The organism is Aequorivita sp. CIP111184 (assembly GCF_900489465.1).
Taxonomy (GTDB): domain Bacteria; phylum Bacteroidota; class Bacteroidia; order Flavobacteriales; family Flavobacteriaceae; genus Aequorivita.
In genome coordinates, this window is record NZ_UEFQ01000016.1 from 173,015 (window position 1) to 230,685 (window position 57,671).

53 protein-coding genes, 1 tRNA gene and 1 pseudogene (1 of these 55 cut by a window edge) are annotated in these 57,671 nt (G+C 36.6%); 17 read left to right on the forward strand and 38 right to left on the reverse strand.

Annotation, left to right across the window (positions count from 1 at the left end):
• Positions 1 to 14: 14 nt before the first annotated feature.
• From AEQU1_RS06655 to AEQU1_RS06665, 3 genes are all read right to left on the reverse strand, one after another.
• The gene (locus AEQU1_RS06655) at positions 15 to 773 is read right to left on the reverse strand and encodes a YHYH protein (protein WP_111879797.1); all 759 of its coding nucleotides are present in this window, start codon (positions 771 to 773) and stop codon (positions 15 to 17) included.
• 143 nt (positions 774 to 916) lie between these two features.
• Entirely contained in the window at positions 917 to 1,192 is a 276-nt protein-coding gene (locus AEQU1_RS06660; protein WP_111879799.1) for an EF-hand domain-containing protein, read from the reverse strand.
• Positions 1,193 to 1,475: 283 nt separating this feature from the next.
• Positions 1,476 to 3,755, reverse strand: a complete 2,280-nt coding sequence (locus tag AEQU1_RS06665; protein WP_111880024.1) for a CotH kinase family protein — start codon at positions 3,753 to 3,755, stop codon at positions 1,476 to 1,478.
• 209 nt (positions 3,756 to 3,964) lie between these two features.
• Here AEQU1_RS06665 and AEQU1_RS06670 point away from each other — a divergent pair, with 209 nt between their 5' ends.
• The 13 genes and pseudogenes from AEQU1_RS06670 (at position 3,965) to AEQU1_RS06730 (ending at position 17,814) form a co-directional block, all read left to right on the forward strand.
• On the forward strand, positions 3,965 to 4,975 hold the full coding sequence (locus AEQU1_RS06670; RefSeq protein WP_258455180.1) for a sensor histidine kinase: 1,011 nt from the start codon (positions 3,965 to 3,967) through the stop codon (positions 4,973 to 4,975).
• On the forward strand, positions 4,968 to 5,648 hold the full coding sequence (locus AEQU1_RS06675) for a LytTR family DNA-binding domain-containing protein (RefSeq protein WP_111879800.1): 681 nt from the start codon (positions 4,968 to 4,970) through the stop codon (positions 5,646 to 5,648). Before AEQU1_RS06670 ends, AEQU1_RS06675 begins: the two co-directional genes overlap by 8 nt.
• 111 nt (positions 5,649 to 5,759) lie before the next feature.
• Positions 5,760 to 6,302, forward strand: coding sequence for a GNAT family N-acetyltransferase (locus tag AEQU1_RS06680; protein WP_111879802.1), 543 nt, complete (start codon positions 5,760 to 5,762; stop codon positions 6,300 to 6,302).
• A gap of 51 nt (positions 6,303 to 6,353) precedes the next feature.
• Complete coding sequence (locus AEQU1_RS06685) at positions 6,354 to 6,851, forward strand: hypothetical protein (RefSeq protein ID WP_111879803.1); 498 nt, start codon at positions 6,354 to 6,356, stop codon at positions 6,849 to 6,851.
• 4 nt (positions 6,852 to 6,855) lie between these two features.
• Positions 6,856 to 7,170 (forward strand): hypothetical protein, encoded by a 315-nt coding sequence (locus tag AEQU1_RS06690; RefSeq protein WP_111879805.1) that lies wholly within the window; start codon positions 6,856 to 6,858, stop codon positions 7,168 to 7,170.
• A gap of 127 nt (positions 7,171 to 7,297) precedes the next feature.
• A pseudogene (locus tag AEQU1_RS06695) lies at positions 7,298 to 7,870 on the forward strand (adenylate kinase); the annotation flags it as partial.
• A 103-nt stretch (positions 7,871 to 7,973) separates the two neighbouring features.
• A complete protein-coding gene (gene obgE / locus AEQU1_RS06700) occupies positions 7,974 to 8,972 on the forward strand; it encodes a GTPase ObgE (protein WP_111879809.1) in 999 nt (332 codons plus the stop codon).
• A gap of 110 nt (positions 8,973 to 9,082) precedes the next feature.
• Complete coding sequence (locus AEQU1_RS06705) at positions 9,083 to 12,838, forward strand: T9SS type A sorting domain-containing protein (RefSeq protein WP_111879810.1); 3,756 nt, start codon at positions 9,083 to 9,085, stop codon at positions 12,836 to 12,838.
• A gap of 4 nt (positions 12,839 to 12,842) precedes the next feature.
• On the forward strand, positions 12,843 to 13,328 hold the full coding sequence (locus tag AEQU1_RS06710; protein WP_146743725.1) for a DUF4136 domain-containing protein: 486 nt from the start codon (positions 12,843 to 12,845) through the stop codon (positions 13,326 to 13,328).
• A 96-nt stretch (positions 13,329 to 13,424) separates the two neighbouring features.
• Positions 13,425 to 13,946: a DUF4136 domain-containing protein gene (locus tag AEQU1_RS06715; RefSeq protein WP_181566724.1), complete on the forward strand. Its 522-nt coding sequence runs from the start codon at positions 13,425 to 13,427 to the stop codon at positions 13,944 to 13,946.
• Between the two features lie 77 nt (positions 13,947 to 14,023).
• Complete coding sequence (locus tag AEQU1_RS06720) at positions 14,024 to 14,944, forward strand: lipopolysaccharide assembly protein LapB (protein ID WP_111879815.1); 921 nt, start codon at positions 14,024 to 14,026, stop codon at positions 14,942 to 14,944.
• Between the two features lie 121 nt (positions 14,945 to 15,065).
• The gene (gene murC / locus AEQU1_RS06725; RefSeq protein WP_111879817.1) at positions 15,066 to 16,421 is read left to right on the forward strand and encodes a UDP-N-acetylmuramate--L-alanine ligase; all 1,356 of its coding nucleotides are present in this window, start codon (positions 15,066 to 15,068) and stop codon (positions 16,419 to 16,421) included.
• Between the two features lie 523 nt (positions 16,422 to 16,944).
• Positions 16,945 to 17,814, forward strand: a complete 870-nt coding sequence (locus AEQU1_RS06730; protein WP_181566725.1) for a hypothetical protein — start codon at positions 16,945 to 16,947, stop codon at positions 17,812 to 17,814.
• On the opposite strand, the gene AEQU1_RS06735 is transcribed toward AEQU1_RS06730, so the two are convergent.
• The 3 genes from AEQU1_RS06735 to AEQU1_RS06745 all read right to left on the reverse strand — a co-directional run bounded on the left by AEQU1_RS06735 (position 17,796) and on the right by AEQU1_RS06745 (position 20,439).
• Positions 17,796 to 18,401 (reverse strand): FMN-binding negative transcriptional regulator, encoded by a 606-nt coding sequence (locus AEQU1_RS06735; protein ID WP_111879820.1) that lies wholly within the window; start codon positions 18,399 to 18,401, stop codon positions 17,796 to 17,798. The genes AEQU1_RS06730 and AEQU1_RS06735 overlap by 19 nt on opposite strands.
• 60 nt (positions 18,402 to 18,461) lie before the next feature.
• Positions 18,462 to 18,833, reverse strand: a complete 372-nt coding sequence (locus tag AEQU1_RS06740; protein ID WP_111879822.1) for a DUF779 domain-containing protein — start codon at positions 18,831 to 18,833, stop codon at positions 18,462 to 18,464.
• Between the two features lie 82 nt (positions 18,834 to 18,915).
• The gene (locus AEQU1_RS06745; protein WP_111879823.1) at positions 18,916 to 20,439 is read right to left on the reverse strand and encodes an aldehyde dehydrogenase family protein; all 1,524 of its coding nucleotides are present in this window, start codon (positions 20,437 to 20,439) and stop codon (positions 18,916 to 18,918) included.
• A 112-nt stretch (positions 20,440 to 20,551) separates the two neighbouring features.
• Here AEQU1_RS06745 and AEQU1_RS06750 point away from each other — a divergent pair, with 112 nt between their 5' ends.
• On the forward strand, positions 20,552 to 21,508 hold the full coding sequence (locus AEQU1_RS06750) for an AraC family transcriptional regulator (protein ID WP_309300251.1): 957 nt from the start codon (positions 20,552 to 20,554) through the stop codon (positions 21,506 to 21,508).
• A gap of 1 nt (position 21,509) precedes the next feature.
• On the opposite strand, the gene AEQU1_RS06755 is transcribed toward AEQU1_RS06750, so the two are convergent.
• From AEQU1_RS06755 to AEQU1_RS06770, 4 genes are all read right to left on the reverse strand, one after another.
• Positions 21,510 to 23,000: a cellulose synthase family protein gene (locus tag AEQU1_RS06755; RefSeq protein ID WP_111879826.1), complete on the reverse strand. Its 1,491-nt coding sequence runs from the start codon at positions 22,998 to 23,000 to the stop codon at positions 21,510 to 21,512.
• The gene (locus AEQU1_RS06760) at positions 22,990 to 23,691 is read right to left on the reverse strand and encodes a glycosyltransferase family 2 protein (protein WP_111879828.1); all 702 of its coding nucleotides are present in this window, start codon (positions 23,689 to 23,691) and stop codon (positions 22,990 to 22,992) included. Before AEQU1_RS06760 ends, AEQU1_RS06755 begins: the two co-directional genes overlap by 11 nt.
• A 102-nt stretch (positions 23,692 to 23,793) precedes the next feature.
• Positions 23,794 to 25,380: a 4Fe-4S dicluster domain-containing protein gene (locus tag AEQU1_RS06765; protein WP_111879829.1), complete on the reverse strand. Its 1,587-nt coding sequence runs from the start codon at positions 25,378 to 25,380 to the stop codon at positions 23,794 to 23,796.
• Positions 25,381 to 25,383: 3 nt separating this feature from the next.
• Positions 25,384 to 26,685 carry an NAD(P)/FAD-dependent oxidoreductase gene (locus tag AEQU1_RS06770; protein WP_111879831.1) on the reverse strand — a complete coding sequence of 434 codons (1,302 nt, stop codon included), beginning with the start codon at positions 26,683 to 26,685 and terminating at the stop codon, positions 25,384 to 25,386.
• Positions 26,686 to 26,824: 139 nt separating this feature from the next.
• On the opposite strand from AEQU1_RS06770, the gene AEQU1_RS06775 reads away from it, so the two are divergent.
• Positions 26,825 to 27,901, forward strand: coding sequence for a glycoside hydrolase family 113 (locus AEQU1_RS06775; RefSeq protein WP_111879833.1), 1,077 nt, complete (start codon positions 26,825 to 26,827; stop codon positions 27,899 to 27,901).
• A gap of 12 nt (positions 27,902 to 27,913) precedes the next feature.
• Here the strand turns inward: AEQU1_RS06775 and AEQU1_RS06780 are convergent, their stop codons facing one another.
• The 22 genes from AEQU1_RS06780 to AEQU1_RS06885 all read right to left on the reverse strand — a co-directional run bounded on the left by AEQU1_RS06780 (position 27,914) and on the right by AEQU1_RS06885 (position 51,971).
• Positions 27,914 to 28,348: a hemerythrin domain-containing protein gene (locus AEQU1_RS06780; protein WP_111879834.1), complete on the reverse strand. Its 435-nt coding sequence runs from the start codon at positions 28,346 to 28,348 to the stop codon at positions 27,914 to 27,916.
• Between the two features lie 85 nt (positions 28,349 to 28,433).
• Positions 28,434 to 29,192, reverse strand: coding sequence for a TIGR04283 family arsenosugar biosynthesis glycosyltransferase (locus tag AEQU1_RS06785; protein ID WP_111879836.1), 759 nt, complete (start codon positions 29,190 to 29,192; stop codon positions 28,434 to 28,436).
• Positions 29,193 to 29,244: 52 nt separating this feature from the next.
• Positions 29,245 to 30,048: a DUF547 domain-containing protein gene (locus AEQU1_RS06790; RefSeq protein ID WP_111879837.1), complete on the reverse strand. Its 804-nt coding sequence runs from the start codon at positions 30,046 to 30,048 to the stop codon at positions 29,245 to 29,247.
• A gap of 43 nt (positions 30,049 to 30,091) precedes the next feature.
• A complete protein-coding gene (locus AEQU1_RS06795; RefSeq protein ID WP_111879839.1) occupies positions 30,092 to 30,973 on the reverse strand; it encodes a sterol desaturase family protein in 882 nt (293 codons plus the stop codon).
• Between the two features lie 31 nt (positions 30,974 to 31,004).
• Positions 31,005 to 31,823, reverse strand: a complete 819-nt coding sequence (locus AEQU1_RS06800; protein ID WP_111879840.1) for a purine-nucleoside phosphorylase — start codon at positions 31,821 to 31,823, stop codon at positions 31,005 to 31,007.
• A 3-nt stretch (positions 31,824 to 31,826) separates the two neighbouring features.
• Positions 31,827 to 32,519, reverse strand: coding sequence for a TIGR04282 family arsenosugar biosynthesis glycosyltransferase (locus AEQU1_RS06805; RefSeq protein ID WP_111879842.1), 693 nt, complete (start codon positions 32,517 to 32,519; stop codon positions 31,827 to 31,829).
• 20 nt (positions 32,520 to 32,539) lie between these two features.
• Positions 32,540 to 33,040, reverse strand: a complete 501-nt coding sequence (locus AEQU1_RS06810) for a rhodanese-like domain-containing protein (RefSeq protein ID WP_111879844.1) — start codon at positions 33,038 to 33,040, stop codon at positions 32,540 to 32,542.
• A gap of 55 nt (positions 33,041 to 33,095) precedes the next feature.
• Complete coding sequence (locus tag AEQU1_RS06815) at positions 33,096 to 33,923, reverse strand: metallophosphoesterase (protein WP_111880028.1); 828 nt, start codon at positions 33,921 to 33,923, stop codon at positions 33,096 to 33,098.
• On the reverse strand, positions 33,908 to 35,242 hold the full coding sequence (locus AEQU1_RS06820) for a sodium:solute symporter (protein WP_111879845.1): 1,335 nt from the start codon (positions 35,240 to 35,242) through the stop codon (positions 33,908 to 33,910). The genes AEQU1_RS06815 and AEQU1_RS06820 overlap by 16 nt, the downstream gene beginning before the upstream one ends.
• A gap of 33 nt (positions 35,243 to 35,275) precedes the next feature.
• Complete coding sequence (locus AEQU1_RS06825) at positions 35,276 to 36,718, reverse strand: SusD/RagB family nutrient-binding outer membrane lipoprotein (protein WP_111879847.1); 1,443 nt, start codon at positions 36,716 to 36,718, stop codon at positions 35,276 to 35,278.
• A gap of 10 nt (positions 36,719 to 36,728) precedes the next feature.
• On the reverse strand, positions 36,729 to 39,935 hold the full coding sequence (locus AEQU1_RS06830) for a SusC/RagA family TonB-linked outer membrane protein (protein ID WP_111879849.1): 3,207 nt from the start codon (positions 39,933 to 39,935) through the stop codon (positions 36,729 to 36,731).
• A gap of 64 nt (positions 39,936 to 39,999) precedes the next feature.
• On the reverse strand, positions 40,000 to 40,692 hold the full coding sequence (locus tag AEQU1_RS06835) for a DUF2064 domain-containing protein (protein WP_111879850.1): 693 nt from the start codon (positions 40,690 to 40,692) through the stop codon (positions 40,000 to 40,002).
• 59 nt (positions 40,693 to 40,751) lie between these two features.
• Positions 40,752 to 41,828 (reverse strand): arsenosugar biosynthesis radical SAM (seleno)protein ArsS, encoded by a 1,077-nt coding sequence (gene arsS / locus AEQU1_RS06840; RefSeq protein WP_111880030.1) that lies wholly within the window; start codon positions 41,826 to 41,828, stop codon positions 40,752 to 40,754.
• Between the two features lie 244 nt (positions 41,829 to 42,072).
• On the reverse strand, positions 42,073 to 42,411 hold the full coding sequence (locus AEQU1_RS06845; RefSeq protein ID WP_111879852.1) for an arsenosugar biosynthesis-associated peroxidase-like protein: 339 nt from the start codon (positions 42,409 to 42,411) through the stop codon (positions 42,073 to 42,075).
• 111 nt (positions 42,412 to 42,522) lie between these two features.
• A complete protein-coding gene (locus AEQU1_RS06850; protein ID WP_111879853.1) occupies positions 42,523 to 43,275 on the reverse strand; it encodes a DUF481 domain-containing protein in 753 nt (250 codons plus the stop codon).
• 20 nt (positions 43,276 to 43,295) lie between these two features.
• Entirely contained in the window at positions 43,296 to 44,201 is a 906-nt protein-coding gene (locus AEQU1_RS06855; RefSeq protein WP_181566726.1) for a tryptophan 2,3-dioxygenase family protein, read from the reverse strand.
• Positions 44,202 to 44,336: 135 nt separating this feature from the next.
• Positions 44,337 to 46,454, reverse strand: a complete 2,118-nt coding sequence (locus AEQU1_RS06860; protein WP_111879855.1) for a peptidylprolyl isomerase — start codon at positions 46,452 to 46,454, stop codon at positions 44,337 to 44,339.
• A gap of 89 nt (positions 46,455 to 46,543) precedes the next feature.
• A complete protein-coding gene (locus tag AEQU1_RS06865) occupies positions 46,544 to 47,797 on the reverse strand; it encodes a hemolysin family protein (RefSeq protein WP_181566727.1) in 1,254 nt (417 codons plus the stop codon).
• 248 nt (positions 47,798 to 48,045) lie between these two features.
• Entirely contained in the window at positions 48,046 to 48,621 is a 576-nt protein-coding gene (gene lptC, locus AEQU1_RS06870) for an LPS export ABC transporter periplasmic protein LptC (RefSeq protein ID WP_111879860.1), read from the reverse strand.
• A gap of 2 nt (positions 48,622 to 48,623) precedes the next feature.
• Entirely contained in the window at positions 48,624 to 49,988 is a 1,365-nt protein-coding gene (locus AEQU1_RS06875; RefSeq protein WP_111879862.1) for a lipopolysaccharide assembly protein LapB, read from the reverse strand.
• A gap of 19 nt (positions 49,989 to 50,007) precedes the next feature.
• Positions 50,008 to 51,243: a hypothetical protein gene (locus AEQU1_RS06880; RefSeq protein WP_111879863.1), complete on the reverse strand. Its 1,236-nt coding sequence runs from the start codon at positions 51,241 to 51,243 to the stop codon at positions 50,008 to 50,010.
• Entirely contained in the window at positions 51,243 to 51,971 is a 729-nt protein-coding gene (locus AEQU1_RS06885) for a type III pantothenate kinase (RefSeq protein WP_111879865.1), read from the reverse strand. Before AEQU1_RS06885 ends, AEQU1_RS06880 begins: the two co-directional genes overlap by 1 nt.
• A 145-nt stretch (positions 51,972 to 52,116) precedes the next feature.
• Between AEQU1_RS06885 and AEQU1_RS06890 the strand changes: the two genes are divergently transcribed.
• Together AEQU1_RS06890 and AEQU1_RS06895 are read left to right on the forward strand one after the other, a co-directional pair.
• Positions 52,117 to 52,189: transfer RNA gene (locus tag AEQU1_RS06890), tRNA-Phe, on the forward strand.
• Between the two features lie 44 nt (positions 52,190 to 52,233).
• The gene (locus AEQU1_RS06895; protein WP_111879867.1) at positions 52,234 to 52,515 is read left to right on the forward strand and encodes a GIY-YIG nuclease family protein; all 282 of its coding nucleotides are present in this window, start codon (positions 52,234 to 52,236) and stop codon (positions 52,513 to 52,515) included.
• A 100-nt stretch (positions 52,516 to 52,615) separates the two neighbouring features.
• Here AEQU1_RS06895 and AEQU1_RS06900 read toward each other — a convergent pair whose 3' ends face one another.
• The 6 genes from AEQU1_RS06900 to trpC all read right to left on the reverse strand — a co-directional run.
• Positions 52,616 to 53,515, reverse strand: a complete 900-nt coding sequence (locus AEQU1_RS06900) for a GYDIA family GHMP kinase (protein ID WP_111879868.1) — start codon at positions 53,513 to 53,515, stop codon at positions 52,616 to 52,618.
• 2 nt (positions 53,516 to 53,517) lie between these two features.
• A complete protein-coding gene (locus AEQU1_RS06905; RefSeq protein WP_111879870.1) occupies positions 53,518 to 54,831 on the reverse strand; it encodes a hydroxymethylglutaryl-CoA reductase, degradative in 1,314 nt (437 codons plus the stop codon).
• Positions 54,832 to 54,905: 74 nt separating this feature from the next.
• On the reverse strand, positions 54,906 to 55,667 hold the full coding sequence (gene trpA, locus AEQU1_RS06910; RefSeq protein WP_111879872.1) for a tryptophan synthase subunit alpha: 762 nt from the start codon (positions 55,665 to 55,667) through the stop codon (positions 54,906 to 54,908).
• The gene (gene trpB / locus AEQU1_RS06915; RefSeq protein WP_111880033.1) at positions 55,667 to 56,848 is read right to left on the reverse strand and encodes a tryptophan synthase subunit beta; all 1,182 of its coding nucleotides are present in this window, start codon (positions 56,846 to 56,848) and stop codon (positions 55,667 to 55,669) included. Before trpB ends, trpA begins: the two co-directional genes overlap by 1 nt.
• A gap of 89 nt (positions 56,849 to 56,937) precedes the next feature.
• Positions 56,938 to 57,585 carry a phosphoribosylanthranilate isomerase gene (locus AEQU1_RS06920; RefSeq protein WP_258455185.1) on the reverse strand — a complete coding sequence of 216 codons (648 nt, stop codon included), beginning with the start codon at positions 57,583 to 57,585 and terminating at the stop codon, positions 56,938 to 56,940.
• On the reverse strand, positions 57,582 to 57,671 hold the 3' portion of the coding sequence (trpC, locus tag AEQU1_RS06925; protein ID WP_111879873.1) for an indole-3-glycerol phosphate synthase TrpC. The gene runs 693 nt beyond the window's last position; only the last 90 of its 783 coding nucleotides appear in the window; its start codon lies off the right edge, out of view; the stop codon is at positions 57,582 to 57,584. The genes AEQU1_RS06920 and trpC overlap by 4 nt, the downstream gene beginning before the upstream one ends.

Here is a 57,671-nt window from a genome sequence, read left to right on the forward strand (position 1 = left end):
GAAGTACCACTATATTAATACCCTTGATAAGGACCTGCAAAAGCTAAATAAGATCCTGTATTAGAATATAATTCGTTGATAATATGGTAATGGTATTCTGCTTCACCTAAAGTATATTGCGTGGCGGTTGTGTGGCCACCTGAGGCATCTAAGTCTGTTGGATAGGTGCCAGTAGCATTGCACTTTCTTCCGTAGAGAAAAACACCGTCAAGCAAGATTCCAACTAATTTATCATCATCATCTGTAAAAGCTTTTGGCTCTAAGTGATAGTGATATACGCCTGGGCCAATATGCGCTCCCGTCCAATCTAAACTTGCAGCTGCTTGATCTAAAGGTCCGCCACCTTCTTGGTCGTTAAAAATTGTCGAACCACTTACTGCAATACCGACGGTGCCGAGTTGAGTAGACACGGTACTGCCAGTTAAATTTGGAGTAGCATCCACAGTAAGAGTTGATGCATTATTATTACTGGACATAATAGAAGGTGTAACTTGAACCCCAGGCTCTTCTCTGTATAATGGATGACCTTCACCCCAATACACCGTTTCGTGATTGGGCAGGCCTGTAGTTTCTATAACCACCTTCGATCCATCTAAATAAATAGTTACTGCTTCGGTATTAAATGCCGCAAAAGCAGCGTGTAGTTCTGTTACAACTTCTTCTTCTTCTTCTTGTGTACTGGAATCATCACTGCTACATGAAATGTATGAAACAGCTATCAGCGCTATTAAAGAAGGAATTGAATAAAATGGTAATTTTGATTTTCTTTTCATGATTTTTTTTTTGATTAATTACGTTTTTTGTGATCTTCACTTCTATCTTATTTGGGTAGTCATTAAAGAAAGTCCCGCAATCGCTCACGAAACTTTCTCTAAACAAACTGCTAACTAACCAACCAAACAAAATCTTTTATTATTTAATCTCTTTTTCGTTCTTTCCTTTCTGGTTTTGGAGCTTTCTCCAATTCTTCTTTTGAAAGGAATCCGTCTTCATCTGTGTCAATCTTTGTGAAGTCATCTTTTAAGGGGCCTTTCAATTCGGCTTTAGAAAGCTTTCCGTCGTCATTTTTATCTAAATCTTTTAGCAACTCGCTAAATGTTGGTGGCTTTTGGGGTCTTTCACCTTTTTGCTGTGCGTTTGAAAATGTTATTCCGAAGAACATTATTACTGCTGTAAATACTATCTTTTTCATATTATAATTTTTTTAAATTCATACTTATGACCTCAAAGGTCTGCAATAGATTTATATAAAAGTTGGGTTTTCAGCGAACTCGCCTCGCTTTTAAGTGAACGAGTGTTTTTAATCAATATGTAATTTTGAAAGGCTTTTAAAGCGTTAGAGAATTCTTTGAAATGATTCGATGTTTCATCTTAAGACTGAGCCAAAATGTTTTATTGCAAATGAAAAAAGCTTCACGATAATCAGTGAAGCTTTTTACAAAACCGTTTTATTCCTCTTAATTTAACCTCAATACTTAATCTTTAAGAATCTTAATCACGGTATTTTCATTTACGGAAACAAAATAAGTTCCTTTTGCAAAGGCAGAAAAATCTACCTCGACCAATGAGGAGTTATTATAGGCTTGAGAAAACAATATTTGTCCTAATATTGAAATGACCTTTACGGAGGTAATACCGCCGTTGGGATTGGTTATATTCAATACCGATTTTGTTGGATTTGGATAGTAATTCAATGCCGACTCAACATCAAAAGAATCCGTCCCAAGGATTATTTCATTGTTTATTCCGAAAGTGGCTTGTTTAATAATAAAATCGCCAGTTCCGTTTGGTATTCTTGAATAGCTCAAATCTGTTTCCTGTTGGCCAAACTCAATATTTTCAATGATGGTTCCATCTGCATACGAAAGAATGGCGCTTTCACCACCGGCAGAGAATTTAATATCGGCATGCAGTCCATCTTGGTCTAAGTCTTTATCGCACCAAACTATCAAATAACTATCGGGAGCCAAAGTAAGCCCATCAGGGAATGCCCACTGTAATAAATCAGTCGGATCGTCAGAAAGATATAGACCGTCCAGACTTACCGTTGCATTTGAGTTATTGTACAATTCTATCCAGTCATCGTATTCGCCATCTTGGTCTGCAATAACTGTTTCATTATCTGCCATCAATTCGTTTATCACTAAGTCGCCTACGGGCAACGGAATATAATTAGCGTTAAGCGTATAAAATTCATGTTGTGCCCGTGCTGGGGAAAAGGCGCCGATGTTGGTGTTTTCTGCGTACACATAATAGTGTGTATAGTCATTGGTTATCGTTAAATCGATTCCGAAAACATTATCGCCAGCAGCCCCGTCATTATGGGCGCCGTCATCATACATTTGAATTTTTGTGATAGGGGCGTATTGATTTGTTCTATACCCTAAAAAAACGGCATTGGTATTGGTCACGGTAGCAGTAAATGTAACGGCATCCCCAACATCAGGGTCATTATTTGATGGAGCTACGTTTGAAATTGTAGGCTGAGTCACTGTGAAATCTGATAAAGCCGACAAATAACTTCCGCGTGCATTCATTAAATTGGTTAACCCTGAAGCTGTATTCTGTCCAAGATTATAATCTGTATTAATGTTCCCAACAAATTGTGCGTAGGTGTAAAACTTGTTGTTATCGGCTTGTACTGCTGCATCAATAAGGTTTTGGTAATCGTTGGCCAATGTCAAGTAATTTGAATTGGTAATATTTTCCGTTAGAATTGTTTTATAGTGGGCCAAATACATTTTCTTGTAACGCGGAATCGCCAATAATTTTGAAACCAAAGGAAATTGATAATTGTTCAAATGCAACAAATGGCTTACTTGTGCTTTCTGTGTAGTGGAGTTTAATGGTGGTCCTTCGCCTGTCATATTGAAAGTTCCAAAAGACATATTTAAATCCCAAACAACGGAGTTAAATACTCCTGAATCGGTTTTATACAGGTAATAGTTTTGTTTAAACTGCCCTATATAACTATCTAGATTCACCATAACATTATCAAAGGCCAACATCCACAAAGCTCTGTCAACATCAAGAACAGTCTCTATATTTGTAACATCGTTGTTAAGGATGTTCGTTAATTCAATTAAATCGTCCCAATCGCCGGCGCCATCAGATTTAATTTCATAAGCTTCTTCATAGCTGCTGCTATTAGGTCCTAAATATTCTAAACTAGGATACGCATTTGAACCCGGGCCAGCTCCATCTGGAGGGCTACAGCTAAAAAAAGCATTTGTTTTGGAGCCAAACCTGTCATCCACAAATGTTTTGGTAATGGCTTCGGTATTTGTGTACAAACCTATTAATACACCGTTCACATAAATATTTGCATAATTTGCTTTTGGGGCATCCATATATTGTCCGGCGATATTGTACGAAACCGTTTCACGAACAAACGAGGGATCAAAAATAACGTTAGCCAACTTTAAATCTTTATAACCTTGGTAATCCTGGTCTACATAAGTATCCAATTCTATATGAAAAGGGTTCTTAGTATAATTGGGATTATAAGAACTATTCCCCTTATATTTCACACCTACTGTTTCAAAAAGTTCTCCATTAATGGTTACAGATTCGGCTTGTGTATAATTATTATCGCCTGCCATTTCAAGGTCTAAAAGTTCGTCCCAGTTGGATTGTGTAAAAACAATTTCAATAGTCTGTATGGTACTGATGTCATATAAATCCTGGGAAAAGGATTTCTGGCTTGCAAAAATGCTAATAACTACGGTTAGCATAAGTGTTCCTAATTGTTTCATTCTTAGTTTTTTTTGGTTCATATTTCCTGAGTATTAATTGAATTTCAGGAACAAAGATGCTGTAAATGCAAATATTGAATTGGAACATTAAGTGAAACGCCATCGGTTTTAAGCGAATGGGCTTTTTAAACGGTTCAACCATTCAAATTAGCCATTCCAAAACAGGCTAAATTGAAACAGTATGAAAAAAAATGTGTTTTATTTGTGGTATGAAAATTCGATATCACATCCTTGCCCAAATACTTTTATGGGCTGTTGTTTGGCTTATTATGGGCTTAAACCAACAAAATATCACTCGGTTTTTAATGGCAAATTTGAGCGCCTTTGGGTTTCAGGTTTTGTTGATAGTAGCGGCATCCTATTTTATAGCTCCAAAATTGTTGTTTCAGAAGAAATATGCAATTTTCCTAGTGGTTTCATTGGCGGTTGTAGCTTTGAGCGCCTACCTTTCTTCTGAATTAACAATAAATCCACCCCCGCGGCAGGGAGGACTTCTTGGCCCCAATGGACCTCGTCCGCCCTCTGCTTATTTGATACACTTACTACTTATTTCGGTAAGTTATATTTTAAGTGTTTTAGCCGAAACCTTTCTCTTTGCCCAAAAGAAAGAAGAAGCTATTGCCAAACAAACAGCGGCACTTGCGGAAAGCGAACTTAAATTTCTGAAAATGCAGATCAATCCACACTTTCTGTTTAATTCACTAAACAATATTTATGCGCTTTCAATTTCGAATTCAGAAAAAACCCCAGAAAGCATACATTCGCTTTCTGAAATGCTGCGTTATGTAATTTATGATTGCGAAAGACCTAAAGTGCCTATTGAAAAAGAGATACATTATATTGAAAATTTTATTGAATTATTTAAGTTGAGAAGCAGCAAATCCTTCAATATAACCTTCATAAATCAATTGGAAAACACTTCGGTGGAAGTAGCACCTATGCTTTTCATTATCTTTATTGAAAATGCCTTTAAGCACAGCGGAATAGAAAAAGGAGGCGAAGCTTTTGTGGATATTAAACTGCAATCATCAAACAATACAATTACCTTTAGTGTTGAAAACAGTTTACCAACAGTAAAAATAATTAAGGATAAAAGTAGCGGAATCGGGCTGCAAAACGCAAAAAAGCGTTTGGAGATAAGCTATCCAAACCAACATGATTTAAATATTGAAAATGGATCAACTTTTAAAGTTGATTTAAAACTTTACGCAGATGCATAAAATAAAATGTATAGTTGTTGATGATGAGGAATTGGCGAGAAAGTTGATAAAAACCTATATCCAAAAAGTAGATTCCCTTGAATGTGTGGCAACCTTTGAAAACCCACTAGAAGCACTTTCGCTATTGAAATCTTCCAAAATTGACCTGTTGTTTTTGGATATTCAAATGCCAGACATAAAAGGCACCGACTTTGCTGAACTTATAAATACTACCGATACCCGTATTATTTTCACCACCGCCTATTCAGAATATGCGCTGAAAGGATTTGAATTAAATGCACTGGATTATTTGGTGAAACCCATAACTTTCAAACGGTTTTTGAGCGCCGTGGAAAGATTGCCAAAACAAGAAAGTAATGAAGAAAATTACATCATTATAAAATCTGGGTACGACCTTCATAAAGTATTATATCAAGATATTATTTTTATAGAAAGTGATAGTGAATATGTAAACTATCATCTTGAAAACGGAAAAAAAATAATGGCCAACCAATCGTTGGGCAAGTTGGAATCCATATTGCCAAATTTATTTTTGAGAGTCCACAGGTCTTATATTGTGAACAAAGAAAAAGTAACTGGTTTAAAGAATAGAGAATTATTACTTTCCAAGGAAAAAATACCTGTTAGTGATAGTTACTATAACGCTGTTAAAAAAGAGTTATTCAATAATTAAGTATCGGTTTTCTTTTGTTTTCAGTGTCTTACTCTTGATCTGTAATTTGTTATATTAGCTTATGGGTTTATTTTTTAATCTGTAAGTTTTTTCTTTTAAACAAATACTAAAATGAAAATCCACCTAGAAACAGACCGACTCCTTATGCGCGATTTAGTGGACGAAGACGTGCACGGCATGTTTGCGATGGATAGTGATGCTGAGGTGCATAAATTTTTGGGAAACAAACCTATTGCTACTATAGCTGAAGCACAAAAGTATATTGATTCTATAAAACAACAATACATTGAAAAAGGCATAGGCAGATGGGCTGTTGTAGAAAAAGAAACGGGTAGCTTTATGGGTTGGAGTGGGTTTAAGTTTAATACAGATATTCTAAATGGCAGATCAAATTATTATGATCTTGGATACCGATTCATTAAAAAATATTGGGGAAAAGGATATGCTACAGAAACTGCCATAGCTTCTTTGCATCATGGGTTTACAAATCTTGACTATAAGGAAATTGTAGGTATTGCCGAGGAAGCAAATACTGCCTCCAATATTATTTTGACAAACATAGGTTTAATTAAAAGGAACGAATTTTTTCATGAAGGAATCCTTCTTAATTTCTATTCACTCAGCAAAGAGGAATGGAAAAAGTCTGAAAAATAACGCTAATTCCTTATTAATCACTAAATTAGTGCTGTGGTGATAATCAGCATTATGAAACTTATCAAATTACATTTTTCTTTTTTAGTCCTTTTTAGCATTATCCTTTTTACGGGTTGCGAAGCCACATTAGCTCCTGCTTATGATCAGGCTATTGTAAAGAGTGTTACAGAAAACAGCGAGTTGGCAATGCGTTTTTTTGCTGAGCTGGATGGAGGTACAGAGGTTGAAAGTTTTGAACTGCGAGAAGAAACTTATAATGTGCTAATAGGTGCTTTTGAATCGCTTAAACTGCAAGCTAAAGCGCGCCCCGTACCTAAAAACGTGGCTTTGGATAAGATAAACCAACTACTACAAGCTAGAGGTAGTAATGGGATTACCGGTGATTATCCCAGTGCCTTTGCCTTTGAACAGATAGCCAAAACATTTATAAAAATGAAAGTAGTGGATAGCGATAGAGGTTTAAAGCCACTAGCTTTAGAGGCATTTAAAGGGCAAGTTGAAATATTTTTGGACCAGGCTATAACTTATGAAAGTTTCTTAAAACGATAATGATATGAGTGAAAATGTAGCAAATATTATTACAGAGATAAAAGATATTTCTTCAAGCATATTGGAAAAGGATATTTCTGCAGTTCGCGGTTTCAGTGAACGCCAGGTTGAAGCGATCGCCAAACAAACGGCACTGATTCAAAATGGAGTAGAGAATGGTGATATTGACGAAGATCTCCGAGAGTTTTTTCTGGATGGGCTTGAGGCTATGGCGCTCAATTTTGTGAATACCCTAAAAGGTATTTTGGCGGTAACTATTGAAAAACTTTGGAATGCCTTGGTGAACTTTTTATATAAGGCTGTGGGAGTGGCTATCTAAATTAATGAATTAAAACTTCAAGCCAACTATTTCTGAATTGACTAATTAACACATCTCGAATTAACGCATCCCCAATTATAATTTCGTAAATTTGCACCTTCATTTTTTTATTTATTAAATCATAATTATGACTAATATAATATTGTTTGGCCCTCCTGGCGCAGGAAAAGGCACTCAGGCCGCTTTCTTAAAGGATAAATATAATCTGGTGCATATTTCTACAGGAGATGTGTTTCGTTTCAATATAAAAAACAAAACTGAACTCGGCAATTTGGCTAAAAGCTATATGGACCAAGGACAGTTGGTGCCAGATGAAATAACCATTGATATGCTAAGCAACGAATTGGATAACAATCCGGATGTTAACGGTTTTATCTTTGACGGCTTTCCTCGTACTGAAGCGCAGGCAGAAGCATTAGGCCATTTAATGGATGATAAAGACTCTCAAATAGACGCCATGGTCGCTTTGGAAGTTGATGATGAAGTATTGGTGAAACGTTTACTGGAGCGAGGCAAAACAAGCGGTAGGGCAGATGATGCGGATGAAAGCATTATTCGCAACCGCATTAAGGTTTATTACGGTGAAACCGCTATTCTAAAAAACTATTACCAAAAACAGGATAAGTATTTTGGTGTTGATGGGGTAGGAAGTATTGAAGAAATTACCGAGCGTTTGAGCGAAGTGATTGATAAATTGTAAAATTTAAAACCGAAAAATCTAAAACAGCAAAATCTTAAAGTGTAAAAACCGCATAGTCTAAACTTATTACTTTTACATTTATCATTTTACATTTATATTTTATATGACTGAAGGCAATTTTGTAGATTACGTTAAGGTTCATGTTACTTCCGGAAAGGGAGGGCAAGGTAGCAAGCACATGAGGCGGGAAAAGTATATTCCCAAAGGTGGGCCAGACGGTGGTGATGGTGGTCGTGGAGGTCACGTAATCCTTAAAGCCAACAAAAACCTTTGGACGCTCTATCACCTTAAATTTAAAAGACACTTTAAAGCTGAGCACGGCCTTCATGGTAGCAAGCAAACCAGCACTGGCGCCGATGGTGCCGATGTTTACGTTGAAGTACCGCTAGGTACGGTAGTACGCGATAAGGAAACTGAGGAAATACTCTTTGAACTCACCGAAGATGGTGAAGAAAAAATTGTTGCCAAAGGTGGGCGTGGTGGTTTGGGAAATGCACACTTTAAAACAGCCACCAACCAAACTCCTCGCTATTCTCAGCCTGGTGAAGAAGGTGAAGAGATAGATATTATCCTGGAACTAAAAATACTAGCCGATGTAGGTTTAGTAGGTTTTCCAAATGCGGGGAAATCCACTTTACTTTCGGTTATTACCGCAGCAAAGCCGAAGATTGCCAATTATGAATTCACCACGCTAAAACCTAACTTAGGTATAGTGGAATACCGCGATTTCAAAACTTTTGTAGTTGCAGATATTCCCGGAATCATTGAAGGCGCTGCCGAAGGAAAAGGGATTGGCCATCGTTTTCTTCGCCATATTGAACGTAACTCTACACTATTGTTTTTAGTTCCCGCAGATGCCCCAGATATCAAAGAACAATATGAAGTGTTAGTAGACGAATTGCGTCGCTACAATCCACAACTTTTGGACAAAGAACGTTTGGTAGCCATCAGCAAAAGCGATATGCTGGATGACGAGCTTAAAGCCGAAATGAAAAAGATTTTGGATAAGCAGTTTAAGGGGATTCCTTATATGTTTATTTCTTCTGTGGCACAGCAAGGTTTGACAGAGTTGAAAGATAAGCTTTGGAAGATGCTTAATTAGTTGCTGGTTTCTAGTTGTTAGTTGCTGGCGCTACTTTTCTTAAAAATTTCTTAAATAAATTTTCATAGGTCATTTTTTTCTTTTTTCTTACAGCCTTTAAAATAGGTATTATGAAGAAAGGATTACTCTTTGTTTTGTTATTGGTTTCGGTGGTTGGGTTTGGGCAGTGTCCGGTAGGTCCTATAACACTTTCTTCACAAGCAGATGTTGATGCTTTTGCTACAACATATCCTGGATGTACACATCCACAAGGCTTAATAATTAATGGTTCAGATATTGAGGACTTGTCACCTCTTTCAATGATTACTGAAATTGGTGTTGTAAACCAGGGAGGATTTGAGATAATAAACAATCCACTATTAACAGATTTAACTGGCTTGGAAAACCTCACTTCCATTAGCTATGGAAATTTCGTAATTGAAAATAACCCGCAACTTACTAATGTTACAGCGCTTTTGGGTTTGTCGGGAGCAATTGGTTATTCCATAATTGTTAAAGATAATCCAGCGCTTACAAGTTTGATTGGTTTGGATAATATTACTAATCCAGGAGATGATGACTTACATATTGAAAACAACGATTTATTGACAAACTTAAATGGTCTTCAAAATATAACCGGAGCCGATGATATATTAATTATCAATAATGATGGCTTAACAGATTTGGCTGGTTTAAATAGCATTTCAAATACTGGTAGTGTTATAATTAGGGATAATATAAATCTTGAGAATTTCAATGGCTTTCAATCCCTAACAAATATTGTGGGGCTTGAAATTGAGAACAATCCCATTTTAAGTGATATCTCTGCCTTTTCTAATACCGCTCTTTCTGAATATGGAAATTTGTTGATAAGTGGAAATCCAATGCTTTCTGAATGTAGTATTGCCCCCATTTGTTTTATTCTTGCGAATAATCAAGGGGCAATAATTATTGAGAATAATGGATCAGGCTGTAATACCCAAACAGAGGTTGAGGCAAATTGTCCTACTTGCCCTACTGCTGCAATTATTTTAAGTACACAAAGTGATATTGATAATTTTGCCACATCTTATCCTGGTTGCACAAACTTTCTTATAGATATTACCGTGGAAGGAGCAAATATTACAAATCTTCAAGGGTTAAATCAAGTTGAGAGTTGTAGTAGCAATTTCGAAATTAGAAACAATCCACAATTGCAGAGTCTTGAAGGTTTAGAAAATCTTACTTATACGGGACAATTGTTTAAAATTGTCAATAATCCATTGCTTCAAGATTTACAAGGATTGAATTCTTTTACAGGAAGAGGCATTTATTTGTTGGAAAACGATGGACTGTTAAATTTAAATGGGTTGGATTCCTATACAGATGGGCAGACAACATTTGTTGATTTTAATGATTCTTTAATAGATATTTCAGCATTAAATGTAATCTCTAACTTTACTCAATACTCTCAAATCCGGCTTACCAACAATCCAAATTTGACTGCGTGTGCAATTGATGTGGTTTGTACGATAATAAGTGCATCAGGAACGGTATCGATAAATAATAATGGTATTGGTTGTGAGGAATACGGAGATATTTATGCAGCTTGTGTAGGCTGTCCGTATGGTCGATATGTTCTTTCTAGCCAAGCAGATGTGGATGCGTTTGGTGTAAATTTCCCAACTTGTAGGGAAGCAGACTTGTTGATATCAGGATCAGATATTGTAGATCTGACACCACTTCAAAATATTATAAAAACTGATGTTCTTGTGCAACATAATCCGCTATTAACGACCTTAGAAGGATTAAACAATGTTAGCGAGTGCAATGAAATACTAATCCGGAATAATCCGTTGCTTATTGATGTAAGTGCTTTAGCCCATATTAGTTCGGTTTACAGAGTTACTGTGGATGCAAATAATTCATTACAGGAAATTGTGGGTTGGGATGCTTTGACCAACGCCAGTCTTGGTATTGAAATTACACAGAACGATCAGCTTCAATCGCTTGAAGGATTGCAGAATATTGGCAATACAGAAGCTTTAACAATTCGACAAAATGCGAATTTGGAGAATCTTAATGGGCTTCAGGGATTAGCAAGTATCATCAATCTGGACATTGAGGAAAATGCTTCGTTAAGCGATATATCTGCACTTTCCAATTTACAGACTAGTTTAAGCACTTTATCAATAGCACAAAATCAACAATTGAGTAATCTGAACGGTTTGGAAGGAATTCAGAATATCTATGGCTTACTATGGATAAAGAATAATCCTCAATTAGAGAATGTAAATGGATTGTCAAATGTTTCAAACATTGGTCTTGGGAACTTATCCTTGGAATTGCAATTCAATGATTCCTTAAACGATATAAGTGGACTGGAGTTTATTGATCCAGATAGCTTTGACAATGTACTCATCAGTCATAATCCAAGCCTGTCCAGTTGTAGTATATTAAGTTTTTGTTTGCCTTTGCAAGCTGGAAACACTAATTTATTTTTTAATAATAATGCCGTAGGCTGTAACTCAACCGCTGAAGTGCTCGACAATTGCAATACTTCATTAAATACAGTTTTGGGCAAAATAACTTTTGATTTCAATAACAATGGGTGTGATTCAAATGATTATCCTGCCGGAAATTTAATTGTTGTTGCTACTACCCCTTCTAACCAATCTACAAGCACTGGTACCAATAGTGAAGGTGAGTTTGAACTGAAACTTCCCGAGGGAGAATATACTATAGATATATTAGGATCTTCTTTGCCTGACAACTATACTTCCAATCCTCTGAGTGAACAAGTTATTTTTAACGGAACAGGTATTGTGGAAGTTTTGGATTTCTGCCTTACTGCCACTACAGTCTATAATGATCTAAAAATTATGTTATTGCCACTTGGTGCAGCACGTCCTGGCTTTTTATCACATTATCAAATAATATATGAAAATATTGGGACTACTACACTTTCTGGAAATGTTAGACTACAATTTGATGATTTGCGTCAACAATTTATGGAATCTCTTCCTACTGAAGATGATGTTAATGGGAATATTTTAAGTTGGAACTATACTGATCTATTACCTTTTGAATCGCGCATAATATATGTTGATTTTCAAAATTTTCCTCCACCAACAAATAATTCAGGAGATATTTTAACTTTCCAAACCATTATAAATCCTTTAGCTGATGATGCAAATCCCGAAGACAATACTTACAATCTTAAACAGATTGTTGTAAACTCTTACGACCCCAACGATAAACAAGTAAACCAAGGAGAAGAAATCTATGAAAGTGAAGTAACTAATTATCTGGATTATATTGTTCGGTTCCAAAACACGGGAACGGCAGATGCTATTAACGTACGTATTGAGGATTTGTTGAGCGATAAACTGGATTGGAATTCATTTCGTCCATTAACCGCAAGCCACAATTACAGAATAGAAATTCTTGACGGCAACAATGTTTCCTTCATTTTTGACGACATCAACTTGCCGCCAGATGTATCCGACCCCGAAGGCAGCAATGGCTATGTCGCTTTTCAAATTAAACCGATCCCAAATATTGCTTTGGGCGATGTGATTCAAAATACAGCAGATATATATTTCGACTTTAATGCTGCCATCGTGACCAATACCATTTCCACAACAATAGTGGAAAATCTTGATGTTGATGAATTCAGTTTGGATGGAATGATGAAATTATTTCCCAATCCGGTTTCTAAAACACTACAAATAAAAACATCAAATTTAATTGTATTTGAAAAAGCAACCATTTATTCCACATTGGGCAAACAAATTCTTGATACGGCAGAAAAACAAATCAACCTCGAAAACCTTTCTGCAGGTATTTATTTTGTTGAGATTGTTACAGATAAAGGAAGCGTTACAAAAAAAATTATTAAAAAATAGCAAATTGAAAATTTTAGGTGTTTTTCTTCTTTTATTTATAATGGTTTCTTGTGCAACAACCGTAGGTGTTGAATATGATTACGATACCAATTTTTCAAATTATAAAACCTACAGCTATAATCCTGAGATGGATTCACACTTATCCCCATCGGATGATAAATTGATTGAGGGAATTGCAGATAAGTTGCTGCCAACCAAAAATTTTGTAAAAAGTGAAACTCCTCAAGTTTACATTAATTTTTATGTGAATGAAAAAACGGTTTTGTCCAAAAATACTGTGACAGTTGTTTTTGTTCCTATTGGTAAAAAGGTACACAGCCAAGAATTTAATTTTGAAATAATAGACTCATCCAATAATAAAGTGTTGTGGAAGGCAGTTGCAAAAGAAGAGTTGAAACTAAACGCTTCACTTTCCGAAAAAGAAAAATATTATACAGAACTTCTTCAGGAAATTTTAATAAAATATCCTCCTAAAAACAATGCATATTAGATTCAATTTGCGCATCAAATATTAACTGTTAAAGAATAGCAAACCCCAAACTAAAGGCAGTTTTTTTACGTATTTTTAATGAAAAGAGAATACATTATGAAATTTCCCATCCTAATATTGCTTTCCATACTTTTAGCATCTTGTGGAGCCTCTGTAGCTGTAGATTATGACCAGCAAGTGGATTTTTCAAAATACAATAGCTATAATTATTTTCCGAATATAGATTCCGGTCTTAATGCTTTAGATGATAACCGAATTATAAAAATTACAGATAGTCTGCTTCAACAACGCGGTTTTATAAAAAGTGAAACACCGCTCATTTATGTCAACTTTTATGCTCGTGAAAGTATTTCAAATTCCCGAAATACCATCGGTATAGGTATTGGAAGCGGGGGCGGCAATGTGGGTGTGGGTGTTAGTGGTGGTATTCCCATTGGGGGCAATGTGCTAAACCAAAAGTTAACGATGGACTTTATAGATGTTGAAAAAGATGATCTTGTTTGGCAAGCTATAGCCGAGGGCGAAATGAAAGAGCGGGCAACACCGCAGCAGAAGGAAGCCTATTATTTCTCAGTAATTCAGAAAATTCTTTCTAAATATCCACCTAAAACTAAGTAGTCAGTTTTTTTAATCTTTAATTTTCTAATCATATCAATTACTTCAGAAAAATAAATCTTCTTCTTTATATACTTCCTTTGTTTGCAGTTGCCCAAACCAACTATAATCAGGCAGAAGAATATTTTAAACAGGAAAATTTCAGCAAGGCAAAACCTATTTTTGAAAATTACTTGAAGCAACATCCCGGCGATAAAAAAACTCGGGAATATTTGGGAGACATCGCCGCATATGCTAAAAACTGGGACACTGCCATTTCCTACTATGAAGCCTTGGCACAGGATGAAGAAAAAAATGCCAACTATCACTTTAAATATGGAGGTGCAATGGGGCTGAAAGCAATGTCCATTAGTAGAATTCGCGCTGTTACATATATAGGTGACATTAAACACGAATTGGAACAGGCTGCAAAACTCGACCCAAAACACATAGAAGCGCGTTGGGCTTTGGTGGAATTTTACATACAATTGCCCGGTATTTTTGGCGGGAGTGAAAACAATGCAATTGATTATGCCAAGGAACTGGGTAAAATCTCTGAAGTAGATGGGTATCTCGCCCAAGGTTATATCGCCGAATATACAGATAATCCAAAAGATGCAGAGCGTTACTACAAAAAGGCGATAGATGTGGGCGGTTCGCCACATACTTACGAAAAGCTTTCAAATCTTTACGAAAAAAACAATCAACCTAAGGAAGCTATTGTTACTAATTCCGAAGCTTTAAAAAAGCACAAACGCAACCAGCTTAATTATCAAATTGGGAAGATTTCTGCCCAATACAACTTGGAGCCAGAATACGGCATTGATTGCCTAAGTCAGTATTTGGCCAATTATTCAATAAAAGATGGCGTCCCAAAAGACTGGGCGTATTTTCGTTTGGCGCAGATCTATAAAAATCTGGGAAAGAAGAAAATTGCACTCACTTGGATAAACAAAGCGCTAATTGGACGAACAGATTTTAAGGAAGCACAATTGGAAAAATCGCTAATTTTAGCTTTGTAATTCTCAATGTTGAATTCTAAATTCAGAATTAGAAAAAGTATCTTTACAAAACTAAATGTCACCCTGAGCATGCCCGCACTGAGCGCAGTCGAAGTGTCGAAGGGTTAAAATTAAATCACACATGAGAATTCATTTTATAGCAATTGGCGGCAGCGCAATGCACAATCTTGCATTGGCATTAAACGAAAAAGGAGATAACGTAACCGGAAGTGACGACGAGGTTTTTGAACCCTCAAGAACGAGGTTGAAAAACAAAGGATTGCTGCCTGAAGTTGAAGGGTGGTTTCCAGAAAAATTGACTTCTAATATTGATGCAGTCATCTTGGGAATGCATGCAAAAGCAGATAACCCGGAGCTTTTAAAAGCAAAGGATCTCGGTTTAAAAATCTATAGCTATCCTGAATTTCTTTACGAGCAATCCAAAAACAAAACTCGTGTGGTTATTGGAGGCTCACACGGAAAAACCACAATTACATCTATGATACTTCACGTTATGAACTATAACGGGAAAGAAGTAGATTATATGGTGGGAGCACAGTTGGAGGGGTTTGACACCATGGTGAAAATTACCGACTACAATGACTTTATGGTCATTGAAGGGGATGAATACCTTTCCTCGCCAATTGATAGAAGACCAAAATTCCATCTTTACAAGCCGAATATAGCTTTGCTAAGTGGAATAGCGTGGGATCATATAAATGTTTTTCCAACCTATAAAAATTATGTGGAGCAGTTTGAAATATTTCTGAATGAAATTACAAACGGCGGTGCAATTATCTATAATGAAGAAGATGCTGAGGTAAAACGAGTTGTTGGAGCCTCGACAAATCACATAAAAAAATATCCCTACCATACACCCGAATATACTGTGGAAGAAGGAACCACACTTTTGAACACTCCGGAAGGCCCCATGCCTGTTGAAATCTTCGGAAAACACAATTTAAACAATCTAGAAGGCGCACGTTGGATTTGCCAATTGATGGGCGTGGATGCCGACGATTTTTACGAAGCCATTGCCACCTTTAAAGGTGCCAGTAAACGTTTGGAGAAGATAGCTGAAACCAAAACTGCGATAGCATTTAAGGATTACGCACATTCGCCAAGTAAAGTAAAAGCAACTACTGAAGCGGTAAAAGCCCAATATCCAGACAGGAAACTGATTGCTTGTTTGGAACTACATACCTATAGCAGCCTAAGTCCCGAGTTTTTGAAGGAATACAAAGGAACAATGGATGCTGCAGACAGTGCCGTAGTATTCTATTCTCCACATGCGGTGCTTATAAAACAGCTGGAAGAAATAAAAGGGGAACAGATTGACGAAGCCTTTGATCGTGAAGATTTGATGGTTTTTACAAATCCAGCAGACTTTAAAACCTATCTTTTTTCACAGGATTACGACAATACATGTTTGCTTTTAATGAGTAGCGGGAATTATGGCGGTTTGGATTTTGAGGAGGTGAAGGGGTATTTAAAATAGAAAAATGCTCCAAAAAGGATTTTTGCGCAATAGAGCTAAACTAAACATTTCAAAAAAGAGTTTTTTGTTTAGTATTCTATTAGGAATTGGAGCATCTTTTTGCATTTATAGTTTGTTCTGTTTGTTAAGGCTTACATTCAGAAGTATGGAATTCGGGTTCAGTAATGGACCCCTTATTTTGGATGAATCTACTAGATATTGGCAAAATTTCAATATTGCTTTGATATCACTTGTTGTGGGGAATGCTCTTTTCATAGCCACGCTATTTAAAAGGCCATCAAAATCAGTAATGTCTAATTTTAAAAGGCGTGAAATTATCAACGATCAAATATTTTTGCCTTTTAATTTTTTCTACGTTTTTACAAAATTTGTTTTTCTTTTTGGTTTCTTCACCACACTTGTTTTTGATTTAAGCCCATTATTAGACTTTACTTCATTATTTGTAGTCCTATTCATTGTTTTATTTTTTGAAAGTTGGAAAACAATTTTACTGGTTTTTAAGAAAAAGGGTTTATTCATTTTAATGATGAATTTTACAACAATTTTGGTTTTGTCATTTTTGTTTGCGACAACTTCAGTTTTTAACTATAAAAAACACGATGCTATTTTACTTAAAAACAATCCAAAAGTTGAACTTCCAGAAAGTGACTTTAGACCAACAGAAACAGAAGGGGTGTATTCTAATTTTTTAAAAATTGTAAAACGAAACAATAAAATAGTTTACAACTTAAATGGAAGTAATTACACTCTTAAAGAACTTCCAGTAGCAATAAGCGATTTAAGGAGAAATTACTATAGGAGGTATGATGTTATTCCTATTTTGGCTCCTTTTGATTTACCAATTTCAGAAGTGAAAAAAGTAGAGATGCAGTTGTTTGCTATAAATAGTAATAAAATTATATATGTCGCCAAAAAAGAGAATCCTGAGTTTACAAGCCGTGTAGATTTAAATGGGATTGATCGATTTATTTATTTTGATGAAAGTAAAGTTGAAAAGTTCAGCAATTTGTCTGTTGTCCCGCTTCCTAGGCTGCCACCGCCTTTTCCAGAAAAGGAATATTTAAAAAATCAAACTAAAATTGAAGTCAAAATAGGAGACAACTATTTAATAGATGGAAAGCCTATTCAGAAACAAGATTTGCTTCCAACTTTTAAAAGGCTTATTGATAGTATTACATATTTTCATTTTCAATATGCAGATAATGTTACTTATCAAAATTATATTACGGTATTTTCAAAATATAAACAGGCCATTTTTGAGTTGAGAGATAAGGATGCGCTTGTTAAGTATAACGAAAGGTATTCCAACGATGAGAAATATCTTCTCGATCAACAAAGGTTAAAACAGAAATTTCCATCGAAATATATTGAAAATTATGACTTCGACTTATAAATAGAATCAATAAATCCCGAGACATCCTTTCTGGATTTTTTTATTAATTCCTGTTTTGCATTCTCAAAATCCTGCGCATTTTTATCCTGCGAAAGTTTAAACTTTCCTTCCCAATTAGTGATTTCAACCTCAAACGCTTGAATGTAATTAATGAGCCGATCCATTCGTGGATCGTCATTTTTTAAAATAAATTTTTGTGCTTCGTCTTCCAAAAAAGCTGTCATATCAATCATTGTATTCTTAATAGACTCTGGTTTATTTATAAGCTTAATTCTTCCGGTGATGTGAACTATAACATAATTCCAAGTAGGCAATTGTGGCGTATTATAAACACTAGGTGAAATATAGGTATCCGGACCTTTGAAGACAATTGTGACTTCGGCATTCTCAGTTAAGGTTTCCAGCTGCGGATTGTTTCGGTCTATATGTGCAACCAGTTTTTTGGAGGTCTCGTTGTAAATAAAAGGGATGTGGGTGACAAATGGTTTTCCATCTTTTGCCGAAACTAACATTCCCAAAGGGAAGTGTTTGATTACAGCAATCATTTTGCCAATTTCATCTGATTGATGATGTGGGGGTGGGTACATAAATGTATTGTTGAAAACACTAAGATACTAAACTGCGTCCCAAATTTTGAAATGTGTTATTTATTCTTTTGAAGCACTTGCAAAATACTTTTGCTCTTCTTCAGAAAAAAGCCGGGAAAGAATTAAAAAACGAAGTCCCAAAGGTATTTCAAGTGAAAAACTTGCGCCTCTGCCTTTGGTAATATCTACGGTTAAGTGGGTGTGTTTCCAATATTCATATTGGTCTTTGTTCATATAGAAATTAACGCCTTCCACTTCGCCCAAAAGGATATCGCTTTCGTCTAAATACAAATCTCCTTTTTCCAATAGCATAGGGGCAGAGCCATCACAACAACCGCCGCTTTGGTGAAATATAAGTTCTCCGTATTTTTCCTTCAATTCATTTACTACCGCTGCTGCTCTTTCTGTTATTTCCACTTTTTTATTTGACATTTTTTTGAATTTAATGAATTCAATTTAAAAAAAAGGGTGCCTCAACTTATGTTAAAGGCACCCTACTTAATTAAATAAACAATTAAAAGAAGCCTAATTTCTTTTTGTCGTAAGAAATCAACATATTTTTAGTTTGTCTGTAATGGTCGAGCATCATTTTATGGTTTTCACGCCCAATTCCAGATTTTTTATAGCCTCCAAAAGGAGCGTGTGCTGGATATGAATGATAGTTGTTTACCCAAACACGTCCTGCTTTCACTTTTCTGGCAACTTGATAAGCTTGGTGCATATCGCGTGTCCAAACGCCTGCACCAAGACCGTAAAGAGTGTCGTTTGCTATTTCAATAGCTTCTTCCTCATCTTTGAATGTTGTAACACAAACTACGGGTCCAAAAATTTCTTCTTGAAAAACCCTCATTTTGTTATTGCCTTTAAAAATTGTAGGCTGAATATAGAAACCGCCTTCCAAGCCTTCATTGTAGGCTGCTTCTCCACCTGTAAGCACTTCACATCCTTCTTCTTTTCCTATTTTTAGGTAGTTTAGGATTTTCTCATATTGATCATTGGAAGCCTGAGCGCCCATCATAGTCTCTGGATCTAATGGGTTTCCTATTTTTATTGCTTTGGTACGTTCAACAACACGAGCCATAAAATCATCATAAATACTTTCCTCTACCAATATACGCGAGGGGCAGGTACAAACCTCACCTTGGTTGAATGCGAAGAGCACAGCGCCCTCAATGGCTTTGTCGAAGAACTCATCATCTGCATCCATAATGCTTTTAAAGAAAATATTTGGGGATTTTCCGCCAAGCTCCAAGGTCACAGGGATAATGTTTTTTGAAGCATACTGCATAATAAGTTGCCCAGTGGTAGTTTCACCGGTAAAGGCAATCTTATTGATTCTAGAGCTGGAAGCCAAAGGTTTTCCTGCTTCCAAGCCGAATCCATTCACAATATTCAAAACACCTGCGGGAACAATATCCTGTATTAATTCTGCAAGAATCATAATGCTTACGGGAGTTTGCTCAGCTGGCTTTAAAATTACACAGTTTCCGGCAGCGAGGGCTGGGGCGAGCTTCCAAGTGGCCATTAAAATCGGAAAGTTCCAAGGAATTATTTGTCCAACAACTCCCAGAGGTTCCCAAATATTAAGTGACAATGTGTTGCCGTCAAGCTCGCTGGCGCCGCCTTCTTCGGCTCTGATTGCACCTGCAAAATATCTAAAATGGTCTACCGCCAAAGGAAGATCCGCAGCTGTAGTTTCACGAATAGGTTTTCCATTATCCCAAGTCTCGGCTCTTGCAAGCACCTCTATATTTTTTTCTATTACATCAGCAATTTTAAGAAGCATATTACTTCTTTCGGTTGCAGAAGTATTGTTCCAGCTTGGAGCCGCTTCCCATGCAGCATCCAGCGCTAAATCTATATCTTCTTGAGTGGAACGCGCTACTTTTGTAAAAGTTTTGCCATCAACAGGGGAGATGCTTTCAAAATATTCACCTTTTTTAGGTGCCACCCATTTTCCGCCTATAAAATTGTCGTAAGTATCTTTAAACTTTGGCTTTTCAAAAGTCTTTCCGGTATCTGTCTGAATATCGCTCATAATAATAATTTTAGAATGTTAAACTGTGAATTATATAATTTCTTTAAAGATATTTTGATAATATCTCAATCAATTGAACAATTCTATAAAAGAGTAACACATTTCTGTATTTATGTACAGAATAGGTGTTTTTTTCGTAATATTGAGTATGGAGCACTCATTGCGAAAACATAGGGAAAGCCGAAAAATTTATACGTTGGTGGAAAACCGGACGACCTATAATGCGGAGTATGCTGAGCTAAATATTTTTGAAACCCACCGACCCGCTGAAAAAGTCTCCCTTACTTTTGATTTTCCCGTAATTGCCAGTATGCTTACTGGAAAGAAAATCATGCATTTAAAAAACCTGCCCGATTTTGAATTTCTTCCAGGGGAATCGGTAGTAATGCCAGCCAATGAAGAAATGATAATTGATTTCCCGATTGCGCGCAATGACAGTCCCACGCAATGTTTGGCCTTAGGCATTGATCCCGAAAAGATCAGTGAAGTTGCTTCTAAATTCAATCAATTGGTTTCCATTGAAGAAGAAAATAACAATTGGAATTTGGATAAAGGAGCCGCTTCCCATTTGACCAACCAAATAGAAGTAAATTATCTTATTGAGCGGCTGGTGAAAACTTTTACCCATAATTCAACTTCAAAAGATGTTCTGCTGGATCTCATGATTCAGGAGTTGATTGTTCGTTTATTGCAAACAAAAGCAAAGCAAAGTATACTCAATGACACCTTAAATATTTTTAGTGATACGCGTATTGGAACGGTGGTTAAGTATATAAAAGAAAATTTAACGGACCGTAGCATCAGTGTGGATCAGCTGGCAGAAAAAGCTTATATGAGCTCGTCCAGTTTTCACAAAAAGTTTAAAAACACTTTAGGAATTTCGCCAATTGATTTTATGAATTCTGAAAAAATAAAATTCGCCAAGAAATTGATGAAGGAAAACAAAAACATACTTATCTCTGAAATTGCCTTTAAGTCTGGGTTTAACAATGTGAGCTATTTCAACCGCCAGTTTAAAAAGCTGGAACTGATGACTCCCCAACAATTTATTTTTTCAGTAAGAAAATAATTTAATGGGAAGATTTTAAAGAGGAAAAGAACACAAATCCAAAGCCCAAGAAAAGCATCAAATGAAACGGGAATAGTCCAAAATCTCCGCCTTGGTCCCCCACTACAAAAGCACTGTACATTCCAAAAGCAAAATAGAGCATCAGCACGCCTTCAAAAATCACGTTGGGCGAAATGTTTTTGGTGAGGTATTTATTTCCTTTCCAACTTTCTTTTAAGTTGCTAATATTGAATTTTGGAGTTCTAATGAATTCACTTTTCTTTCCAAAATGTCCTTCCAAAACTGCTATAGAATTGTGGAGCGAAAAACCCATCGCCACTGAAAAAAACGTAAAAAACATGGCGGAATATTTTAAAAAATGTTTAAAACCACCGCCATAAATCACTTTGTACGTAAACCAATAACAGATAAAAAAGATAATCGTGCTTGCCACAAAGAAACTCATAACATAGAAATACATTTTTAAATGTTCGTATTCATTTTTAATATAAAGCATTGGGATACTTAGTATAGCAACAATGAAGATATTTAAGAACATGGTACTGTTCAGCAGATGTAGAAAACTATGTATTTTGGTTTTGAAAGGAATGTCGGGACTTTTAAAAACGCGCCAAGCCATTTTCTGAAAGTTTTCTGCACCGCCTTTATTCCAACGAAATTGTTGCGAACGGGCTGCGCTAATTACCACAGGAAGTTCTGCGGGAGTTTCTACTTCTTCTAAAAATTTGAATTTCCAGTTTTTAAGCTGCGCCCGATAGCTGAGGTCCAAATCTTCCGTAAGGGTATCGCCTTCCCAATTGCCTGCATCCAGAATGCACTCTTTACGCCAAACACCTGCCGTTCCATTAAAATTTATAAAATGTCCTTTGCTGTTTCTTCCAACCTGCTCCAAAGTGAAATGTGCATCGAGCGCAAAAGCCTGTACGCGGGTAAGTATAGAATAATCACGGTTTAGGTGACCCCAACGGGTTTGAACTACACCAATTTCAGGATCCTTAAAGTAAGGAATGGTATTTTTTAACCAGTTTTTCTTTGGAAGAAAATCTGCATCGAAAATTGCTATGTATTCGCCTTTGGCGGTTTTCAAACCTTCTTTTAGAGCACCAGCTTTGAATCCTTCACGGTTTTCACGAGTTACGTGTTGAATGTCTAATCCCGTTTTCTGTAGCTCTTGAATGTGTTTTGCAGTTTCTTCAAAAGACTCATCGGTGCTGTCGTCCAGCACTTGTATTTCAAGTTTGTCCTTTGGATAATCAATTTCCGCAATATTATTGAGCAAGCGATCCATTACATACAGTTCATTATAAACCGGCAGTTGAATAGTTACAAAGGGGATTTCTTTTTCTTTTGAAAAATCGAAAGTTGGGGAGTTTTTATGTTTTTTTCGAGCGCTTAAATAATTGAATAACAGGTTCAATTGTGCCAATGCGTACATAAAGATGAGGAGCAACGCAATGGTGTAAATTATAATGATTAGGGATTCAAGAATCATTTTTGAAACTATATTTAAAAATCCAGGTCAAGATTTTTATGCCAGCAAATATAGCACCTTTTACCGTACCTGAAACTTTTGAGACACCTATACGATTTTTGTATTTTACAGGAATTTCAATATAGGTATATTTCTTTTTCAATACTTTCAGTTGCATTTCTACTGTCCATCCGTAGGTTTTGTCTTCCATGTTTAGCGCAATAAGCTTTTCATACTTAATGGCGCGAAAAGGTCCGAGATCGGTAAACGTTGAATTGAAAAAAAGACTCATTAATTTGGTTGCCAGTTCGTTGCCGAAGCGTTGCGGAAAAGTCATAGACCCAGTTTCGCGCAATTCTTTTACTCGGGCACCCACTACAAAATCGATATCGTTCTCGATAATAGGTGCGATAATTTTTGTCAATTCCTCAGGATAATCACTATAATCTCCATCCAGAAAGACCACAATATTTGGTTTTGTGTTTTCTTCTGAAATGTATTCCATTCCTTTTAAACAAGCATTTCCATAGCCAGCATTTGGTTGAAAAAGCACGGTTGCTCCAGCTTTTTTGGCAACTTCTGCAGTGGTATCGGTAGAATTGTTATCTACAACAATTATTTCTGAAACGATACTTGGAATTTCAGCAATCACCTTCCCAATAGAATCTTCTTCGTTAAAAGCGGGAATGATTACTTTAATATTTTTTTGCATTAAAAACTGTTGGTTTTATGGATTGCGAAGTTGATAAAAATTTGTGACAATCCTTTGGACGGAAGTGATGGTAATAGCTAACAGATTTTAAGCGAAAATCCTTTATTTGTTAACATAGCTCATCAAATCCAAATCGTTCCCAAGCAGAATTTCGTTGCTGTCAATTCGTTTTTCAAGGGGTCCATTTTCAAGTTTTAAAACCCCACGAGGGCAAACTGCAGAGCAAATTCCGCAGCCAACGCAACTGGAACGCACAATATTTTCACCTTTTTGAGCATAAGCGCGAACATCGATACCCATTTCGCAATAGGTAGAGCAATTTCCGCAACTAATACATTGTCCACCGTTGGTAGTTATTCTGAAACGCGAAAACAAGCGTTGCTGAAAGCCAAGAATTGCAGCCATTGGGCAACCAAAACGGCACCAAACGCGACTGCCAAAAATAGGATAGAACCCAACACCAATTACTCCGCTAAATACAGCTCCAATCATAAAACCATACGATTGACGCAAAGTTTCAGCTTCAAAAAGAAACAAGGTTTTCCCCGTAGTATAATGTAGCGCAATCAATGCAATTATAATTACGAAATAAGCAATAGAACCAATTCGGGCATCTTTTTGTAATTCTTCTCTTTTAAAAATCCAAACACCTAAAAACACTAGGGTTAAGAGTGCGGCTACACTAATAAGAAAGACATCTTTCGTCAGCCAATATTTTGAACTGTCATCGCCTAAATAAGAGTGAATCACTGCTGTGGTCATTAAAACCACAAAAACCAAAACGCTGTGAATTACCCAACGTTCCACTTTCCAAGCTACCTGCCTTTTATCGCTTAAATGACGAAAAGGATCCCCAGCGGTTTCTGCCAAGCCACCACAACCGCAAACCCATGAGCAGTACCATCGTTTACCGTATTTATAGGTTAATATTGGAGTAATTATAAAGATTGATACAACCCCAAAAATTAGAAGTCCTAAACCAATATCTCCAGCGGAAATAAATTCATCTACTCGATATTGTTCAAAATTATAATAATTGAGTGGCCAAATATTTTTTAGATCGTAATATGGTAATTTAAAACTATCTGAGTTTAAACGGGACATAAGTTCCGGTATTAAAAAAGCAAAACCTAATTGAAAAAACATAACTGAAAACGTCCGAAGTTTTTCGTATTTGTTATGGCGGTATTTTAGAATGAATTTTATTCCAAAAGCCAATATGGCTACTGTGTAAAGGGTGCCATAAACAAACCATTGACTTGCAGGCCCACCGTTCAGCAATTTGCTCAACGGGTCAAAAAGTGCAACAATGCCCTTATTTTCACCATCCTGAACTAAACCTAAATATTGTGGAAACCAATAAAGAACAACATAGAAAAGTGTGACAATTATTCCTAAAATCCAAGCCCAGAATCCACGGGAGGAAAGCGATTTAAAATAAACCCCATCGTTTTTTATTCCTTCGTGTTTATTTAAATACGCTGCAGTGGAAAACCAAATAATTCCAGTACCGATCATAACCAAAGAAAGGGTTAGCCATAAAGGTTTATTAGGAAAATCTAGGTTGAAAAATGCCAAAAAAAGTACCGCTAAGCCAATAAGACCAATGGCTGAAGCAATTTTTTGTTGGGTATTGATGGTTTTTGGCGGCTCGCCCGTAAGGGACATATTTCGTTGAACAGTGCTCATAAATTATACAGTTACAGATTGATTGAAGTATGCTGCCTGAATTTCCTTTTCATAATTTTTGAAAAATTCAGGATCAAAATTGGCTTGTTTTAGGTTTTGGATTACGTAATCCACACTTCTTTTTTCATTAAGCCATCTATCAAAGACCTCGTGTTTCATTCGAATTCCGAAAGTGTTTATACCCAAGAATTCTCCTGATTCTTTTTTATATGAAATGGTTATACACCTAAGATCGCTCTTGCATTTCCAATGAAATTGTGCTTCGTACTCTTTTTTTCTGCTTTCTGAAAAAACCCAGCCGTAGGTTTGGTATTCAATATCAAAAAACTTAGCGCTATTAAACCAGTTTCCAGGATTGTATTCAAATGTTTTATCGCAAATGGTTTGTGCCAAAGCTTCGCCCATCATCCTTCCCGTATACCAAACAGCTTCCACAGGCGGCCGATTCCCGATAGCTTCACGTTGTTGCGCACAGTCGCCAATGGCATATACATTTTTAATATTGGTTTCTAGTAATCGGTTTACCAAAATACCTTTGTCTGTTTCAATTTTTGAATTTTTCAGAAAAGAAATTTGTGGTTTTACACCCGTAGTAATTCCAACTACGCCACATGGAATTTCTTCTCCCGTTTTTGTGACAATTGCACGAACGTGACCTTTTTCGTCGGCTAAAATTTTATCAAGTTCTGAATTATGCCGAAGATCTACACCGTGGGAAATTATGTGGCGCGAAATCATTTCTGCTTCAGGCTTTGGGAGTACTCCAGTCCAAAAAGCATCTTCACGAACCAGCATTGTTACTTCAATATTTCGGGTACGGAGCATTTCGGCCATTTCTACACCAATCAGGCCGCCGCCAATAATTACAGCACGGGGACATTCTTTATTATTTGGGGCGTATTTTTCCAAGTCTTCCAAATCCTGTTTGGAAACCAATCCTTGTACTCCCTTTAAATCTTGGCCTTCCCAATCATAATAACTTGTCACGGAACCTGTGGCTAATATCAATTTGTCGTAAGTTATTGACCCACCTTCTTTAAAGTGAAGCGTTTGATTGTCGGTATCAACTTTTTCAACATACCCTTTTTTAAGCTCCAGTCTATTTTTTCCCCAAAACCAACTTTCGTAGGGTTCAATATCGCGCCATCGCATATGGCCCATATATACATACATTAAAGCAGTGCGGGAGAAAAAATGATCAGTTTCTGCAGAAATTATGGTTATCTTTTTATCGGAAATTTTTCTTATATGCCTTGCTGCTGTTACGCCCGCAATGCCGTTGCCTATAATGACGATGTGCTCCATAATTGAATTAGTATTTGGTTGGTATTTCTTCAGTCGTTTATAAATTTACGGAATTACAGTTGGCGCAGTTTGAAAAGAGATATTAAAGTTTCTATAATTCTAAAATATTATACTAAATTCATCAATAATTTATTTTAAAATGACCAAATCACTTTTCTTGCTAATTTGTGCTTTTCTTTTTTCTATTCTTATGGGATGCGGGCAAAAGCGTGATTCTTCAAAATTGCTAATTACTCAACAAAATGAAGAAGTAATTAAAGAGCCTACTTTTCCAAAAATAAATGGAGTTAGTTTCGTGGCTTCCAAAGATTCTATTTTGGAAGAAAATATAGCGCCCCTCAAAAATATTCATGCAGACTACGCAGCAATTATGCCTTTCGGTTTTATTAAAAGTTTGGAACATCCTGAGATTATTTATAATCAGGAAAGACAATGGTTTGGCGAAAGGCGCGAAGGTGCAAAGCAATACATAGAAATACTCCATAAAAACGAAATTAAAGTTATGATGAAACCACAAATTTGGGTGTGGCGTGGCGAGTTTACAGGGTTGCTGAAAATGGCTTCGGAAGAGGATTGGGTTGAACTTGAAAAATCATACAAAAAATTTATACTGGATTTTGCGAAAGTTGCTGAAGTAGAAAAGGTAGAAATCTTCTGCATAGGTACAGAGTTGGAAAAATTTATTGAACACCGTCCAGAATATTGGCGAAATCTGATTGCTGAAGTAAGAAAAGTTTACAACGGAAAATTAACCTATGCCGCCAATTGGGATGAATACAAAGGCGTACCGTTTTGGAATACTTTGGATTATATTGGTGTAGACGCCTATTTTCCAGTTTCGGAAAGTAAAACCCCAACTATTGAAGAATCACGAAATGGTTGGCAACGTTGGAAAAATGAATTGAAAGTAGTTTCAGAAAGAGAAAATAAAAAAATTCTATTTACCGAATACGGCTACCGAAGCGTCGATTTCGCGGGAAAGGAACCTTGGGAAAGTAACTATAAATTAACTTCCATAAATTTTGAAGCGCAAAATAATACGTTACGAGGTTTATATGAAGAAGTTTGGAATGAACAATGGTTTGCTGGCGGATTTCTTTGGAAATGGTTTATTGCACACGAGAGAGTTGGCGGAGAAACGGACAACCAGTTTACACCACAAAATAAACCTGCAGAAGTTATTGTGGCAAAATTTTATAAAAAGTTCGGAAAATAAAGCAGATTTGAATTATCGGTGCTTTTTCATTTCTTCTAGATAATCCTTGGCAATAGCTGTTTTTTGAGTTTCAGAGAATACCTTTCCAGCAAGTTGAAAAAAAGTGTGTTCTTCATCGTCAAGATGGTGCTCTACTTTTTCACACAACTGTTTTGCATACACCAACCAAGCTGGTGAGTCCATATGGGTATCATCAATTTTCTCCATTAATTCATCCATTTCATGATGTTCGGCTATTCCGTGGCGAGCGTGTTCCTGCATCATGTCGTTATGTATCAACGGAGAATAGAAAGTACGCTCCTCAGCGTCAGCGTGAATTTGTAGTTCGTGTTTCAATTTCTCCCACATTTCCTTTCTACCTTTTGATTCACCCGAAGTAGATGTTACCAGACGGCATAATTCACGTTGTTTGTCGTGGTCTTTTCTAATGGCTTCAAATATATTCATGGCTATACTTTTATATGATTTTAACTACAATATCCTAAAAATTTTCCAAATAGAAAAAGTTGAAAAGAGAAATATGTAAAACTGTTTATTTTTCAACTATTTGCTGGGAAATTTTTTGATCTGAAATTTTTTTAGCGTGCACTTCTTTTATATTTTTCAAATAATAATTGTGCAGTTCCTTCGCGTCTGCTCCCATCCATCGCTTCACATAAATAACCCAAAAATGATACTGTAGGTTCCAAACACCTTTTTGTTTATAAAGACGTGCAGAAGTGGTTAGCAATTGCTGTATAACTACAAATTGCTTCCGTTTGTAAAGTTCATTTATTAAAATATTGTCTTCGTAAATAACATAAGTTTCATTAAAACCACCAATTTCCTCAAAAAGGTGTTTGGTAATAAACTGACTTTGGTCTCCTCCACGGCAAGCTCGCCAACTAAATTTAGTGAACCATCCCGCCATTTGCAACCACCAATGGTTGCTATCAAATTTCATTCGGAAACAGCCAGCTGGATTTCCATTATCAACTTCGGAAATAATATATTTGTCGAAATTTTTTGGCGGAAAAGAATCTGCATGCAGAAAATAAAGAATTCTGCCTGAGGTTACGCTTGCGCCTTTATTCATCTGTTTTGCGCGGCCTTTTTCTGAAGTTGTTAGCTGAACGGAAATTGATTGCGATTCGGAAAATTCCTTAATGATTTTGGGAGTTCCGTCAATGCTTCCCCCATCCACCAAAATAATTTCCAACTCGTTTTCCTCAGAAATGTTTTCCGAAAGATGGGTCAATAGTTTTTCAATGGTAGCGGCTTCGTTTAAAACCGGGATGACGATACTTATCATTAAAAAGTTTCAGTTTCCTTTAAAATATGATTTTTCATTTTCAACAGAAAACTTATTTCTGCTCATTCAAATCCCAATTATAATCTTTGTAGGCAATTGTAGCTCCTGTGTTTATTTTAGTTTTGGAATATTGATTAATAAAACCAATCACATTCTGCTTTCCGTCTACTTTAAAATCTTTTTGATACCAATCAAAAATGGAGGAAATTTTGGGGTTTGAAGCGGAAATATCGTTTTTATCACTATTGATAAATTCCTTTACGGCACGGTCCAGTTGCTCATTAATTTTGGCAGCAGTATATGCTTCGTTTATCAATTTGGGACAGGAAATAGAAGCGCAATTTATAGCGAAATGGATTCGCGGCTCATTCATTTTACGAAGAATTCCGTTTTCAATTCCGCCCAGTGAAAGTTCTTTATTTCCAACGGTAACACGACCTTTGGTCCAAGCGCCATCAATATCTTTTATACTTTTAGTGGGGTAATTTTCAACGATTAACTTTACTGTTGCAGCATTGTATAGGTTTATGTAATATGCTAATAATTCCTGTACACTCCAATCGTCGGCAGGATTTTTTTCAGAAAGCATCTTAAGGTAATCGTCCAGTTTTGCTTTGTCATTTTTAAATCCTTTGTAATCAACTAAACCAGCATTGTTAACGTATTTTTTCAGCAATTTGTCCCATTGTGTATGATCTAAATTTACTGCCGAGTTAGCAGTAGTTGAAGTAAGTTCCGTTTTAACTTCTTTAGTTGGTTGCCCTTGGCTGCTAACGCCTGCAGCAGAAAGAAGATTACAACTTTGCATCGTAAAAATCACAAATAGTACTGTGGCAATATTAAATAAGGTTTTCATTTTAATTTGTAGTTTAAGTTTCTAATATCTACGAAACATTTCATTATTTGGTTTTGATTGGATAAAGCTCCTGTTCCATAAAATTCTTTGGAAAATTTTCATCTCCATCAAAGCCCAGCTCAATGTCACGGCCATTATAGGGGATGTGATTTGTTTTGAAAAGGTAATCCCAAAGGCTCAAACTAATTCCATAATTAACGCCATATTGTGCATGTTTTGGCAAAATTTTAGCGTGGTGCCAGATGTGCATTTTAGGATTGTTGAACACATATTTGAATATTCCATAATCCCATCCAATATTAGCGTGATTTAAATGCCCAATAGCAAGCGCTGAGAAATGAACTATTGCAACTGCTTCAACGTCAAAACCGCCAATAATTGCTAATGGAATGTAAAGCAAAGATTTGTAAACAACGGGTTCCATCCAATGGTAGCGAAGATGTGCGGCAAAGCCCATTTCCTTAACAGAATGGTGCAATTTATGAAAATTCCAAAGCCATGGAACTCGGTGGAGCAAGCGATGCGTGTTCCACTGAACAAAATCTGTAACCAAGAAAAAAACTACAAGCCCTAGCCCAAAGGGAAGTGTATTCAAATTAATTAATTGAAAATCTGAAATATTCAAACCAATAAATCCTAATAAATCATTGAACAATGTTTCCGTCGCATTGGATAGGAAAATAAGCACAATTAAATTCAGTAGAAAAAAATTGAAGAACATATAAAAAGTGTCCAGCCAAAAATCCTTTCGGAAGACTTTTTGGTTCTTTCGCCACGGAAATAGTAGCTCCAAAATCCAAACTAAAAGAGATAATATAATCAGGCCATAGAAATAATTTTCCCAATGGAAACTGGTTATTTCGCTCCATAAATAATTGAAGTAACCACTATAGGAATTTTTGAATATTTCGAAGTATTTTTCCAATGTTTATTTTGTCGCAATAATACGAGTTTGTTTACAACTGCTTTATCAACTCAGTAAACAGAACAATCATATCTGGTTCTGCTTTTTCCGCAGAAGCGATAATATCGGCAATATCCACAGGTTTTAGATTTTCTGGATCACATTCATCCGTCAACACTGAAACTGCCGAAACGGGAAGCTTTAAATGATTTGCAACAATTACTTCTGGTACAGTACTCATCCCAACGGCATCTGCGCCTATTAATTTTAAATATCTGTATTCCGCCCGTGTTTCCAATTGCGGACCCACAACACTAGCATAAACACCTTTGTGCAGCGTTATATTTTTTTCTGAAGCAATTTGTTCCAGTTTCTTATTCATTTCTGTATCATAAGGTGCGCTCATATCCACAAAGCGTTCGCCCATTTTTTCAACTCCGCGAAAGGCGAGGGGAGAGCTGCCCTGTAAATTGATATGATCATCAATAAGCATAATTTCTCCTTTTTTGAAGTTTAGGTTTACTGCACCCGAAGCGTTGCTTACCAGCAATTGTTTTATTCCCAAAATATGCATTACTCGTACAGGAAATGTAACATCACGAAGCGAATAACCTTCATAGACGTGAAAGCGACCTTGCATAACCACAACTTTTTTTCCTTCCAAAGTGCCATAAATAAGTTTCCCTTTGTGAAATTCAACTGTCGCTGTTGGGAAATTTGGTATGTGATTATAGCTAACTTCGCTTTCAATCTCCAACTTTTCTACGATTTTGCCCAGACCGGTACCGAGAATAATTCCGACTTCGGGATTATCAAATCCGCGTTGTTTTAAATAGTCTGCAGCTTGCTCAATATATTTTGTAGTGCTCATAATTTATAAAAAGTTGTTGTCTAAATAAGGTGGCAGAAATTGCTGAAAAGCGTCCACATTTTTTATGTCTTCGTAATAGTCTACATCGTTTCTTTCATCGAGTAGTAGGTATTTTTTATCTTTTAAATCGTTCAAAGTAGCTTCCAAAACGGCACTGGTGCCCCAAGCTTTATTTTGAAAAATTTCAGAATTGAGTTCCTTCATTCCCAATAGATAATAGCCACCATCAGTTGCGGGACCAATTACAAAAGGAGTTGTTTCAAGTGCGTCATAAGCAGTTTCAATATCTTTTTTATTTAAATCGAACATATCGCTGCCAATAATAATTGCTTTTTCATAACCCATTCCGAAGATTTCTGAAAATGCATTTTCCATTCGTTCGCCCAAATCAGCGCCATTTTGCAATTTTTTTCTGAAACTATCAGGGTTCCAAATATCGTCACGGTGAATATTTTCAGAATAAAAAACGTATTTGTCTACGTTTAATTTTTCTGTTATTTCTACCGTATGCTTAAGTAGAAATTTATAGATTTTCAAAGCACTTTCATCGCCGACAGATTTTGCCAAACGCGTTTTCACTTTACCCAATTCAGGGTTTCGGGTAAAAATAATCAGTGCCTTTTTTGAAGTGGGAAAATGAAAGTCGAATGCCATTTCATTATCGCCGCTTGTGTCTTTTGAGGAAAGTAAGCCCATTTTTTTAGTAATAATTCAATTTAATATATTGGATTCCCAGCGTGTAAATATTTACTCCACATTTTTGAAAAGGTATGCACATTTTCCGTTTCAATTCCTGTAGAATCAATAACCGGATAATCTTTGTTTTTCCATTCAAAGATACCGCCGTAAAGATTTTTGACATTGGTAAACCCAGCTTTTTTTAGTTTTTCACCAATTTGTTCAGAACGAATTCCAACAGAACAATAAACAATTATTGGAGCGTTTTTCTTTAGTTTTTGAAGTTGTTTTTCTTCCAAAGAAAAATCGTTAAAACCAACATTTTTCGCGGAAGCAATATGGCTTACGTTAAATTCGTTCGGCTCACGTGAATCCAAAATTACTACAGAATCATTCATTTGTAACATTCGCAATTCTTCTACAGAAATATATGGAATGCTTCGCGTGTTATAGGTCTGCAGAAGTTCGCCCATATTTTTTTGGGCGAAGCTGTTCGCTGCGATTAATAATAGAAGAAAGAAAATTGTTTTTTGTTTCATAAGATTGATATTCCCACTTCAGTTTATCCTGAGCGGAGTCAAAGGGCGGAATGTTTTATAAAGGAATGCCAAAACCCTGCCAACCGCTTTCCATGGGCGGAAGTATTTCACAATTGTCCCAAATTCCGGTTATTATTGTTCTTGCGTATTCCTGAGGCAACAAATCATTTTGCATCAATTTGCTGGTCAACGTATAGTTATAATCCATTGTGTGATGGGAAAAACTGAGTTTCTCTTTTTCATCGTTCAAAATCATATACCAAACCTGAGGCGAGCCGTCGTTTGCGGGCATGCCGATAACGCCGGGATTTAACCACATTTTGTTTTCTTCAATGTGATGAAATGGCAGACCGCAGTGACCTGCAATAATGACATCGCTTTTGGTTGCTTTAAAATTTTTGGATTTCGTTTCCCATGGAGTCGATTTAAAAATGAATTCCGAAATATTGAAATAGGATCCGTGTACAACGGTCACTTTTTTTCCAGCATGTTCAAACTGAAGATTATCGGGCAGCGTTTTCATAAAATCCAAGGAACTTTTTGAAAGTTTGCTTTGCGCATACGGATACCATAGTTGTGAAAATCCGTCGCATCTGCCTCCGGCTTTAAAATCGCACCCACAATTTTCGGCACCTTCGCGGAGCTGAATTTCCACATTTCCGGCAATACTTTTGGCGCCCCAAAGTTTAAAAAGTTGAACAGTTTCTTCGGGCTGGGCACAATAGCCAACAATATCGCCCGTGCAAATACAATTTTCAGGTAAAATATTTTCTTCTTCAGCAATACTTTTTAGCTTTTCCAAAGCTTGCAGATTGCTGTAAACGCCACCGAAAAGGAGCACTTTGCCTTTCAGATTTTTTTTATGTTCTATTTTTTTATCCACGTTGGTATTAAATATAAAAGTATGCAACAGCCAATCCCCCAAATATTTACCCAAAGTAAGTCGGCGTATTTGCCTTCTGTGAAAATGAGTTGCTTTGGAAAAATTTCAAAGACCAAAATAAAGCCGAAAACAATTCCCGTAAGAACACTCGCATAAAAACTTACTTTTGGGGCTTTGACTCTCCAAAATAAAAATACAGGTGTTAGCCCAATTACCATTGTTCCTGATACAGTTGTTGCGGAAAGTATTTCAGCATTCAAAAATACTGGAATGGTACCCAATATTGCAATAATTACCATTGATAATCTTCCGAAACTTAGGTTTTTCCCCAATTTTAAATCTACTGCCAATAATTTTGAAAACGAAGAAAAAGTGGAATCCAAAGTAGAAGCTGCTGATGTTATCATTATAAAATTTATTACCAAAAGAATGATTACACCAAATGCTTTCCCCACTTCAACCGCGGCTTGTCCTTCCATTCCTTGTGATTTTGCGTAAATACCAATTACACTAAAAAGAACAATGCAAAGCGCTCCGAACAGTGTTGCCCACAAAAAACTTTTCAATGTAGTTTTTGGCGAACTTAAAAACGCGCGATCCGTTAAAACTGGGTCGTGAAAAGGATAACTGAACGATTGAATTATTGCTGCAAAAAATAAATTAAGTCCCAATTCAAAACTCCAAGTTCCCGAAGTTGCAACTTCTGAAACCGAAAAATTTTCTACCGAAAATATTTTCCAAAGAATAATACAAAGCAGTATCGCAAAAAGCCCCATTTGAATTACATCCGTAAAAATGGAACTGCTTAACCCACCTTTAATCGCATAAGCTAACGTTAAAGCCGTAAAAACAAGTATCGCCCAATAAAAGGCGGAACTTCCTTGTTCGCCAAAATAGGTGCCGATTACCATTGTATTACTCCAAACTTCGTTGAACAAACGAATAACGATTAATACCGAAAAAACCCGCATCGCGCCTTTTCCAAAACGGCTCGTTAAAAAGTGGTGGATACTCTGGAAACCACCTTCTTTTCTGAGAAAATAAATAATAATTCCGGCCACGGCAAAAGATAAATAATATCCAGCATAAGCAACGCCGCCCACAATTCCGAAATCGAGACCGAGGTTGGCGGCATTGGTAATGCTTTTTGCCATAATCCAAGAAATGATAAGGCTTCCTGTAAGCATAAATGCGCTAGGGGCTTTTTTGCGATGGGTTGCCTTAAAAAATTCGTCGGTTGTTTTTGCTAATGGGGAAAGAAAAAACAGTATCAAACTCGATACGATTATCAATGCCCATTGCCAGGTTTCTACGTTCATTAATAAAAATTTAGTTTTGCTTACAGCTTATTTCTATTCATCCCACCAAACTGGAAAATTGATGCTATTTCCGTTTGTATTTGAAGCGGCTTGGTTATAATTATCAGCATTCAAAGCCTGTTCTTCTGCAGGATATGGCATTCTTACGGGAATTAGACCATTGTTTAAACTTGCGGCAACAGGTTTCAACATTGGAAAACCTGTTCGGCGATACTCAACCCAACCTTCGTAACCATTTATAATATTTGCTATCCATTTTTGGGTAACAATTTGTTGAACGGGAGTTGTGCCCGAAGCGTCAAAAGCTGCAGGACCACTTAAATAATCTGAAGGCAATGGCGTATTCCAATATTCAAAAGCAAGTGCTACACCAGTTTCGTATAAATCTCTTGCGTTTGCAGTGATTAAACCTTTTTGCGCGGCTTCAGCTAAGTTTAAATAGGTTTCCCACGCAGTCAAAAAGTTGGCGTCGAGGGTGGAAGTATCTTCTCTGAAAATTGTTCCAGCAAGTGAATAATCTGCCAGATTAATGGAAGTGTTTGATGCGTCAATTCCATTTATCAAGCCATTAAATTCGCCGTTTGTTGAATTTTCAAAAGGACGGAAAAATTTTGTAATTCTAGTATCGTTTAAAGGAATCATTATATCCTCCATTGTTTCTGAAAGAACAACATTGTTGAAATCACCAACCCGAAGCTTTGCCAATCGGAAACGATTTGGATCTGTATTTGTAAAATTGAAAATTGCATTTTCAGAATTACTCTGCATATAATTTCCAGAACTGTAAATTGCTTGTAGTTGTGTTGAAACATCAATTTTTCCTGAAATTCTGAGCAAAGCTTTTATTTTTAAAGAATTTGCAAATTTCACCCAACCGTCCAAATTACCGTTGAAAAGTATATCGCCTTCCAGCGGAAGTACATCGGTGTAATTGTTGATTGCGGCAATACCTTTATTGAGATTGTCCAAAATTCCGCCATCGGCCAAATAGATGTCTTGCTGTTTATCATATTTAGGAGTAACGGTTCCGTTCACGCCGTTGAAGGCTTCACTATATGGAACATCACCAAAAAGATCGGTCAATCCTGCTGCCATATAGGCTTTCATAATTAGAGCAGGGCCTTCATAAACAGCATAGGTTTGTAAGGTTTGCGCTTGGTTCAGTAAAATCTCATTATCGCGAAGGTTCACATAAAAAACAGGCCAAGGATTCCCGCCCAATTGTGGTGATTTCAATGCGTGACGGTCAAATAAGTTGAAGTCGAGCGCGGTTCTGTGTTGTGAGAGTAAATCGCCAGCAACAAAGCCTTCATAACTCATTTGCTCTCCAAAATCGTAAATTACTTGGCGGAGCAAAAGGCTTGGTTGCACACTGTTTGGGGCGTTTGGATTTGTATTTATTTCTTCAAAATCTTTGGTACATCCACTTGCAATAAGCAGGCAAACCAAACCGAAAATATATATAATGTTTTTCATCGTCGTTTTTTTAAAAAGTTAGACCCGCTTTAAATCCGATACTTCGGGTAGAGGCATAGCTCATATCTTCCACACCGCTTACAAAACCTGTTCCTTGTACGGCAAGTTGCTCCGGATCGAAATGTGGAATGTCGCTAATGGCGAAAATATTTCTTCCTATAATAGAAAAATTGATTGCTGCACCGTCTTCAAGACCCGCAAAATCTTTTTTAGTTTTGAAGGTATAGCCAATAGAAAACTGACGAAGCTTTAAATAGGAAGCATTGTAGGTATTGTTTTCCTCGTGGTTTCTATCGTAAAACTGGCGATAATAACTTTCTGCAGAAACGCCTGTAGTGTTTGGAACGTACTGTGGATTTTCATCTGTACCAATATTCACAACACCTTGCGGCACGATATCGCTGCGATCACCACCTGTTTCTGCAAGTTGCCCGCTAACGGTTGCTAAAGCACGGGTTCGTGAAACCAATTCGCCTCCTTGGTGCAAATCAAACAAAAAACCAAGGTTCCAGTTTTTATAGTTGAAATTGTTATTCCAGCCCAATATAAAATCTGGGTTATAGTTTCCTATTTTTTTTAGAGTATTGTCTGCAATATATCTTCCTTCTGAAGTAAGAATGAAATCGCCATTTTCGTTTTTTAAATAACCAGTTCCATAGATGTCACCAATTTCGCCACCTTCTTCCACTTGAAACCAAACGGTTTGATCTGCGCTATCATAAATTCTGCTGAAAGCAAGCGTCAATCTACCATCTGTTTGCGGCAGACTTTCCACAACTGCTTTGCTTGTGCTAAAGTTGAACGTAGTGTTCCAACTAAAATTACCAGTTTTTATGGGGATTATATCGGCAACTAATTCTATCCCTTGCGAACGTACTTTTCCACCATTAACAACTTGCTGGTTATAACCGGAAGAAATTCCAATTGGCAAAGAAATAATTTGGTCTTCAGTCAGCGCATTGTAATAAGTAAAGTCAAAATTCAGCCTATCTCTAAAAAAGCGAATATCGGCGCCCACTTCATAGGAAGTTACCTGCTCGGGTTTTAAATTTGCATTCGGAATAAAGTTTTGGTCACTGAAAGTTGGTTGCCCCAAATAAGGCGTTTGTGAAACAAATGCTCTCGAAGTTTGATATGGACTGGTATCGTTCCCAACTTGGGCAATACTTGCGCGAAGTTTCGCAAAGGAAATTGCACTTGGAAGTTTCACCGCATTCGAAAGTATAAAACTCAAAGAAGCAGAAGGATAAAAGAACGAAGTGCCATCTACAGAGAAAGGTGTTGCCAAAGCGCTGGACCAGTCGTTGCGCGCTGTAATATCTAAATAAGCGAAATCTCTAAAACCAAATTTTGCAACCCCGTAAAATGAATTGATGCGTTTCTGCGATTCATACTGAAAAACTTGGATTGGCGATGCCGCATTGTTTAAGCTGAAAATTCCGGGTTGTGCTAAATTCAATGCTTGTGATTGTTTAGTAGAAGCAGTTTGGTCTAATCTATTTCCTCCAGCAGAAATATCAAAAGAGAAATTTCCAAAGAGATTATTATAGTTTAGCAAAAAGTCTGTGTTCACTTCTCTGTATAAAACGTCGTTTTCGGCATAAGCTCCATTTTTAAAACGGTTACTGCTGTAAGCTCTTCGAAATTCGCGGTTTTCGGAGGAATAATCCATTCCAGTTCGCAAAGAAATGCTTAAATGTTCCGCAAGATTTTGTTTTATGGAAACATTTCCAAAAACGCGGTCGCGGTCAAAAGCGTTTCTGTTTTCAAGCAACGTGAAATATGGGTTGTCAAAATATGTGTAGTTGAAGGAATAGTGTTGCACATTTTCTAAGCCTGGCTGCCAGTATTGTTTCATATTTTCAATATTTAACGAGCGTGGACCCCAAGCTACCAAAGCGTAATTAACGTTTTCGCTACCGTAACCATTTGATGGACGGTTGTCGCTGTTTGAATTTACATAACTTATGGAAGTTGCGATTTCGGTTTTAGTGGTTGGGCGAAAAGTAAGATTTGCTGCAATCGTTTGTCGGTCAAGATTTACACCGGGAATGATGGATTCGCTTCTCAAATCTGTAAACGAAAGACGGTAATTTCCGTTTCCAAAGTTGTCAGAAACCGAAATATTATTAATTGATGTCGTGCCTGTCTTATAAAAATCCTTCAAATTATCGGGATGCGAAACGAAAGGAGTAGGTGTGATTGGCAGTCCATCATATAGCGAAGTATCGCCCCCACGAACCACACTACCATCGGGTAAATAAACAGGACTATCATATTGCGGAATTAAATTGCCCGAATCTAGCCTCGGACCCCACGAATAACTGATTAAGTCATTTGTTCCGCCACCCAGTCCGTCAACATATTCAAATTGACCAGAATTTCCCTGTCCGTATTCATTTTGAAATTTTGGCAATTTAAAGGCGGTGTCCACAAAAAGGGAAGTATTTATGCTAATACCCATTCCCTTGGCTTTACTGCCATCTTTAGTTTCAATTACAATAACACCATTGGCAGCGCGTGTTCCGTAAAGAGCAGCCGCCGTTGGGCCTTTTAAAACGGTTACAGATTCAATATCGTCTGGGTTTACTTCCATTGCGCCATTTCCAAAATCTATTTCCTGAAATCCTGCTGCCGCTTCGTTTGTTACGTTAAAAACAGTATTGTTATTGATTGGCGTTCCATCAATCACAAATAGCGGATTGTTGTTTGAAAAGGAAGCTTCGCCTCGAATGGTAATTTTTGAAGAAGAACCAACGCCAGTTGCTCCTTGCGTTATGGTAACACCAGCCAATTTCCCAGAAAGATTATCGAGAAAATTAACCGATTTTACTTCAGAAATTTCTTCAGATTTTAATGTTTGGACGGTATAGCCCAATTCCTTTGATTCACGTTTTACGCCAAGTGCCGTAACTACAACTTCGTCAAGACTAGTAGTCGATTCGGTCAATATAACGTCGATTCTCGTTCTGTTTTCAACCGAAACGGTTTGCGTTGCATAACCAATTGCAGAAAATTTTAGTTTATCATTTTCAGAAACGGAAATAATATACTTTCCATTTTCATCGGTGATTGTTGCCTTGCCATTGCTCGCTTGTATGGTTACAAACGGAACGGTGGTATCATCAACCGCTGAGATTACTGTTCCAGTAATTGTGGTTTGGGCGTAGCTGCAAATAGAAAACAACAGCAATATGCATAAGTATATATGCTTCATAAAAAATTAGTTGGTTAAAAGAATGGTTTTTTAGCAGAATTCTTCAGAAGAAGAAAAGCTTTGACTAATTCAAAATAGGAAGCAATAGGGGAGAGCCTTTGTTGAAATTTATTTCTTCCGAAGTGTTTTGAAAGAAAGAAGGCGAATAAGAAATTGTATTATTTTCCGAAGAAAATAGGGAAATTAGAATTTGTTTAAGGGTAAAACCAATATTTCTGAAACCGTTTAAAACTGATTTTATATCGGAAATGGAATCAATGTCATTTAGTATTTTCAGAAAAACAATCTTGACCTTCTTGGCGGTGAGCAAGCGCGAAATATGCTTCGTCAATTGTGAAGTTTGCCACGGAAGTTTTAAAAATGTTTCAACGCTAAACTGAGATTTGTTCAATCCCATCATATAATAACCACCATCTTTTGAAGGTCCTAAAATAATTGGGTTCTTTTCCAGTTTTTCAGCAGTTTCAACCAATTGTCGTGTTTGAAGCTGGGGTGTATCATTCCCAACGGTAATTACATTTTCAAAACCTTGGTCGTATACAAACTGAATGGCATTGGTATATCTTTCGCCGAAAGTGGCACCTTTCTGTTCTTCTTCGGAAAAAAGAAAATAGGGCAATCCGCTTCGTTTTACTTTTTGAAGTGTCTTTTTATTTAGTTCATCAAAAAGCACCGAAGATTTGCTGAAAGGTTTATTGACAGCCTCTTGTTGGGCTGAATTCGCAAAAATTAATATGGCGGTCTTTTTGATTTTCAATGTTCAATAATCAATTACAATGTTCTAGGTAACGAATGTTTAATTATTTTACTTACAGCTTACTCCGCAACGGCACCTTGGCAACTACTTCCAGCGCCGGCAGTACAGCCATAGCAATGCTGTGAAATTATTATTTTTCTGTCGTTTAAAACAGCTTCGTTATATTCTGAAATGTGTTGAATTTTACTCGCAACCTTCAGTTCTAGCATTTGGTTGAAATCACAATCGTACAGATAGCCGTCCCAACTAATAGAAATGGTATTTCGGCACATTACATTTTTAACTGCGGCAGGATTGTAAGCCTCCACCAAGGAATACATATAATCCTCATAGTTTTCCGAAGCAATCAAATAATCCAAAAATCTGGAAACGGGAAGGTTGGTAATGGCAAATAGATTGTGAAAATGAATACCAAAATCTTCAAGTAAAGCATGTTTAAATTCCTTTTCCAGGCTGGCTTGATTACCCGGTAAAAAAGCGCCGCTGGGATTGTAAACCAAATCTAATCGCAAATCGCTATCTGGCATTCCGTAACCTACTGCGTTTAATTCCTGCAAAGCTTTAATTGATAGGTCAAAAACGCCTTCGCCTCTTTGCTTATCTGTTTTTCCGCGGGTCCAGTGTGGCATGCTGCTTACCACATGCACGTTATGGCTTTTGAAAAAGTCTGGTAGATCGTAATATTTTTTATTGGCGCGAATGATAGTCAGATTGCTACGAACGATAAAATCCTTGATACCTGCTTTGCTTGCTTCATCTACAAACCAACGGAAATCTGGGTTCATTTCTGGTGCGCCGCCCGTAAGATCTAAGGTATGTGCGCCAGTAGTTTTTATAACTTCCAGACATTGCATCATCGTTTCCCGAGTCATTATTTCTTTTCGGTCCGGTCCGGCATCTACGTGGCAGTGCTCGCACACTTGATTGCACATATAGCCAACGTTTATTTGGAGGATTTCCAGTTTATTAGGCCGAAGCGGAAATTGATCTGTTTCCTTTATTTTTTCAGAAAAAGTGGGAAGTTCCCCGCTAGCAAAAATACCGTTGGAAAGTTTTTCGAGTTGTTTATTTGCCACTGCAAGTTCGCTGTGACGTTTATGAAGGGATTGTTGTTTCTTGTTTTTTTCTTTTAGCATAAAAGTTTTTTCAATTGAAATTTGGGCAAAAATAAATTTAGGCTGCTCGTCTTCTTCTAATAACAAAAAGCAACATTATGCCGATGCCTATTCCCATTAAACTTCCCATAACAAAATCTGGCAGTTTAGTATAATGTGAAAGTAGGAGTACCGCTGCATTAAATAACAGTCCTATAGAAAGTAAGATTAAATTACCTTTTTTTTTCATCACTTTATTTGATTAAATAGCTAGTAAAACTAGTTTTTACATTTCAAGTTTATTTACTTTGTTCATCATCATTACACCATGAACAAGGGTTGCCCCACTTTTTATTGCCGCGCCCACATGGATGGCTTCCATCATTTGTTCTTTTGTAACACCTCGTTGTAATGTGTCTTTTGTGTAAGCATCGATGCAATAAGGGCATTGTTCTGTGTGAGCTACAGCTAGGGCAATCAAAGCTTTTTCACGAGCTGTTAGTGCGCCTTCTTCAAAGACTTTTCCGTAGTAATCAAAAAATTTATCGCCGAGCTCTTTGCTCCATTCGGTTATGTTTCCAAATTTTTTGAGGTCAGCAGGATCATAATAATTATGGGAGGCCATAGTTGGTTTTGTTTATAGTTACGAAATTGAAGTGATTTTGGTTTTCAATAATGGTAAATATAGGGAAGTAGTCTTTCAAAAAGAAAATTGCTTACGAAACTTTTTAAACTTTTAGTCAAAAGAATAAACAAACCCACTTTCAAGATTATACTGTGAATTTGGAATTCCGATTGCAGGAGTTTCATCGTAGATAAAGGTATAGGAAGTCTTGAAATCGAAATTTTTAAAAACATCAATTAGAAGAGAGCTTTGATTGGAAACGCGGTAGTCTCCAAAATCCTCTATTTTAGGTTGATAATAGGTGGTGCTGATAATACTTAAGGTTTTTGTAGGGTATAAGCTGAAGGAAAGATAGGAAGTACTTCTAAAACCCCTTTGGATAGGGGTAATGCCATCGTTGAGTTCTTCATATTCGTACATTATATGGGTGCCGAGATAGATTTTAAATTTTTCTGAAGAGGTCAATTTAAATCGAGGTCCTGTACCCACAAGTGCTCTTAATTCTATTTTTGACAGCTTGTTGTATTGTGCCTGTGTAAAAACTTCCCAGGCAATACGTGGAAGAAAACGATAGTTGTAACGCAGATGTGCTATGCCTGCATTTTCAAATTGGTTGCCTTCTATTTTTTGAAACTCTATATCGTTTTTCAACAATACCAAATGCCTTTTCATCTTATATTGAACGTGAAGGCTAGAACTAGCACTAAGATAATCATTCACATCTCGTTTTAAAGAAAAATCAATACTTGCTGAACCAGAAAACCCCGAAGTGTCAGTTACTTTTCTTAGAGACTCTGCATTGAGAATTTGTGTTTGAACATTTAATGAAGCAAAAGTTATAATAAGCGCAATAAAATATTTCATTATTTATAAAAATTGATTTGCTATTCGCCCCAATTAGCAATTTCTTCTTCCGTCCATAATTCAGGGAAAAACTTGCGTTGCTGATATTTTGGATGCAGGTATTTTTTCCATTCAGAACCGCCGGTAGCAGTTTTGTTTTCTCCCTTACTGTTTAAATAATGATTTGCGGTTTCTAAATGTACCAGAGGCCAAGCTACGTTGTAGAAATGATCAAATTGTTGTAGTTTTTCTTTTAGTTCTTTTGAGGGATTTTCCATTTGGGCAACCCGTTCTTCAAGGGTTTTTCCTTTTATTTTCTCTGATAGATTCTTAAAATCATTTTCATATTTTTCAATGAAAAGTTTTAGCGTGAGCGTAATCTTTCCAGTTTTGCGGTTTAATCCAGCATCCTTCCAATAAATATGTTTAAAATAATCATCTGTAGTTGGATTTTGCGACAATCTTTCCTTTCCTTCGGAATTTATGAGATTTTTAAGCCTCGTACTGTAAAGTTCCAATATTCTAAACTGTGCACTTTGGAAACCACTTGCTGGCGTAAGGGTGGCTCGAAAAATGTTATAGTCTTCATAACTCATGCCATCTTTCATAATATCGAAACTGGTAATGAGCATTCGGGTGTATCTTTTTAATCGATCTAATTTTGTCAACCAAATTTCTTCGGGAAGGTTTTCTCCTTCAGAAAGTTGTTTTATTTCGTGAATCATCATTTTCAAGGTGAGCTCAGTAACTTGATGATACATTACAAATATTTCCTCATCCTTAAAATCAGTCCGAGTTTTTTGAAGGGTAAGCAACGTGTCCACTTGAATATAGTCCCAATAGGTGATTGGTTTGGCTTGTAAAAGCCCGTTTAGATAAGTTTCCGGGTTTTCACCAAGGTTAACATATTTGTCATCAAGTGCTTTTATAATTTCGTCGTTGATCATTTTATTTTATTTAAAAAAATACCCTTTAAAAATAAGGGTTATTTTCTGTTTTCTAAAGTATTCTGAAATGAGTTTCAAAGAAAAAGCCTTGTTATAAATTTATAACAAGGCTTTAATTGTAATGTTTTTAAGCTATTAATAAAAAGTAGCGCGATTATCTTCAATATCGGCTTGCTTTTTTAAGGCATTATAAACTGCACTTTGAGCAGCAGGAATTGCCTTGGTGCTCATTTGGTTCGCATAATTAACATACGATTCAAGTTTTGGCGCTGGATTGAAGGCTGTTGTTTTTAATTTGAATACCCCGCTTTTTCCATCGATTAATTGTGTGGTTTCCCCAGGTTTTGTTCCAAAAGCAATACCAACAACTTTAGGTTCGTTGTTAGCTCCTAGAATAATTGGATTTGACATACTCACTTCTGAAGCGGTTTGTACAGATACATTTTGGTTTTTTGCAATTTCTTCAAGGGTTGTTCCAGAAATAGATTCACGAATTTTCGCAGCTTTTTTCTCGTTACGCAAAATAGGCGTTACAGTAGCGGAAGCATCGGCAGCACTCATTAAACCTTTAGGGTTTTTATTTGTAACCTGAGCGATAACATAACCATCGGTCACGCTGAAACGCTTAGTGTCACCTACTTTGGTGTCTTCATTGAACACCCAGTTAACAATGGTGCGGTTAGCACCTATTCCAGGAATATTGGCATCCATATTTCCTAGCTTATTAACGGGTTTTATCTCAAGGTTTTGAGCTTTTGCCAATTCATCAAAGTTACCTTTATCTGCCGCAACTTCAAATTTTGAAGCGTCTGAAAATACTTGGTTGATTGTTTTCTCTGAAGGCTCAATTGTTTTTACAACTGTAGCGAGTTTAATTGCTTTTTTAGGCTCTGATTGTTTGCCAACTTGAACAACGTGGAATCCAAAATCAGTCTCTACAAGACCAATAGTGCCTTCTGGATTATTAAAAATAAATTTGTCAAATGGAGGTACCATTCTTCCTGGTGTTGAGCTTCCAAGATCCCCGCCGTTATCTTTAGAGCTGTCATCAGAAAATTCTGTAGCAAGTGTTGCAAATTTAGTTTTGTCCTTTTTAACAACGCCTAAAATACTATCAGCCAATTTTTGAGCTTCCTCTTTAGTTCTGGTTACGGTTTCAGGAGCACGCATAGTGCCAACATAACGGATTAAAATATGTTTTGATTCAGCAGAGTCTGGCAATTTTTTAGTTTCAAGAACTTTAGAAAGATAGAATGTGTTATCTACTTTGAAAGGTCCGTATATGTCACCTTGATTAAGGTTGATAAGCGTATCTGCAACAGTTTGGAGAAGTTCTTTTTTAAACATCCAACGATCGAAGTAGGGTACGTCTGAATTTACATTTACAAATTCTTCGTAATTTTTTGTATTCCTAAAGCCTAAAATAGTGTCATTAGCTTTTGTGTCTTGGTTGAATTCTACTTTATTGTCAAGCAAAACATTTGTAGCTGTTTTGGCTGCATTAACGTCTACCTCTGATGGTTGTTCAGAGAAAAATACATATTGCATATCTGCCTGCGCCTCTACCTGAAAATCATTTTTATGCGCTGCTACATATTTTTTAATTTCATCATCAGAAACTTTTACTTCCTCATCAGCAATTTTACTGTAAGGCAATAAAACAAAGTTGAAATTTATATTGTCATTTTGAAAATGATATTCTTGTTCGCCTTCCGCGATTGTGGTGCGTAAACCACCTTTAATCATATTGTAATAGGTAGCCTGAAGTACGTTGCTTGCAGTATTTTCTTCAAAAGTTAGCCATTGCTTGTACATTTCTGGAGAAGATGCTTTTATGCTAGCGATATATTCTTGGATTTTACCGTCATCAACCTGTCCAGCTTCGTTTAGGAAGGTAGGATTACTGGCCAATGAAGTTTTAAGAGCGTTGTCTATTTGTGCTTTTTCAACAGTGATACCAGCTTTTTCAATCTGTTCATCCATAATTACACGGCGAAGTTCTCTGTCCCAAACCATATTCATAGCTTGTGTGGCATTGGAATTTGGCCCCATATTGCGTTGTGTGACTTCCACTTCTTCCATAAAACTTTGTCTGGAAATATCTGTGCCATTTACTGTGGCAATGTTATCCTGCCCTTTTGGGCCGCTACTGCCTTTTGTCAAGACGTCGCTTAAGATAAAGGCGAAAAGAGCCAATGCAATAATTAGGATAAGAAATATCCCTCTTTTTCTAATACTGTTTAAAATTGCCATTTGATGTTCAAATTTATAGGTGGCGAAAATAGCATTTTCATCTCATTAATAAAAAAGTAAATCAAAAAAAGTGAGGAATAATTGAAAATCTAATCTTCAGAGATGTTTTTTACTTCAACTAGTTCAATTTTTGTGCTTGAAACCTCAAGAATTGTAAATAGAAAATTCTCAATTTCAACGGTTTCGCCCTGATCTGGAATTTCTTCGGTGTGATTTACGATAAGTCCACCAAGGGTTTCGTAGTTTTCGCTTTCTTTAAGATTAAGTTTGTAGGCTTCATTAAGATAATCTACCTCTAAACGGGCTGAAAATTTATAGTGTCCGGTTCCTAAATCTTCTTCAATAAGCGCGATACTGTCATGCTCGTCCTCTATATCTCCAAAAAGTTCTTCAATAATATCTTCAACAGTAATGATACCACTTGTTCCGCCATATTCGTCAATCACCACGGCGATACTTTTTCTTTTTTTGCTGAGAATATTTAGTACATCTTTTGCCAACATCGTTTCCGGTACGAAAACCACAGGCATTAAAACCTTTTTGAGGTTGGCAGGTTTTCTGAAAAGCTCAAAGGAATGGACATAGCCTAGAATGTCGTCTATGTTTTCTTTATAGATCAATATTTTGGAAAGACCAGTCTCTGTAAAAATTTTGGCCAATTCTTTTGGGGTAGTGTCAATATCTACAGCTACAACTTCTGTTCGGGGAATCATGGCTTCTCGCGATTTCACTTCAGAAAAATCCAATGCATTTTGGAATATCTGTATTTCGGAATCCATTTCCTCTTTGGTTTCGGCAATTTCCATTTGTTCCGAAATGTAATTTCCAAGTTCCAGTTTGCTGAAAGTAAGTTGAACGGTATCACCTTCAGATTTAAAAATTAGTTTTAGCACTAAGTCTGAAATCCAAATAATAAATTCGGAAATCAATGAAAAAAGCACATAGAAAAAATAGGCTGGAACGGCAAATATTTTCACTAAACTGTTGGCGTAGATTTGAAAGAAAACCTTTGGAAGGAATTCAGCAGTCATCAATATAATTAGTGTAGAAATTATGGTTTGTAACAAAAGACCACTAAAACCAGCCAATGGGATGTACTCCATTAAAAGGTCGCCCATAAAAAAGCCATAAATAACTAGGGCAATATTGTTGCCCACGAGCATAGTGGCTATAAATTTTGAAGGACGTTTGGTTATCTTTTTAAGAATGCCTGCCAAGAAATTGTTTTGTTTCTTTTCAATTTCAATGTGTATTTTATTTGAAGAAACATACGCAATCTCCATCCCCGAAAAAAAGGCTGAGAGAATGAGCATTGTTAGTATGATTATGATGCTATAATCCAATTTATGAGTTATTAGTTATAAGTTATTTTGTAATTGAGGTTTCTAAAACCTTAACTTTGAACTAATTATTATTCCGTTCTTCCATTTTCTTTCTGAAATTTCTCTTAAAGAAAAACATAAAGATAGCAACAACTACAAAAAAGATAAATAAATAAGCCCGGTTTCTTTCAGAGGTCCAGTTGTTTACTGCTTCATAGGCAAAAAATACTGCAATAACCAGATATGCATATTCAAAAAAACGATACACTTTACTTAACATCCTCTATTTTATTTTTATCGATTAGTTGGACTCCTTGATTTTTTCTGGATAAAAAGATAGTGAAATCTTGATTGCCATCAAACCTTGCTCCATCGTTATAGGAGCCGTCCTTAAATTTAATTTGGTATGGTTGGTCTGTAAATACCCATTTGTTCTTTTGATCCCAATAGAGTTGATTGGCTTTTAAAACAACGCTATCTGCAGTAACCAAAACTACATTATCTCTCAAATCAACTAACCCCGTATTGTCATACTGAATGGCATAATCTGAATTAACGGTACTTTTTTTTCCGTTTTCATCCCAAAAAAGTACTTCTATTCCTTTTGGAAATTCTTTGTAAGGAAATTCTAGATTTGAATAATCAAGCAATTTAGCGGCAAGGAGGTTGGTAACCAATTTTCCGGAATCTGTGTATTTAAAGTTGATGTCTTTGCCTTCTGCAATGGGTGCTCCGTCAGAAAGGCTGAGTTTTTTTACGTTTTGATAATTGCTTTCACATGCAAAAAGCGTGATGGCAAATACCAGTGCCATCACGCTTTTAAACATATTTATATTGGTGTACATTCTTATAAGTTAGGAACTCTTACGCTTCCGCCAACCCAACAGTTAAAGGTAATGGTTTTGCCAGCCATTCCTTCAGAAAAGATATCACTTTTCTGTGGAGCACGAGCTCTATAAGAACTTGCGGCTGCTCTAGCATTTCCTGCTACAGTACCATCAACACGTGCAGCTTTGTCCATCATATCTGCAGCTAACCAGTACATTGCTCTTTTTTCGAACACAGTGTTTCCACAATTGTTTGCGCTGTCAGCATACATTGCGCCTATTTTGTAGTAAGCAATACCTGCAGATGGTTTTACATCAAGCATTTTATTGTAATAGTTTCTTGCAGTTCCAAAACTTCCCTTTTTACGGTAGTTCTCAGCAATACTATAATAGATTCTTGCTTTTTTAGAATTGTCTTTTTCTAGGTCGGCCGCTTGGTTAAAGTATTCCAAAGCTTTTGAAGCTTTACCTTCAGCTTCGGCTTGTTTACCCAATAAGTATGCAGAAGTAGAACTTGGCTCCAACTCATGAAGACGAACGGCTAATTTGTTTGACAATGGGCTGTCACAATCTTTAGCGTCAAGTCTATTACTAGCTGATTTGATCCAATCAATATCGTTCTTTTTCTCTTCGTAATCTTTTTCATAAAGAGGAATAAGGTTTGGACAATCTGCCAGTTGACCCAATTTACCATTTACACTTTCTTCAACAGTTCCGTATACGCCAAGATTATTTTCGTAAACATCTTTTGCACGTTGTTCTTTATCTGTAAATGCTGTGCCAGCTTCTTCTTTATCCATTAAAGGAGTAAGTTTTGCAGCAAGACTGTTCTTTTCAGTATCAATTTTTGAAATTACAACATCATAGAGATTAAAGATTTCTTGAAGGTCTTTTTCACCACTATTATGTAAATCTACCGCTAGAGAAAAGTAAGTATATAAGCTTTTTCCGCTGGTGAAGTCTTCGGGATATTTAGTGAAAGCTTCATCAAAAGCTTTAAATTGCTCCGCTTTTGAGCCAATGTTATTGTCAAATTTTATTTGCGCAATTGTTAAGAGTACATCGCCTTCCTTAGTTTGCTCTGGGAAGTTTTGCAAACGTAATTGGTAAGCCAGGATAAGGTCATTTATTTTGCTTTTATCACCTTTCTCTTCAATGAAATACTCAAACATTTTTACACCATATTGATAGATGGCTAAATTATAATTTGGGCATTCTTTTATAAGTTTTTCATAATAAGGAAGAGCAGCTTCATAGTTTTTTATTTTAGCTGGTTCTGTAAAATAGGATAATGAAATTGCACAATCATCTGGCGCCTGAGCAAAAGATTTTCCAGAGAATGAAAGTAGTAGAATTGTGAATAATAGGACAAATTTTGTTTTCATGGTATTTATGTTAATGGTATTAATCGTATAATCTTTTTTCGAACCAACGGTCGTTTAATGAAAAACTTAAGAATGTATTAAAAAAGTTCTCCTTTATCAAACCAAAATCGGTTGTTCCGCGGCTTCCTATTTCAATACCTAAATTCATATTAGAGAATAATCGGCCTACGGGTAAACCTACTCCAAAAGATATGCCAAACTCGTTAATGTCTTGCCCATCTACGTTAAGGCCTGTTTGTTCATACCGCGCACCAGCTCTGTAAACCACTCTTTTAAAGTAATTTCCAAAAGAATTATAATTTGGAATATAATAGCCCCCAAGGCGGTATTTTGAAGCGTTTTTATAGATTATATTATCAATATTAGCAGATCGATTTGTGAAATTACTGGTTTTCTGATTTGTATATTCACCACCTAAACCCCAATATTTTGGTTTTCCAATACCCGCGCCAATTGTAAATTGTGATGGGAAAGTAAAATCTGTGTCTGCAACCGGAACATCTCTTTCATCTACAGGAAAGATTCCTGCCGAAATTATACTTACGGTAGATATTTTTCGAGAGTTTGCGGAAGTGAAACTGGTTCCCGGTGTATAGGTTACAGATCCTGTGAGTTCCAAATTATCAGAAATCATTTTTTTATAGAGAGCTCCAAAGTTAAAACTAAAGCCCAAAATCTCGGATCGGTTGTAGGTTTGGGTTCCCAGTTCGGTATCCTTTTGTGTAGTTGTTGTGTTTTCTATTTTCCCAAAATTATAATTGGCATCTATACCCACACTTAATTCAGGGGTCACTTGGTATCCGGCAGAAAGATAAGCTTTGTTTAAACCTCCGCTTCCTGAATATTGTGTAAGTCCATCAGGCACTTCCGAATAAAAATCATAACCCACTGAAGTGTAGGGTATCACCCCGAAACCCATACCTAATTTTCCCATAGGAATTCCCATAGAAATATAGTCTAGAGTTGTTGCTGAAGTGTTTTGGCTTTCCGATTCGTTTTTTTGAGTAGAGGCCTTATGGCTACCACCCACCGAAAAGTTAACCAGCTGCAATCCTGCGTAGGATGCTGGGTTTTGAAGGTTAAGGTGTATGCTGTCTGAGAATACGCCAATTCCACCCATGAGTCTGTTTTCAACAGTTCCGCGAAATTTTAAGGTTCCAATACCATAAAAAGAATAAGGAGATGTAGTTCCTTCTTGAGCCACTGCAACACCTCCAATAAGTATAAATAAACCGACTATTATTTGTCTAAACATCAATGTTTGTTATATTCTAAAATATGGTTCAATCCTTCTAGTAAAAAATTTGAGTTGGCAAAGATGTCATTTTTTATACTATCTAGCAAAAAATGTGCGTCGCCTCCTGTTAAAATAACTGTTAAATTGTTGTATTTTTTTTTATAGGCTTCAATAAATCCATCCATTTCGTATAATACTCCATTTATAATTCCAGAATGCATGGAAGTTGTTGTGCTGTTTCCAGTCAACAATTGTGTGTTCATTGCATCAAGTAACGGTAATTTTTCGGTAAACGTATTTAAGGATTTATAACGCAACGAAATACCTGGAGAGATTGCCCCTCCTAAATATTCGTTTTCCGAAGACAAAAAATCATAGGTAATACAAGTGCCGGCATCTATAACTAAAATATTTTTTTTGGGATATTGTTCAGTAGCCGCACTTATTAATGCAATACGGTCTACACCCAAAGTCTGGGGAGTTTCATATTTATTTATAAATGGGACTTTAGTATGATGATCAAGAAGTGAAACGTTATACCGTTGTTGTAACTTTGAAATTTGGTGTTCTGTAAAATTGCTAACAGAAGACACAAGAGCATATTTAATATCGGGAAAAGCTTCTGAAATCTCAGAAAGCACCCGTAAAAAATCATTCTTGATGCATGTTTTTTTAAGCTTAAGCTTTCCAGCATCGAACACGCCAAGTTTTACAAGTGTGTTTCCTACATCAATAACAAGGTTCATTTTTTTATTTAAGGCGTTAAAAATACAACTTGGTTAATCAACTCTTTGTTAAGGGGATATTAAATTGGTGAAATTTTCTTCGTTTATTTTTTGAATTAATGTTTTGCGAAAAAGAAAATAGCTTTATATTTGCCGTCTCAATAATGGTGCCTTAGCTCAGTTGGTAGAGCAACGGACTGAAAATCCGTGTGTCCCTAGTTCGATTCTTGGAGGCACCACTTAAATCCCCAGACAATTTGTTTGGGGATTTTTTGTTTTAATTATGCATTATCTCTATATAATTCATTCCCTCACGCTCGATAGCTATTATGTTGGTGAAAGTCCAGATATACATAAAAGGCTTAAACAGCACAATGAGCATTATTTCAAATCAAATTTTACCAAAGCCGCGACTGATTGGAAAATTTCACTGGAATATGAGTGTGCAAATAGATCGGAAGCATTATTTCTTGAAAAGTTTATAAAGAAAATGAAGAGCAGGGTGTTTATTGAAAAGGTTATAGACAATCCCAAAATACTGTTAGATATATTAAAAAGAAAATAGTCCCTAGTTCCCCCGATGGTTCGGGGTTGGAGGCACCACTTAAATCCCCAGACAGTTTGTTTGGGGATTTTTTGTTTTTAAATGGTTTGTAATTAGATTATTAAAGTAACATTTCTTTAAAAGGCACAATAGTTTCAAATCCTTTCCTTCTAAAGTAATCCATATTTGAAGTGTCTCCCGTTGCCAAAACGAAATCGCCGCCCCAAGCGCCCAAACTTTTGATTGTGTTTGGGTAATCGCTAAAAAGTTGTTCTTTGATTGTTGGAAGGTTTATAATTTCTGAAATAATTTCCTCGTGAGCATCCATCAACTTTTCAAAATCTAAAAGGGAATAACACATCAAAAGTTTATTGGTTATATCTGAAATTCTTTGGATCGATTTAGTATCAACTAAAGTATTTCTGTATTTAGCAATCCCCAGTTTGCTGTCTTGTTTTTTATTCAAATGCACAAAAAATATTGAATTTGTAAAATCCCATGAAAGATGAATTTGTCTAAATTTCGGATTGTTATTTTTTAATTCATATAAAATAGGAGAGTCGCTTTGCGCGGCAGCAATATCATAACCGCTGCCCCCAAAGCTGGTTTTCAGAAGCTCAAAAGCATCCACATTAGCCCATTGTGCAATATTATTTATTAATGTAGAGGAAGTTCCCAAACCCCAATTGCGAGGAAAATCTAACGTTGTTGAAACTGCAAATCCTTTGGATTCAGCAAGAAAAGCAGGGTTTAGTTTTCTTGCTTGTATAAGTATTTCTGATAATGTTTTTGAAAAAGTATTCTCTGGATTGGAACCTTTTAAATAAGTCAGATTAAAAACTTCCTCAAACCAAATTAGCCCCTTCTCATCGTAACTTTTCCAATGAATTCCATCTTTAGTTGAAATCTGAACCTCCAAAAATTGCCCGTATTTTGTGGGAATAGCCAAGGCCGTTGCGCCATCAAGAACCACATATTCTCCCGTGAGCAATAGTTTTCCGTTGCTGTGGAATTTCTGCATAACTATTTTCTGAGATTTTCCAAAAATGAAACTACCGAGCTATGCGAAACAGCATTTTCTTTAAAGAACTCCACCGCCTCATTTTTTTCATCTGTTGAAGCTGCTAGCTGGTTTAAAATATTCATCAAGTGCATTTTCATATGCCCCTTTTGAATTCCCGTAGTCACCAAAGAGCGCACTGCTGCGAAGTTTTGTGCAAGTCCCGCCACAGCCAAAATTTTCATCAATTCTTTCGCATCGGGTTTTTGAAGAATTTCAAAAGCCAATTTTGTTAATGGGTGAAGTGATGTCAATCCGCCAACGGTACCAACGGCCAGAGGCAACTCAATCCAAAAAGTAAAAATACCATCTTCAATTTTTGCGTGTGTCAAACTTCCGTAATAACTATTTCGTGCGGCATAGGCGTGCACGCCAGCTTCCACTGCGCGAAAGTCATTTCCAGTGGCGAGAACAACCGCGTCCACACCATTCATAATTCCTTTATTGTGGGTAACAGCGCGTCTAGTCTCAGTTTTTGCGATTTCAATGGCACGGACAAATTTTTCTGCAAAGTGTTTTCCTTCGTAATGTTTTGTTGTGAGTTCCTCAACTTTACAGCTTACTTCGGCACGTACCAAACATTCAGGCACGTAATTGGAAAGAATGCTCATTACCACTTCTGGATAGATTTCGTCTTTCTGAAAGGGTTTAAAATTCCTGGCTTCTGCTTCAAAAGTATGCGCCATTTGCTCCAAACAACTGTTTATAAAATTGGCGCCCATGGCATCCAACGTTTCAAAAGTTGCATGAATATAAAAATAGCCTTCCAAGATGTGCGATTTGTCTACTAATGATAGCTCTAAAAGACCGCCGCCGCGTTGTTTCATATTTTTTTCAATGGATTGGATGCTGTCGCGCAGTTTCGGATTAACCTCTTCAAAGAAGTCTTCAATATCCTTTTCCTTTCCAAAGAAATTAAAATGAATCTGACCATTTTTTTCTGTGGAAATCACTTCGGCTTTAAATCCGCCACGTTCCAGCCAAAATTTGGCAGCATTACTCGCCGCAGCTACAACGGAACTTTCTTCAGTAACCATTGGCAAAGCATAAAGCTTTTCGTTAATTAAAAAATTGGGCGCAATGCCAAAAGGCAAGTAATAATTTGAAAGTGTGTTTTCTATGAAATCATCGTGGAGTTGCTGCAATGAAGTATCTTCATTCCAGTAATTTTTTAAAATTTGAACGGAGTTTGGATTATTTTGCAGGTAATTTTCTGCAAGCCATTCAATTTTTTCTTCCTTTGATTTTTTTGAAAATCCAGAAACGGGTTGGTTCATGTAAATAAGTAAAGTTAAATGCAAAGATAGTGTTTCGTTGTAGTTTCTTCAGAATCATTTAAAAAGAGAAAAAGTTATCTAATTGATTTAATGAAAGATGAAATTCCTGCAAAACCTTTTTCCGAAAGCATTTTTATGAAAGCGCTGCCAATTATGGCGCCATTAGTATGTTTTGTGGCTTGTTGAAAAGATTTTGAATCGCTAATCCCGAAACCCACAATTAGGGGGCTATTAAGTTTCATGGAAGCGATTCGTTCAAAATAACTTTCCTGTTCCTTGCCAAAACCGTCTGAGCTCCCAGTAACGCTGGCGCTACTCACCATATAAATAAAACCTTCTGAAGTATTATCTATCTGCCTAATTCTTTCTTCGGAAGTTTGGGGCGTGATTAAAAAGATATTCAACAAGCCGTGTTTTTTAAAGATTTCAGCATAATGTTCTTCATATTCTGCTAAAGGGAGGTCTGGGAGAATTAATCCATCAATGCTAACTTCTGCACATTTTTTACAGAAATTTTCCACGCCAAATTGAAGCATGGGATTAAAATAACCCATAATTATCAATGGAATGGAAACAATTTTGCGCACGTCTTTTAATTGCTGAAAAAGTAAATCGGTTGTCATTCCGTTTTTCAAAGCCTCTTGTGAACTTGCTTGAATAGTGGGGCCATCAGCTAAGGGATCGCTAAAAGGCAAACCAATTTCAACCATATCAACTCCGCTTTTTTCTAATTGCTGAAGTATTTCAACGGTATCATCCAATTTTGGATAGCCTGCTGTGAAATAAATGGAAAGCAGTTTTTTGTTTTCTGAAAGTTTTTGCTTAATTCTATTCATTATAAATTGAAATATTTAATATAAGTATCCAAATCTTTATCCCCACGCCCGCTTAAGTTCACCACGATAACATCATCCTTTTTAAATTTTCTATTTTCAAAAATTGCGAGTGCATGGCTGGATTCAATAGCTGGAATAATACCTTCCAGTTTGCAGAGTTCAAGTCCAGCTTCCATAGCTTCGTCATCGGTTATTGAAATGAATTCCCCGCGCCCGCTTGCAAACAGGTTGGCGTGCATAGGCCCAACACCCGGATAATCCAATCCTGCCGAAATGGAGTGGGGTTCGGTAATTTGTCCGTCGGCAGTTTGCATCAACAGGGTTTTACTTCCGTGAATAATCCCAACTTTTCCCAAAGCCGATGTTGCAGCGCTTTCCCCGCTATCAACTCCCTTTCCTGCAGCTTCAACGGCGATAATACCAACTTCCAGAGTTTCCAAATAATGATAAAAAGCTCCAGCGGCGTTACTGCCGCCACCAACACAGGCTACCACAAAATCCGGATTTTCACGACCTTCTTTTTCATTGAGCTGCAATTTTATTTCTTCGGAAACTACACTTTGAAAACGCGCCACCATATCAGGGTAGGGATGTGGCCCTACCACACTACCTATTATATAATGAGTGTCAACAGGATTGTTTATCCAATCGCGAATGGCTTCATTCGTGGCGTCTTTTAAGGTTTTACTGCCGCTTGTGGCAGGAACCACTTTTGCGCCAAGCATTTTCATTCGGGCAACGTTTGGCGCTTGGCGTTTTATATCGACATCTCCCATAAAAACAATACATTCCAAGCCCATCAAAGCACATACTGTGGCGGTTGCGACGCCGTGCTGCCCGGCGCCGGTTTCGGCAATAATTCGTGTTTTGCCCAAACGTTTTGCCATTAAAATCTGCCCAATAGTATTGTTTACTTTATGCGCGCCTGTATGGCAAAGATCTTCGCGTTTTAAATAGATTTTTGTATTATATTTTTCTGAGAGTCGTTTCGCAAAATATAGGGGAGTCGGGCGTCCCACATAATCTTTCAGCAATTCGTGAAATTCTTTTTGGAAAGATTCTTCCGCCATTACTTTTAAATAATTCTGCCGAAGCTCCTCCACATTTGGGTAAAGCATCTCAGGAATGTACGCTCCGCCAAACTCGCCGTAATAGCCTTTTTCGTTTACGTTATAATTCATATTTTGAGTATTGAGTATTGAGTATTGAGTATTGAGTATTGAGTATTGAGTATTGAGTATTGAGTATTGAGTCGTGTTCGGGTTTGCCATTAGTCTTGTTTCATAGTAGAAATGAATTTCTTCAAAGCCGAAACATCTTTCATGCCTGGCTCATTTTCAAACTTACTGTTCACATCAATCGCGTGAATGGGAAGGTCTGTTTTTAGTAAATTTTTAAGGGACTCAATTTCTTCTAAACCAATTCCGCCGCTTAAAATAAAAGATTTTTTTGAAGGATAATTTTTGAGAATCTCCCAATTGAAACTGAAACCATTTCCACCTTTTTCTTTTCCTTTTGTATCGAAAAGAAATTTGTCCACAACATTTTCATAGGATTGTAAAACTTCGAAATCGAATTCATTTTTTATCGAAAATACTTTCCATATTTCAATTTTAGAGGCTTCGACAAGCTCAGCCTGACATTTCGCTTTTAACTGTTCGCAAAAATCTACACTTTCATTACCGTGCAATTGAATTACATCCAACTTATATTTTTCAACCTTATCTAAAATTTCTTCCAAAGAAGCATCTACAAAAACACCAACTTTTTTAATTCCAGCCGGCAGCTCCGAAATAACTTCACCATTAAAAAACCTCGGACTTTTTTCATAAAAAATAAAACCCAAATAATCTGGCTGAAGTGCTGCAACTTCAGCTACATTGTGTTTCATTCCACAGATTTTTAGCAATGTTTTCATCTTAATTTTTCAATAAATTGTTTTGCAGTCTCGCCGGGATTTTCGGTTTTCATAAAGTTTTCACCAATTAAAAAACCTTCGAAACC

Bases quoted from the DNA above. Each gene is read 5' to 3' on its own strand.
- AEQU1_RS06770 (WP_111879831.1), bottom strand. From the start codon at position 26,685: ATGGAGCACATCGTCATTATAGGCAACGGCATTGCGGGCGTAACAGCA.
- AEQU1_RS06785 (WP_111879836.1), bottom strand. From the start codon at position 29,192: ATGATAAGTATCGTCATCCCGGTTTTAAACGAAGCCGCTACCATTGAA.
- lptC (WP_111879860.1), bottom strand. From the start codon at position 48,621: ATGTACACCAATATAAATATGTTTAAAAGCGTGATGGCACTGGTATTT.
- AEQU1_RS06680 (WP_111879802.1), top strand. From the start codon at position 5,760: ATGAAAATCCACCTAGAAACAGACCGACTCCTTATGCGCGATTTAGTG.
- AEQU1_RS06830 (WP_111879849.1), bottom strand. From the start codon at position 39,935: ATGAAGCATATATACTTATGCATATTGCTGTTGTTTTCTATTTGCAGC.
- AEQU1_RS06660 (WP_111879799.1), bottom strand. From the start codon at position 1,192: ATGAAAAAGATAGTATTTACAGCAGTAATAATGTTCTTCGGAATAACA.
- AEQU1_RS06665 (WP_111880024.1), bottom strand. From the start codon at position 3,755: ATGAAACAATTAGGAACACTTATGCTAACCGTAGTTATTAGCATTTTT.
- AEQU1_RS06745 (WP_111879823.1), bottom strand. From the start codon at position 20,439: ATGAGCGATATTCAGACAGATACCGGAAAGACTTTTGAAAAGCCAAAG.
- AEQU1_RS06905 (WP_111879870.1), bottom strand. From the start codon at position 54,831: ATGAACCAACCCGTTTCTGGATTTTCAAAAAAATCAAAGGAAGAAAAA.
- AEQU1_RS06760 (WP_111879828.1), bottom strand. From the start codon at position 23,691: ATGCAAAAAAATATTAAAGTAATCATTCCCGCTTTTAACGAAGAAGAT.
- arsS (WP_111880030.1), bottom strand. From the start codon at position 41,828: ATGCTAAAAGAAAAAAACAAGAAACAACAATCCCTTCATAAACGTCAC.
- AEQU1_RS06705 (WP_111879810.1), top strand. From the start codon at position 9,083: ATGAAGAAAGGATTACTCTTTGTTTTGTTATTGGTTTCGGTGGTTGGG.
- AEQU1_RS06820 (WP_111879845.1), bottom strand. From the start codon at position 35,242: ATGAACGTAGAAACCTGGCAATGGGCATTGATAATCGTATCGAGTTTG.
- trpB (WP_111880033.1), bottom strand. From the start codon at position 56,848: ATGAATTATAACGTAAACGAAAAAGGCTATTACGGCGAGTTTGGCGGA.
- AEQU1_RS06740 (WP_111879822.1), bottom strand. From the start codon at position 18,833: ATGTCAAATAAAAAAGTGGAAATAACAGAAAGAGCAGCAGCGGTAGTA.
- AEQU1_RS06810 (WP_111879844.1), bottom strand. From the start codon at position 33,040: ATGAAACAAAAAACAATTTTCTTTCTTCTATTATTAATCGCAGCGAAC.
- AEQU1_RS06670 (WP_258455180.1), top strand. From the start codon at position 3,965: ATGAAAATTCGATATCACATCCTTGCCCAAATACTTTTATGGGCTGTT.
- AEQU1_RS06790 (WP_111879837.1), bottom strand. From the start codon at position 30,048: ATGAAAACCTTATTTAATATTGCCACAGTACTATTTGTGATTTTTACG.
- AEQU1_RS06860 (WP_111879855.1), bottom strand. From the start codon at position 46,454: ATGGCAATTTTAAACAGTATTAGAAAAAGAGGGATATTTCTTATCCTA.
- AEQU1_RS06775 (WP_111879833.1), top strand. From the start codon at position 26,825: ATGACCAAATCACTTTTCTTGCTAATTTGTGCTTTTCTTTTTTCTATT.
- AEQU1_RS06690 (WP_111879805.1), top strand. From the start codon at position 6,856: ATGAGTGAAAATGTAGCAAATATTATTACAGAGATAAAAGATATTTCT.
- AEQU1_RS06845 (WP_111879852.1), bottom strand. From the start codon at position 42,411: ATGGCCTCCCATAATTATTATGATCCTGCTGACCTCAAAAAATTTGGA.
- AEQU1_RS06730 (WP_181566725.1), top strand. From the start codon at position 16,945: ATGATGAATTTTACAACAATTTTGGTTTTGTCATTTTTGTTTGCGACA.
- AEQU1_RS06875 (WP_111879862.1), bottom strand. From the start codon at position 49,988: ATGAAAACAAAATTTGTCCTATTATTCACAATTCTACTACTTTCATTC.
- AEQU1_RS06755 (WP_111879826.1), bottom strand. From the start codon at position 23,000: ATGATTCTTGAATCCCTAATCATTATAATTTACACCATTGCGTTGCTC.
- obgE (WP_111879809.1), top strand. From the start codon at position 7,974: ATGACTGAAGGCAATTTTGTAGATTACGTTAAGGTTCATGTTACTTCC.
- trpA (WP_111879872.1), bottom strand. From the start codon at position 55,667: ATGAATAGAATTAAGCAAAAACTTTCAGAAAACAAAAAACTGCTTTCC.
- AEQU1_RS06855 (WP_181566726.1), bottom strand. From the start codon at position 44,201: ATGATCAACGACGAAATTATAAAAGCACTTGATGACAAATATGTTAAC.
- AEQU1_RS06825 (WP_111879847.1), bottom strand. From the start codon at position 36,718: ATGAAAAACATTATATATATTTTCGGTTTGGTTTGCCTGCTTATTGCA.
- AEQU1_RS06800 (WP_111879840.1), bottom strand. From the start codon at position 31,823: ATGAGCACTACAAAATATATTGAGCAAGCTGCAGACTATTTAAAACAA.
- AEQU1_RS06900 (WP_111879868.1), bottom strand. From the start codon at position 53,515: ATGCAGAAATTCCACAGCAACGGAAAACTATTGCTCACGGGAGAATAT.
- AEQU1_RS06765 (WP_111879829.1), bottom strand. From the start codon at position 25,380: ATGAGCACTGTTCAACGAAATATGTCCCTTACGGGCGAGCCGCCAAAA.
- murC (WP_111879817.1), top strand. From the start codon at position 15,066: ATGAGAATTCATTTTATAGCAATTGGCGGCAGCGCAATGCACAATCTT.
- AEQU1_RS06850 (WP_111879853.1), bottom strand. From the start codon at position 43,275: ATGAAATATTTTATTGCGCTTATTATAACTTTTGCTTCATTAAATGTT.
- AEQU1_RS06780 (WP_111879834.1), bottom strand. From the start codon at position 28,348: ATGAATATATTTGAAGCCATTAGAAAAGACCACGACAAACAACGTGAA.
- AEQU1_RS06675 (WP_111879800.1), top strand. From the start codon at position 4,968: ATGCATAAAATAAAATGTATAGTTGTTGATGATGAGGAATTGGCGAGA.
- AEQU1_RS06895 (WP_111879867.1), top strand. From the start codon at position 52,234: ATGCATTATCTCTATATAATTCATTCCCTCACGCTCGATAGCTATTAT.
- AEQU1_RS06715 (WP_181566724.1), top strand. From the start codon at position 13,425: ATGAAATTTCCCATCCTAATATTGCTTTCCATACTTTTAGCATCTTGT.
- AEQU1_RS06750 (WP_309300251.1), top strand. From the start codon at position 20,552: ATGTACAGAATAGGTGTTTTTTTCGTAATATTGAGTATGGAGCACTCA.
- AEQU1_RS06805 (WP_111879842.1), bottom strand. From the start codon at position 32,519: ATGGGCTTACTTTCCTCAAAAGACACAAGCGGCGATAATGAAATGGCA.
- AEQU1_RS06920 (WP_258455185.1), bottom strand. From the start codon at position 57,585: ATGAAAACATTGCTAAAAATCTGTGGAATGAAACACAATGTAGCTGAA.
- AEQU1_RS06885 (WP_111879865.1), bottom strand. From the start codon at position 51,971: ATGAACCTTGTTATTGATGTAGGAAACACACTTGTAAAACTTGGCGTG.
- AEQU1_RS06880 (WP_111879863.1), bottom strand. From the start codon at position 51,243: ATGTTTAGACAAATAATAGTCGGTTTATTTATACTTATTGGAGGTGTT.
- AEQU1_RS06655 (WP_111879797.1), bottom strand. From the start codon at position 773: ATGAAAAGAAAATCAAAATTACCATTTTATTCAATTCCTTCTTTAATA.
- AEQU1_RS06685 (WP_111879803.1), top strand. From the start codon at position 6,354: ATGAAACTTATCAAATTACATTTTTCTTTTTTAGTCCTTTTTAGCATT.
- AEQU1_RS06735 (WP_111879820.1), bottom strand. From the start codon at position 18,401: ATGTACCCACCCCCACATCATCAATCAGATGAAATTGGCAAAATGATT.